The 57,671-nt window shown below is 59.2% G+C and carries 50 protein-coding genes, 1 tRNA gene and 1 riboswitch (2 of these 52 only partly in view); of the genes, 26 read left to right on the top strand and 25 right to left on the bottom strand.

The genetic code is table 11. The features are described 5' to 3' along the window. From F3J36_RS11215 to yegS, 7 genes are all read left to right on the top strand, one after another. A protein-coding gene (locus tag F3J36_RS11215; RefSeq protein WP_166719696.1) for an MdtB/MuxB family multidrug efflux RND transporter permease subunit crosses the window boundary here: on the top strand, positions 1-2,127 show its 3' portion. 996 nt of this gene lie to the left of the window's left edge; 2,127 of the gene's 3,123 nt are visible here — the last part of the coding sequence; its start codon lies beyond the left edge, outside the window; its stop codon occupies positions 2,125-2,127. Next, positions 2,124-5,198 (top strand): multidrug efflux RND transporter permease subunit MdtC, encoded by a 3,075-nt coding sequence (mdtC, locus tag F3J36_RS11210; RefSeq protein ID WP_166719695.1) that lies wholly within the window; start codon positions 2,124-2,126, stop codon positions 5,196-5,198. Before F3J36_RS11215 ends, mdtC begins: the two co-directional genes overlap by 4 nt. A 98-nt stretch (positions 5,199-5,296) precedes the next feature. Then, a complete protein-coding gene (gene mdtD / locus F3J36_RS11205; RefSeq protein ID WP_031280060.1) occupies positions 5,297-6,703 on the top strand; it encodes a multidrug transporter subunit MdtD in 1,407 nt (468 codons plus the stop codon). Then, the gene (gene baeS, locus F3J36_RS11200; RefSeq protein ID WP_058757282.1) at positions 6,700-8,085 is read left to right on the top strand and encodes a two-component system sensor histidine kinase BaeS; all 1,386 of its coding nucleotides are present in this window, start codon (positions 6,700-6,702) and stop codon (positions 8,083-8,085) included. Before mdtD ends, baeS begins: the two co-directional genes overlap by 4 nt. A gap of 9 nt (positions 8,086-8,094) precedes the next feature. Further along, positions 8,095-8,802 carry a two-component system response regulator BaeR gene (baeR, locus tag F3J36_RS11195; protein WP_031280058.1) on the top strand — a complete coding sequence of 236 codons (708 nt, stop codon included), beginning with the start codon at positions 8,095-8,097 and terminating at the stop codon, positions 8,800-8,802. A 139-nt stretch (positions 8,803-8,941) separates the two neighbouring features. Then, the gene (gene yegQ, locus F3J36_RS11190; RefSeq protein WP_021509309.1) at positions 8,942-10,312 is read left to right on the top strand and encodes a tRNA 5-hydroxyuridine modification protein YegQ; all 1,371 of its coding nucleotides are present in this window, start codon (positions 8,942-8,944) and stop codon (positions 10,310-10,312) included. A 229-nt stretch (positions 10,313-10,541) separates the two neighbouring features. Next, a complete protein-coding gene (gene yegS, locus F3J36_RS11185) occupies positions 10,542-11,441 on the top strand; it encodes a lipid kinase YegS (RefSeq protein WP_141495220.1) in 900 nt (299 codons plus the stop codon). A 104-nt stretch (positions 11,442-11,545) separates the two neighbouring features. Here the strand turns inward: yegS and F3J36_RS11180 are convergent, their stop codons facing one another. Further along, positions 11,546-12,667 (bottom strand): Gfo/Idh/MocA family protein, encoded by a 1,122-nt coding sequence (locus tag F3J36_RS11180; RefSeq protein ID WP_058757279.1) that lies wholly within the window; start codon positions 12,665-12,667, stop codon positions 11,546-11,548. Between the two features lie 308 nt (positions 12,668-12,975). Between F3J36_RS11180 and F3J36_RS11175 the strand changes: the two genes are divergently transcribed. Further along, positions 12,976-13,051 (top strand) — tRNA-Asn (locus F3J36_RS11175). A 55-nt stretch (positions 13,052-13,106) separates the two neighbouring features. Here the strand turns inward: F3J36_RS11175 and F3J36_RS11170 are convergent. The 3 genes from F3J36_RS11170 to F3J36_RS11160 are packed head-to-tail and all read right to left on the bottom strand — an operon-like array spanning position 13,107 to position 15,384. Then, entirely contained in the window at positions 13,107-13,880 is a 774-nt protein-coding gene (locus F3J36_RS11170; protein WP_021509306.1) for a molybdopterin-binding protein, read from the bottom strand. Further along, positions 13,877-14,707 carry a cytochrome b/b6 domain-containing protein gene (locus F3J36_RS11165; protein ID WP_211073005.1) on the bottom strand — a complete coding sequence of 277 codons (831 nt, stop codon included), beginning with the start codon at positions 14,705-14,707 and terminating at the stop codon, positions 13,877-13,879. Before F3J36_RS11165 ends, F3J36_RS11170 begins: the two co-directional genes overlap by 4 nt. Before the next feature lie 41 nt (positions 14,708-14,748). Continuing rightward, positions 14,749-15,384, bottom strand: a complete 636-nt coding sequence (locus tag F3J36_RS11160) for a hypothetical protein (protein ID WP_166719694.1) — start codon at positions 15,382-15,384, stop codon at positions 14,749-14,751. 230 nt (positions 15,385-15,614) lie between these two features. On the opposite strand from F3J36_RS11160, the gene F3J36_RS11155 reads away from it, so the two are divergent. From F3J36_RS11155 to F3J36_RS11135, 5 genes are all read left to right on the top strand, one after another. Continuing rightward, entirely contained in the window at positions 15,615-16,160 is a 546-nt protein-coding gene (locus F3J36_RS11155; RefSeq protein ID WP_166719693.1) for a chorismate mutase, read from the top strand. A 296-nt stretch (positions 16,161-16,456) separates the two neighbouring features. Next, positions 16,457-17,467, top strand: coding sequence for a Zn-dependent oxidoreductase (locus F3J36_RS11150; RefSeq protein WP_166719746.1), 1,011 nt, complete (start codon positions 16,457-16,459; stop codon positions 17,465-17,467). Between the two features lie 151 nt (positions 17,468-17,618). Then, the gene (locus F3J36_RS11145; protein WP_166719692.1) at positions 17,619-18,902 is read left to right on the top strand and encodes an MFS transporter; all 1,284 of its coding nucleotides are present in this window, start codon (positions 17,619-17,621) and stop codon (positions 18,900-18,902) included. 52 nt (positions 18,903-18,954) lie between these two features. Further along, positions 18,955-20,415, top strand: coding sequence for a mannitol dehydrogenase family protein (locus F3J36_RS11140; protein ID WP_166719691.1), 1,461 nt, complete (start codon positions 18,955-18,957; stop codon positions 20,413-20,415). 99 nt (positions 20,416-20,514) lie between these two features. Continuing rightward, entirely contained in the window at positions 20,515-21,201 is a 687-nt protein-coding gene (locus F3J36_RS11135; protein ID WP_088516609.1) for a GntR family transcriptional regulator, read from the top strand. Positions 21,202-21,411: 210 nt separating this feature from the next. On the opposite strand, the gene fbaB is transcribed toward F3J36_RS11135, so the two are convergent. The 3 genes from fbaB to thiM all read right to left on the bottom strand — a co-directional run bounded on the left by fbaB (position 21,412) and on the right by thiM (position 24,193). Continuing rightward, positions 21,412-22,464, bottom strand: a complete 1,053-nt coding sequence (gene fbaB, locus F3J36_RS11130) for a class I fructose-bisphosphate aldolase (RefSeq protein ID WP_058757271.1) — start codon at positions 22,462-22,464, stop codon at positions 21,412-21,414. Positions 22,465-22,610: 146 nt separating this feature from the next. Beyond that, on the bottom strand, positions 22,611-23,411 hold the full coding sequence (thiD, locus tag F3J36_RS11125; RefSeq protein WP_166719690.1) for a bifunctional hydroxymethylpyrimidine kinase/phosphomethylpyrimidine kinase: 801 nt from the start codon (positions 23,409-23,411) through the stop codon (positions 22,611-22,613). Further along, positions 23,408-24,193, bottom strand: coding sequence for a hydroxyethylthiazole kinase (gene thiM, locus F3J36_RS11120; RefSeq protein ID WP_166719689.1), 786 nt, complete (start codon positions 24,191-24,193; stop codon positions 23,408-23,410). The genes thiD and thiM overlap by 4 nt, the downstream gene beginning before the upstream one ends. Before the next feature lie 33 nt (positions 24,194-24,226). Next, positions 24,227-24,323, bottom strand: a riboswitch (TPP riboswitch). Positions 24,324-24,668: 345 nt separating this feature from the next. Here thiM and F3J36_RS11115 point away from each other — a divergent pair. Next, positions 24,669-24,866 (top strand): hypothetical protein, encoded by a 198-nt coding sequence (locus tag F3J36_RS11115; protein ID WP_021509295.1) that lies wholly within the window; start codon positions 24,669-24,671, stop codon positions 24,864-24,866. A gap of 52 nt (positions 24,867-24,918) precedes the next feature. Here F3J36_RS11115 and ahpF read toward each other — a convergent pair whose 3' ends face one another. Together ahpF and ahpC are read right to left on the bottom strand one after the other, a co-directional pair. Continuing rightward, positions 24,919-26,487 carry an alkyl hydroperoxide reductase subunit F gene (gene ahpF, locus F3J36_RS11110; RefSeq protein WP_058769944.1) on the bottom strand — a complete coding sequence of 523 codons (1,569 nt, stop codon included), beginning with the start codon at positions 26,485-26,487 and terminating at the stop codon, positions 24,919-24,921. A 70-nt stretch (positions 26,488-26,557) separates the two neighbouring features. Beyond that, entirely contained in the window at positions 26,558-27,121 is a 564-nt protein-coding gene (gene ahpC / locus F3J36_RS11105) for an alkyl hydroperoxide reductase subunit C (RefSeq protein ID WP_010617942.1), read from the bottom strand. Positions 27,122-27,411: 290 nt separating this feature from the next. Here ahpC and F3J36_RS11100 point away from each other — a divergent pair, with 290 nt between their 5' ends. After that, entirely contained in the window at positions 27,412-27,855 is a 444-nt protein-coding gene (locus F3J36_RS11100; RefSeq protein ID WP_058757267.1) for a GNAT family N-acetyltransferase, read from the top strand. A gap of 3 nt (positions 27,856-27,858) precedes the next feature. Here F3J36_RS11100 and apbC read toward each other — a convergent pair whose 3' ends face one another. Next, complete coding sequence (apbC, locus tag F3J36_RS11095) at positions 27,859-28,971, bottom strand: iron-sulfur cluster carrier protein ApbC (RefSeq protein WP_058757266.1); 1,113 nt, start codon at positions 28,969-28,971, stop codon at positions 27,859-27,861. 162 nt (positions 28,972-29,133) lie between these two features. Here apbC and metG point away from each other — a divergent pair, with 162 nt between their 5' ends. Then, positions 29,134-31,167, top strand: coding sequence for a methionine--tRNA ligase (gene metG, locus F3J36_RS11090; RefSeq protein WP_031280054.1), 2,034 nt, complete (start codon positions 29,134-29,136; stop codon positions 31,165-31,167). Positions 31,168-31,509: 342 nt separating this feature from the next. Here metG and F3J36_RS11085 read toward each other — a convergent pair whose 3' ends face one another. Beyond that, the gene (locus F3J36_RS11085; protein WP_166719688.1) at positions 31,510-31,857 is read right to left on the bottom strand and encodes an endonuclease domain-containing protein; all 348 of its coding nucleotides are present in this window, start codon (positions 31,855-31,857) and stop codon (positions 31,510-31,512) included. A gap of 151 nt (positions 31,858-32,008) precedes the next feature. Between F3J36_RS11085 and F3J36_RS11080 the strand changes: the two genes are divergently transcribed. The 5 genes from F3J36_RS11080 to sanA all read left to right on the top strand — a co-directional run bounded on the left by F3J36_RS11080 (position 32,009) and on the right by sanA (position 36,813). Next, on the top strand, positions 32,009-32,392 hold the full coding sequence (locus F3J36_RS11080; RefSeq protein ID WP_021509289.1) for a CidA/LrgA family protein: 384 nt from the start codon (positions 32,009-32,011) through the stop codon (positions 32,390-32,392). Beyond that, entirely contained in the window at positions 32,385-33,077 is a 693-nt protein-coding gene (locus F3J36_RS11075; RefSeq protein WP_021509288.1) for a CidB/LrgB family autolysis modulator, read from the top strand. The genes F3J36_RS11080 and F3J36_RS11075 overlap by 8 nt, the downstream gene beginning before the upstream one ends. Positions 33,078-33,201: 124 nt before the next feature. Further along, entirely contained in the window at positions 33,202-34,098 is an 897-nt protein-coding gene (cdd, locus tag F3J36_RS11070) for a cytidine deaminase (RefSeq protein ID WP_166719687.1), read from the top strand. Between the two features lie 158 nt (positions 34,099-34,256). After that, entirely contained in the window at positions 34,257-35,954 is a 1,698-nt protein-coding gene (locus F3J36_RS11065) for an NAD-dependent malic enzyme (protein ID WP_058757262.1), read from the top strand. Between the two features lie 139 nt (positions 35,955-36,093). Then, on the top strand, positions 36,094-36,813 hold the full coding sequence (gene sanA / locus F3J36_RS11060; protein ID WP_031280053.1) for an outer membrane permeability protein SanA: 720 nt from the start codon (positions 36,094-36,096) through the stop codon (positions 36,811-36,813). A 63-nt stretch (positions 36,814-36,876) separates the two neighbouring features. Here sanA and mglC read toward each other — a convergent pair whose 3' ends face one another. From mglC to F3J36_RS11025, 7 genes are all read right to left on the bottom strand, one after another. Continuing rightward, the gene (gene mglC, locus F3J36_RS11055) at positions 36,877-37,887 is read right to left on the bottom strand and encodes a galactose/methyl galactoside ABC transporter permease MglC (RefSeq protein ID WP_021509284.1); all 1,011 of its coding nucleotides are present in this window, start codon (positions 37,885-37,887) and stop codon (positions 36,877-36,879) included. Positions 37,888-37,905: 18 nt separating this feature from the next. After that, complete coding sequence (gene mglA, locus F3J36_RS11050; protein WP_166719686.1) at positions 37,906-39,426, bottom strand: galactose/methyl galactoside ABC transporter ATP-binding protein MglA; 1,521 nt, start codon at positions 39,424-39,426, stop codon at positions 37,906-37,908. Between the two features lie 71 nt (positions 39,427-39,497). After that, positions 39,498-40,493, bottom strand: a complete 996-nt coding sequence (mglB, locus tag F3J36_RS11045; RefSeq protein ID WP_059009180.1) for a galactose/glucose ABC transporter substrate-binding protein MglB — start codon at positions 40,491-40,493, stop codon at positions 39,498-39,500. A gap of 308 nt (positions 40,494-40,801) precedes the next feature. Continuing rightward, the gene (gene galS / locus F3J36_RS11040; RefSeq protein WP_021509281.1) at positions 40,802-41,842 is read right to left on the bottom strand and encodes an HTH-type transcriptional regulator GalS; all 1,041 of its coding nucleotides are present in this window, start codon (positions 41,840-41,842) and stop codon (positions 40,802-40,804) included. A 141-nt stretch (positions 41,843-41,983) separates the two neighbouring features. Next, positions 41,984-43,144: a DUF418 domain-containing protein YeiB gene (yeiB, locus tag F3J36_RS11035; protein WP_166719685.1), complete on the bottom strand. Its 1,161-nt coding sequence runs from the start codon at positions 43,142-43,144 to the stop codon at positions 41,984-41,986. A 54-nt stretch (positions 43,145-43,198) separates the two neighbouring features. Further along, positions 43,199-43,864, bottom strand: a complete 666-nt coding sequence (folE, locus tag F3J36_RS11030; protein ID WP_021509279.1) for a GTP cyclohydrolase I FolE — start codon at positions 43,862-43,864, stop codon at positions 43,199-43,201. 124 nt (positions 43,865-43,988) lie between these two features. Continuing rightward, on the bottom strand, positions 43,989-45,119 hold the full coding sequence (locus tag F3J36_RS11025; RefSeq protein ID WP_166719684.1) for a YbfB/YjiJ family MFS transporter: 1,131 nt from the start codon (positions 45,117-45,119) through the stop codon (positions 43,989-43,991). Between the two features lie 103 nt (positions 45,120-45,222). Between F3J36_RS11025 and F3J36_RS11020 the strand changes: the two genes are divergently transcribed. The 3 genes from F3J36_RS11020 to fghA are packed head-to-tail and all read left to right on the top strand — an operon-like array spanning position 45,223 to position 48,159. Then, entirely contained in the window at positions 45,223-46,134 is a 912-nt protein-coding gene (locus F3J36_RS11020) for a LysR family transcriptional regulator (protein ID WP_058757258.1), read from the top strand. Between the two features lie 45 nt (positions 46,135-46,179). Next, positions 46,180-47,304, top strand: coding sequence for an S-(hydroxymethyl)glutathione dehydrogenase/class III alcohol dehydrogenase (locus F3J36_RS11015; protein ID WP_021509276.1), 1,125 nt, complete (start codon positions 46,180-46,182; stop codon positions 47,302-47,304). A gap of 12 nt (positions 47,305-47,316) precedes the next feature. Then, positions 47,317-48,159, top strand: a complete 843-nt coding sequence (fghA, locus tag F3J36_RS11010) for an S-formylglutathione hydrolase (RefSeq protein WP_021509275.1) — start codon at positions 47,317-47,319, stop codon at positions 48,157-48,159. Between the two features lie 47 nt (positions 48,160-48,206). Here the strand turns inward: fghA and F3J36_RS11005 are convergent, their stop codons facing one another. From F3J36_RS11005 to F3J36_RS10985, 5 genes are all read right to left on the bottom strand, one after another. After that, a complete protein-coding gene (locus tag F3J36_RS11005; RefSeq protein WP_141495207.1) occupies positions 48,207-48,995 on the bottom strand; it encodes an ABC transporter ATP-binding protein in 789 nt (262 codons plus the stop codon). Further along, positions 48,995-50,074, bottom strand: coding sequence for an iron ABC transporter permease (locus F3J36_RS11000; protein ID WP_058757255.1), 1,080 nt, complete (start codon positions 50,072-50,074; stop codon positions 48,995-48,997). The genes F3J36_RS11005 and F3J36_RS11000 overlap by 1 nt, the downstream gene beginning before the upstream one ends. Before the next feature lie 269 nt (positions 50,075-50,343). Further along, positions 50,344-51,810 carry an amino acid permease gene (locus F3J36_RS10995; RefSeq protein ID WP_058775785.1) on the bottom strand — a complete coding sequence of 489 codons (1,467 nt, stop codon included), beginning with the start codon at positions 51,808-51,810 and terminating at the stop codon, positions 50,344-50,346. A gap of 136 nt (positions 51,811-51,946) precedes the next feature. Beyond that, the gene (gene yieE / locus F3J36_RS10990; protein ID WP_166719683.1) at positions 51,947-52,813 is read right to left on the bottom strand and encodes a DNA-binding transcriptional regulator YeiE; all 867 of its coding nucleotides are present in this window, start codon (positions 52,811-52,813) and stop codon (positions 51,947-51,949) included. Between the two features lie 9 nt (positions 52,814-52,822). Next, complete coding sequence (locus F3J36_RS10985) at positions 52,823-53,200, bottom strand: YkvA family protein (protein ID WP_166719682.1); 378 nt, start codon at positions 53,198-53,200, stop codon at positions 52,823-52,825. Between the two features lie 106 nt (positions 53,201-53,306). Here F3J36_RS10985 and F3J36_RS10980 point away from each other — a divergent pair, with 106 nt between their 5' ends. Next, on the top strand, positions 53,307-54,353 hold the full coding sequence (locus F3J36_RS10980) for a YeiH family putative sulfate export transporter (RefSeq protein ID WP_166719681.1): 1,047 nt from the start codon (positions 53,307-53,309) through the stop codon (positions 54,351-54,353). Positions 54,354-54,409: 56 nt separating this feature from the next. After that, positions 54,410-55,255: a deoxyribonuclease IV gene (gene nfo / locus F3J36_RS10975; protein ID WP_166719680.1), complete on the top strand. Its 846-nt coding sequence runs from the start codon at positions 54,410-54,412 to the stop codon at positions 55,253-55,255. 69 nt (positions 55,256-55,324) lie between these two features. On the opposite strand, the gene fruA is transcribed toward nfo, so the two are convergent. Beyond that, entirely contained in the window at positions 55,325-57,022 is a 1,698-nt protein-coding gene (gene fruA / locus F3J36_RS10970; RefSeq protein ID WP_166719679.1) for a PTS fructose transporter subunit IIBC, read from the bottom strand. Positions 57,023-57,038: 16 nt separating this feature from the next. Then, positions 57,039-57,671, bottom strand: the 3' portion of a protein-coding gene (fruK, locus tag F3J36_RS10965; protein ID WP_021509266.1) for a 1-phosphofructokinase. The gene runs 306 nt beyond the window's last position; the window shows 633 of its 939 coding nt (coding positions 307-939); the start codon falls outside the window, past its right edge; its stop codon occupies positions 57,039-57,041.

The raw sequence follows: 57,671 nt of genomic DNA, 5'->3' as shown, positions 1-57,671 counted from the left end.
ACCACCAACATTCGCGCCTCGGTAGCGGATACCCAGCATGAGCTGATGCTGGCCATCGGGCTGGTGGTGATGATCATCTATCTGTTTCTGCGCAACGTCCCGGCCACCATTATTCCGGCGGTCGCGGTGCCGCTGTCGCTGGTCGGCACCTTCGCCGCCATGTATTTCCTTGGCTTTTCGATCAATAACCTGACGCTGATGGCGCTGACCATCGCCACCGGCTTTGTGGTCGATGACGCCATCGTGGTAATCGAGAACATCTCGCGCTACATCGAAAAAGGCGAAAAGCCGATGACCGCCGCGCTGAAAGGTGCCGGTGAGATTGGCTTCACCATCATCTCCCTCACCTTCTCGCTGATCGCGGTGCTGATTCCGCTGCTGTTTATGGGCGACGTGATTGGCCGTTTGTTCCGCGAGTTCGCCGTGACGCTGGCGGTGGCGATTCTGATCTCGGCGGTGGTCTCGCTGACGCTGACGCCGATGATGTGCGCGCGCATGCTGAGCGCCGAATCGCTGCGCAGGCAGAACCGCTTCTCCCGCGCCAGCGAGGCGATGTTCGATAAGGTGATTGCCGGCTATGGCCGCTGGCTGACGCGCGTGCTGCGCCACCCGTGGCTGACGCTGTCGGTGGCGCTTGGCACGCTGCTGCTAACGGTGCTGCTGTGGGTGGTGATTCCGAAGGGCTTCTTCCCGCAGCAGGACAACGGCATCATTCAGGGCACGCTGCAGGCGCCGCAGTCGGTCTCTTACGCCAGTATGGCGCAGCGCACCCGCGACGTGGCGTCGATCATTATGAAAGATCCGGCGGTGCAGAGCCTGACCTCGTTCGTCGGCGTGGATGGCACCAACGCGGCGCTCAACAGCGCGCGGCTGCAAATCAACCTGAAACCGCTGGACCAGCGTGACGATCGTATTCCGGCAGTGCAGCAGCGGCTGCAGCAGGCGATCGATCGCCTGCCCGGCGTGTCGCTGTGGCTGCAGCCGGTACAGGACCTGACCATTGATACCCAGGCGAGCCGCACGCCATACCAGTTTACCCTGCAGTCGGGTTCGCTGGAGTCGCTGGGCAGCTGGGTGCCGAAACTGCTGGCACAGCTCAATACGCTGCCGCAGCTGCGCAACGTCAGCAGCGACTGGCAGGATCAGGGGCTGGAAGCCTTTGTGCGCGTCGATCGCGACAGCGCCAGCCGGCTCGGCATCAGCATGGCCGACATTGATAACGCGCTGTACAACGCCTTTGGCCAGCGCCTGATCTCAACGATTTACACCCAAGCCAATCAGTATCGCGTGGTGCTGGAGCAGGACAACACGCAAACCCCCGGTCTCGCCAGCCTCGACGCGATTCGCCTGAACAGCAGCGACGGCGGCAGCGTGCCGCTCAGCGCCATCGCGCAAGTCGAAGAGCGCCACGCTGCGCTGAGTATTAATCATCTCGACCAGTTCCCGTCGGCCACCTTCTCGTTTGACGTGGCGCACGGCTACTCGCTCGGCGATGCGCTGCAGGCGATCACCACGGCGGAAGATCAGGTCGGCATGCCGGCCGAGATGATGACGCAGTTCCAGGGCAGCACGCTGGCGTTTGAAGCGGCGCTGACCAGCACCATCTGGCTGATCGTCGCGGCGGTAGTGGCAATGTATATCGTGCTCGGCGTGCTGTATGAGAGCTTCATCCACCCGATTACCATTCTGTCGACGCTGCCCACCGCCGGCGTTGGTGCGCTGCTGGCGCTGATGCTGAGCGGCAACGAGCTGGATATCATCGCCATCATCGGCATCATTTTGCTGATCGGTATCGTGAAGAAGAACGCCATCATGATGATCGACTTCGCGCTGGCCGCCGAGCGTGAACAGGGCATGGCGCCGCGTGAGGCGATCTATCAGGCCTGTCTGCTGCGCTTCCGGCCGATTCTGATGACCACGCTGGCGGCGCTGCTTGGCGCGCTGCCGCTGATGCTCAGCACCGGCGTCGGCGCGGAGCTGCGTCGTCCGCTCGGCATCGCCATGGTCGGTGGCCTGGTGCTGAGCCAGGTGCTGACGCTGTTTACCACCCCGGTGATCTATCTGCTGTTTGATCGCCTTGCCCACGCCACGCGCCGGCGTCTGAAAGGCACGGAGGCGCAGTCGTGAAGTTTTTCGCCCTGTTTATCCATCGGCCGGTTGCCACCACGCTGCTGACGCTGGCGATTGCGCTGGCGGGTATTCTTGGCTTCCGTCTGCTGCCGGTGGCGCCGCTGCCGCAGCTGGATTTCCCGGTGATTCTCATCTCGGCCTCGCTGCCCGGCGCGTCGCCGGAAACCATGGCGGCCTCGGTCGCCACGCCGCTGGAGCGCTCGCTGGGGCGCATTGCCGGCGTCAGTGAAATGACTTCCACCAGCTCGCTGGGCAGCACGCGCATCATTCTGGTGTTTGATTTCGACCGCGACATCAACGGCGCGGCGCGCGACGTGCAGGCGGCAATCAATGCTGCTCAAAGCCTGCTGCCGACCGGCATGCCCAATCGTCCAACCTACCGCAAAGCCAACCCGTCCGATGCGCCGATCATGATCCTCACCATGACCTCGGATATTTATAAACCCGGTCAGCTGTATGATTACGCGTCGACGCAACTGGCGCAGAAGCTGTCGCAGATTGATGGCGTTGGCGATGTCACGGTGGGCGGCAGTTCGCTGCCGGCGGTGCGCGTCGACCTCAATCCGCAGGCGCTGTTTAATCAGGGCGTGTCGCTGGATGCGGTGCGCACCGCCATCAGCAACGCCAACCAGCGCCGTCCGCAGGGTGCCATCGACGATACCCAGCAGCGCTGGCAGGTGCGGACCAACGATGAGCTGCAAACCGCCAGCGTCTACCAGCCGCTGGTGGTGCACTACAACAACGGCGCGGCGGTACGGCTGAGCGATGTGGCGAACGTGCAGGATTCGGTGCAGGACGTGCGCAACGCCGGGATGACCAACGGTAAACCGGCGGTGCTGCTGGTGGTGCGCAAGTCGCCGGACGCCAACATTATTGATACCGTCGACCGCATCCGGGCGGAAATGCCGGAGCTGCATGAGGTGATCCCGGCGGCTATCGACCTGCAAATCGCCCAGGACCGTTCGCCCACTATCCGCGCCTCGCTGCATGAAGTGGAGCAATCGCTGGTGATCGCCGTGGCGCTGGTGATTCTGGTGGTGTTTTTCTTCCTGCGCGACGGCCGCGCCACGCTGATTCCGGCGGCGGCGGTACCGGTATCGCTGATTGGTACCTTCGCCGCCATGTACCTGTGCGGCTTCAGCCTGAATAACCTGTCGCTGATGGCGCTGACCATCGCCACCGGCTTTGTGGTGGATGACGCCATTGTGGTGCTGGAAAACATCGCGCGCCACGTCGAAGCCGGCATGAAGCCGCTGCAGGCGGCACTCACCGGGGTGCGCGAGGTGGGCTTTACCGTGCTGTCGATGAGCCTGTCGCTGATTGCGGTGTTCCTGCCGCTGCTGATGATTGGCGGTATTATTGGCCGCTTCTTCTCGGAGTTTGCCATCACGCTGTCGGTGGCGATTCTCATCTCGCTGTTTATCTCCATTACACTGACGCCGATGATGTGCGCGTATCTGCTGAAACCGCAGGCGAAGCGCAGCCAGCCGCGCACGCGCGGATTTGGCCGCGTGCTGCTGGCGGTGCAGCAGGGCTATGCGCGCTCGCTGGGCTGGGTGCTGAACCACGCGATCTGGGTGCTGTTGCTGCTGGTCGGCACCGTCGGGCTGACCATCTGGCTGTTTATCGCCATCCCGAAAACCTTTATGCCCGAGCAGGACACCGGCCGTCTCAACGGCTTTATCTCCGCCGATCAGAGCATTTCGTTTCAGGCGATGCGCGGCAAGCTGCAGGATTTCATGAACATCATCAAGGCTGACCCGGCGGTCGATAACGTCACCGGCTTCACCGGCGGCTCGCGCACCAACAGCGGCTCGATGTTTGTGTCACTCAAGCCGCTGTCAGAACGCAGCGAAAGCGCGCAGGAAGTGATCGCCCGCCTGCGCGTGAAGCTGGCGAAAGAACCGGGTGCCAACCTCTACCTCAATGCAGTGCAGGATATTCGCGTTGGCGGACGCGAATCGAACGCCAGCTACCAGTACAGCCTGCTGTCGGATAACCTCGCCGATTTACGCGAGTGGGAGCCGAAAATCCGCCAGGCGTTTGCCGCGCTGCCAGAGCTGGCCGATGTGAACTCGGATCAGCAGGACAACGGCAGCGAAATGGCGCTGACTTACGATCGCGAAAGCATGGCGCGCCTCGGCATCGACGTGTCGGCGGCCAATGCGCTGCTGAATAACGCCTTCGGCCAGCGGCAAATCTCCACCATCTACCAGCCGCTGAATCAGTACAAAGTGGTGATGGAGGTGGATCCGCGCTATACCCAGGATGTCAGCGCGCTGGATCAGATGTTCGTGATCAACAGCGACGGCAAAGCGATTCCGCTGAGCTGGTTTGCAAAATGGCAGCCGGCCAACGCGCCGCTGTCGGTCAACCATCAGGGGCTGTCGGCGGCCTCGACCATCTCGTTTAACCTGCCGGAAGGGGTCTCGCTGTCGCAGGCGTCAGAGGCCATTGACCGCACCATCACGGCGATTGGCGTGCCGTCCAGCGTGCGCGGCAGCTTTGCCGGCACCGCGCAGGTATTTCAGGATTCGCAATCGAACCAGCTGTGGCTGATGCTGGCGGCGATTGCCGCGGTGTATATCGTGCTCGGCATTCTGTATGAGAGCTACGTGCACCCCCTGACGATTCTCTCTACCCTGCCCTCGGCGGGCGTCGGCGCGCTGCTGGCGCTGCAGCTGTTTAATACGCCGTTCAGCCTGATTGCGCTGATCGGCATCCTGCTGCTGATCGGTATCGTGAAAAAGAACGCCATCATGATGGTGGATTTCGCGCTGGAGGCGGAGCGCAACGGCAACCTGTTGGCGCGCGATGCCATTTTCCAGGCGTGCCAGCTGCGTTTCCGCCCGATTCTGATGACCACGCTGGCGGCGCTGTTTGGTGCGCTGCCGCTGGTGCTGACCAGCGGGGACGGCGCGGAGCTGCGCCAGCCGCTGGGCATCACCATTGCCGGTGGGCTGGTGATGAGCCAGCTGCTGACGCTGTACACCACACCGGTGGTGTACCTGATGATGGATAAACTGCGCCGTCGGAAAAAGCAGCCGCGGTTGATAACGGAGCCATAACGCCATACCTGCACTAACCGTAGCGGCGCAATTCAACGCGCGATAAATCGCGCCGCTACGCGACCTGCGGTTGATGAAACTGTTAACACGGGATGACCATGAACGCACAAACCGCCACTGTCCGCTGGCAACTGTGGATTGTGGCCTTCGGCTTTTTTATGCAGACGCTGGATACCACCATTGTGAACACCGCGATTCCGGCGATGGCCCACGATCTCAACGTCAGCCCGCTGCATATGCACTCGGTGATTGTCTCCTACGTGCTCACCGTGGCGGTCACGCTGCCGCTCAGCGGCTGGCTGGCGGACCGCTTTGGCGTGCGCAACATCTTCTTCTGCGCCATCGTGCTGTTTAGCCTCGGTTCGCTGCTGTGTGCCTTCGCCACGTCACTTGACCAGCTGGTGATGGCGCGCGTGGTCCAGGGCATTGGCGGCGCGATGATGGTGCCGGTCGGCCGGCTGACGGTGATGAAAATCGTGCCGCGTGAGCAGTACATGTCGGCCATGACCTTTGTCACCCTGCCCGGCCAGATTGGCCCGCTGCTCGGCCCGGCGCTGGGCGGCATTCTGGTGGAGTATGCCAGCTGGCACTGGATCTTCCTGATCAACATTCCGGTCGGCATCATCGGTGCCATTGCCACGCTTCTGCTGATGCCGAACTACACCATGCAGACGCGACGCTTTGACTTCCTTGGTTTTGTGCTGCTGGCGGTCGGCATGGCTACGCTGACGCTGGCGCTCGACGGCCAGCGCAGCGCCGGCGGCTCACCGCTGCTGCTGTGCCTGCTGATTCTGCTGGGGGTGTTTTCCCTGCTGTTCTACCTGATGCACGGCCGCAACAACGATAACGCGCTGTTTAGCCTGAAGCTGTTTGACAACCGCATTTACGCCATCGGCCTGCTCGGCAGCTTCACCGGCCGCATCGGCAGCGGCATGCTGCCGTTTATGACGCCGATTTTTCTGCAGGTGGGTCTCGGCTTTAGCCCGTTCCACGCCGGGCTGATGATGATCCCGATGGTGCTGGGCAACATGGGCATCAAACGCGTGGTGGTGCGCATCGTAAATCTGTTTGGCTATCGTAACGCGCTGGTGGGCGGCACGCTGGCGCTGGCACTGGTGGTGCTGCTGTTTCCCGTGGTGGCGCTGCTCGGCTGGATCTGGCTGCTGCCCGTGGTGCTGCTGTTGCAGGGCATGGTCAATGCCATCCGCTTTTCGTCCATGAATACCCTGACGCTGAAAGAGCTGCCGGACGAGCTGGCCTCGAGCGGCAACAGCCTGCTGTCGATGATCATGCAGCTGTCGATGAGTATCGGCGTCACCGTGGCCGGTCTGCTGCTCGGCGCTTTCGGCCATGGCGCGGTGAGCGACAGCGCCGCGACCCATCAAACCTTTATGTACACCTATTTGTGCATGGCGCTGGTGATTGCGCTGCCGGCACTGGTGTTCTGGCGCGTACCCGCCGATGTGAGTAAAAACGTGGACCTGAGAGGCAGGAGAAAAGGATGAAGCAGCCGGTAAAACTCGGCATCAGCGCCAAACTGTTTATGGCGATTTTTTCCACCTGCATGCTGGTGATCATCACCATGCACTGGGGCGTGCGCCTCAGCTTTGAGCATGGCTTTGTCGATTACATCAAAAAGGGCAACGAGCAGCGCCTGACGCTGCTGAGCGATGCGCTGGCCGATCAATACGAACAGCACGGTAGCTGGGATTTTCTGCGTAACAACGATCGGCTGATTTTCACCATTCTGCGCTCGCTGGAACAGAATCCTGGCAGCGGCACGCAGCTGCCGCCGCACGGCTGGCGCACCCAGTTCTGGATTATCGATCAGCAGTACAAAATATTGTCCGGCCCGCGCTCGCCGGTGCCGCCGGAAGGCTCACGCCGCAATATCACCACCAGCAACGGCAAGATTGTTGGCTGGGTGATTGCGTCGCCCGCCGAGCGGCTGACGCGCAGCACCGATATCAATTTTGACCATCAGCAGCGTCAGACCAGCTGGCTGATTGTCGGCCTCACCACGCTGCTGGCCGCGCTGGTCACCTGGCTGCTGGCGCGCGGCCTGCTGGCGCCGGTGAAACGGCTGGTGGACGGCACCCATCAGCTGGCGGCGGGCAAGTTTACCACCCGGGTGGAGGTCGGCAGCAGCGACGAAATTGGTCAGCTGGCGCGCGACTTCAACCAGCTGGCGCGCTCGCTGGAGAAAAATGAGAGCAACCGGCGCGCCTTTATGGCCGATATTTCCCATGAGCTGCGTACGCCGCTGGCGATTTTGCGCGGTGAGCTGGAGGCGATGCAGGATGGCGTGCGCAAACTGACCCCCGACGCCATCAGTTCGCTGCAGAGTGAAGTCGCGCTGCTGACACAACTGGTGGAAGACCTGCACCAGCTGTCGCTCTCCGACGCGGGCGCCCTCGCCTACCGCAAACAGCCGGTGGATCTGGTCAGTCTGCTGGAGGTGGTGGCGGGCAGTTTTGGCGAACGCTATCGCAGCCGGGGGTTGACGCTCAGCCTGATGTTGCCGGCGCAGGCCAGCAGCTTTGGCGATCCGGACCGGCTGATGCAGCTGTTTACTAACCTGCTGGAAAACAGCCTGCGCTACACCGATGCCGGCGGCACGGTGCAGCTCAGTATGCAGCTCAGCGGCGAGCAGTGGCAGCTGCAGTTTGCCGATAGCGCACCGGGCGTCGAGCGCCAGCAGCAGGCACAGCTGTTTGAGCGCTTCTTCCGCGCCGAAAGCTCGCGCAATCGCGCCAGCGGCGGCTCCGGGCTTGGTCTGGCGATCTGCAAGAATATTGTTGAGGCGCATGACGGCAGCATTAATGCGGCCGACTCTGATTTAGGTGGGCTGAAAATCACGCTAAACTTGCCGTATGTTCCTCACTAGACACCCTTTATGAGCACGGAAAATAGCGATCCCCTGATTCTTGTTGTGGAAGACGAACCCAAACTGGCGCAGCTGATGATTGATTATCTGCAGGCGTCAAACTACCGCACGCACCATCTCGCCGATGGCAACGCGGTACTGAGTTATGTGCAACAAACGCCGCCAGACCTGATGCTACTGGATTTGATGCTGCCGGGCCGTGACGGCCTGACGCTGTGTCGGGAAATTCGCCGCTTCTCCGAGCTGCCGATTATCATGGTGACCGCACGCACGGAAGAGATCGATCGCCTGCTCGGGCTGGAGATTGGCGCTGACGACTATATCTGCAAACCCTTCAGCCCACGTGAAGTGGTGGCGCGGGTGAAAACCATTCTGCGCCGGGTGAAACGTTCGCCAGAAGAGGCGCAGCTTGCCTCGCATCTGCTGATCGACGAAGGGCGTTTCCAGGCCAGCTGGCGCGAACAGCCGCTGGAGCTGACGCCCGCCGAGTTCCGCCTGCTGAAAACCCTGGCGCTGGAGCCGGGCAAAGTGTTCTCGCGCGAGCAACTATTGAACCATCTGTATGACGACTATCGCGTGGTCACCGATCGCACCATTGACAGCCACATCAAGAACCTGCGGCGCAAGCTGGAGAACCTTGATGCCGAACAGCCGTTTATTCGCGCCGTGTACGGTATGGGATATCGCTGGGAAGCGGACGTTGGCCGCCTGCTGTAACCGCTTAGATTGATCCAGGTCAATTTACATCGGGAGTCGCCCTGCCTACAATTCCCCACCTTTTGCAGGGCCGCCTGACGCGGCCGCTGCACGTGCCATCCGTGATGGCATGCTGACCTGACATCAGTGAGAACTCCCCATGCTTAAACCCGAACTGCTTTCGCCGGCAGGCACGCTGAAAAATATGCGTTACGCCTTTGCCTATGGCGCCGACGCGGTGTATGCCGGCCAGCCGCGCTACAGCCTGCGCGTGCGCAACAACGAATTCACCCATGAAAACCTCGCCAAAGGCATCAGCGAGGCGCACGCGCTCGGCAAGAAGTTTTACGTGGTGGTAAACATTGCCCCGCACAACGCCAAGCTGAAAACCTTTATCCGCGATCTGACGCCGGTCATCGAAATGCAGCCGGATGCGCTGATCATGTCCGATCCCGGCCTGATCATGCTGGTGCGTGAAGCCTTCCCGCAGATGCCGATTCACCTGTCGGTGCAGGCTAACGCGGTGAACTGGGCCACGGTGAAGTTCTGGCAGCAGATGGGGCTGACGCGCGTGATTCTGTCGCGCGAGCTGTCGCTGGAGGAGATCGCCGAAATTCGCCAGCAGGTGCCGGAGATGGAGATTGAAATCTTTGTTCACGGCGCGCTGTGCATGGCCTACTCCGGCCGCTGCCTGCTCTCTGGCTATCTGAATAAGCGCGATCCCAATCAGGGCACCTGTACCAACGCCTGCCGCTGGGAATATAACGTGGCCGAAGGCCAGCAGGATGAGGTCGGCAACATCGTTGGCTTCCATCAGCCGGTTGCGGTGCAGCCCGCGACGCTCGGCGTCGGTCAGCCTACCGACCGGGTATTCCTGCTGGAAGAGAAGATGAAGCCAGGCGAGGTGATGAGCGCGTTCGAAGATGAGCACGGCACCTACATCATGAACTCGAAAGATCTGCGCGCGGTGGCGCACGTCGAACGCCTGAGCCAGATGGGCGTGCATTCGCTGAAAATTGAGGGCCGCACCAAATCGTTTTACTACTGCGCGCGCACCGCGCAGGTGTACCGCCGCGCAATCGACGATGCAGCCGCCGGCAAACCTTTCGATCCGGCACTGCTGGAGACGCTGGAAGGGCTGGCGCATCGCGGCTATACCGAAGGTTTTTTGCGTCGCCACACCCATGACAGCTATCAAAACTACGAGCAGGGTTTTTCCATTTCGGAGCGTCAGCAGTTTGTTGGTGAATTTACCGGTGAGCGGCGCGGTACGTGGGCGCAGGTCGCGGTGAAGAACAAATTCATGCTGGGCGATAGCGTGGAGATCATGACGCCGGACGGCAATCTCAACTGCACGCTGCAGGCGATGCAGAATGACAAGGGTGCCGCGGTTGAGGTGGCGCCGGGAGATGGTCATCGCGTCTGGATCAGCGTGCCGGAGGGGGTCGATCTGGCCTATGCGCTGCTGCTGCGCAATTTTACCGACGGTAACAGCACTTACGATCCGCACGGTAAAAATCGCACTAAATGAAAAGAAAACGGCGAAGTTAGAACAGGATCACAGACCGCCGCTTCGCCGCGCTTTAGAATCGCGCCTGCTGCTAACGAGTAACAACAAACAGCAGGTAGTACCAGGAACCACCTCATTCACCCGCCCGGCTCCCCCGTGCGGGTTTTCTTTTTTTCATCGTTCGCCGATAAAGTTCCCGCCGCAGCTATGCTATAACCACAGCTCTGTCTTACTCATCAGGGAAGCGATAATGCAAAATAAACCCCTCACTTTGCTGATTCTGAATGGAAAAGGCGCAGGCAATGAAGAGTTGCGTGCCGCCGTGAATACCCTGCGCGACGAAGGCTTTAACCTGGCGGTGCGTGTGACCTGGGAAAAAGGCGACGGTGACCGCTATGTGCAGGAAGCGCTGCAGCTGCAAGCGGAAACCGTGGTGGCTGGCGGCGGCGATGGCACCATCAATGAGATTGCCACCGCGCTGGCCGCCCTGCCACCCGCGCAGCGGCCGGTGCTGGGGATTTTACCGCTTGGCACTGCCAACGATTTTGCTACCAGCGCCGGTATCCCGGCAGAAATGGAAGCGGCACTGCGGCTGGCGGTACTGGGCAAAGCCACGGCCATCGATCTGGCGCGGGTGAACGGCGACCGTTACTTCATCAACATGGCGACCGGCGGTTTTGGCACACGCATCACTACGGAAACGCCGGAGAAACTGAAATCGGCGCTGGGCGGCGTCTCCTATTTTATTCATGGCCTGATGCGCGTTGATGCGCTGAAGCCGGACAGCTGCGAAATCAGCGGACCGGGCTTTCACTGGCAGGGTGACGCGCTGGTGATTGGCATTGGCAATGGCCGTCAGGCCGGTGGCGGACAGCGGTTATGTCCGGAAGCGCTGATCAACGACGGACAACTTAATCTCAGCATCGTAACCGCCCAGGAGCTGCTGCCAACGCTGCTGCACTCGCTGACGCGCGACGACGAAAACCCGAACATTGTCGCGGCACAGCTGACGTCACTGACCATCCGTTCACCGCATGAGATGACCTTTAACCTCGACGGCGAGCCGCTGTCCGGCAGCGAGTTTGTGATTGAGGTGCAGCCCGGCGCGTTGAGCTGCCGCCTGCCGCCGCAGTGTCCGTTGCTGGCGTAATCATTGGAAAATTCCTGCATTATCCCGGTGCGCATAAATGCGCACCCTGTGAGGCTCGCCATTCATGGCGACCGGTTACGTGCGTCTGCGGCTGACGCTCTGCATCACACCTTCATCCAGCGGCGCTCCACGGCGGAAATCGCCACCGCTTCCAGCACCTTCTGCACCTGCAGCCCTTCGGCAAAATCCGGCCACATGCGATCGCCGGCGGCGATGCCGTTGATCAGATCGCGAATCTCAACCGTTTTCTGGTCGTTAAAACCGATGCCGTGGCCGGCCGAGACGCAGAAGCTGGCGTAATCCGGGTGCGCCGGACCGGTGAGAATGGTTTTAAAGCCCTGGCGGCCGGCCGGATCGTCGTGCAGATACAGTTCCAGCTCAGCCATGCGCTCCTGCGTATAGCGCAGCGTGCCTTTGGTGCCGGTCACCACATAAGTCAGCCCCATCTTGCTGCCGCAGGCGATGCGCGAGGTTTCAATCACGCCGTGCGCGCCATTTTTAAAGCGCAGCAGCGCGCTGGCCTGATCTTCATTTTCCACCGGCAGCAGACGTGACGGCGCCTTCGGATCCGGTCGCTGTTTAATCACCGTCATCATGTCACCGCTCACCTCATCAATATCACCGACCAGATAGTGCGCCATGTTGACGATATGCGCCGCCAGATCGCCAAGCGCGCCGAGACCGGCCAGCGCTTTCTGGCAGTGCCAGTCGAGCGGCGTCTCCGCGCGTGCCAGATAATCTTCGTTATGGGTGCCGTAAAAGTGCACCACTTCGCCGATCTCACCGCGCGCGATAATCTCCCGTGCCAGCTGGCTGGTGGGGTTTTTCATGTAGTTGAAGCCCACCAGGGTTTTCACTCCCGCCTGCTCTGCCGCCTGCACCATCTCTTCGGCATCCGCCACCGAGAGCGACAGTGGCTTTTCGGAGTAGACGTGCTTGCCGTGGCGAATCGCCTCCAGCGCCATCTCTTTGTGCAGGAAATTGGGCGCGCAGATATCGACGACGTCGATGTGCGGATCGCGCACCAGCTCGCGCCAGTCGCCCGTCGAACGGGCAAAGCCAAAGGTGGCCGCCTGCTGCGCCGCCAGCGCCGGATTCACCTCTGCCAGCATCTCGCGCACAATCTCGCCCTTCAGGGCGAACACCGTGGGTGCCTGCGCATAGGCAATCGCGTGACAACGCCCAATATATCCACTGCCAATCATACCGATTCTGACTTTGTTCATGCTGCACCTGCGGTTCACGGGGATGAGTTTCCCGGAATATATGTTTCGTTTTGGGCGGCGACAACGGCGAAATGAAATATCTGTGATCATACATGCGAGGTATCTGACAGAAGCGACAAATCAGAATGTAATTTTGCATAGCATTGGTGACATCTCTCACAATCAGGCGCAGTGCTGGCGCTAATTCGCGCCATCGCGCGGGCCCGCGTCGGGCAATTGACGCTTTATTCAGCAGTCAGAAAAAATTGTGAAAAAGAGCTTTGACAAGCCACAGCCTGCCCGATAATATGCGCCCCGTTCCAAACGATTCCTCTGTAGTTCAGTCGGTAGAACGGCGGACTGTTAATCCGTATGTCACTGGTTCGAGTCCAGTCAGAGGAGCCAGATTTAGAAAAGCCTGCTTTTAAAGCAGGCTTTTTGCTTTTCTGCGTTCTGCCGGTCAGATACCGCCATACCACTCGTAACCGCGATCTTCCCAGTAGCCGCCGCGTCCGCCCCACAGCTGGGCAAACGAATCCACCACTTTAATTTCCATCAGATACTTGGCGTGCTTGTAACCGAGCTGGCGCTCGACCCGGAGACGCAGCGGCGCACCGTGCGCGACCGGCAGCGGCTGATCGTTCATACGGTAGGCCAGCAGCGTTTGCGGATGCCACGCATCCTGCAGATCGATACTTTCGTAATAGCGCCCGCTACCGTCCAGCGTCTGCTCCAGCTCGTCGGCACACAGGAACACCACATAGCGGGCACCTGGCCGCAGGCGCGCCGCATCCAGCACCAGTCCGAGCGGTACGCCCTGCCATTTGCCAATCGCGCTCCAGCCCTCCACGCAGTCGTGCCGGGTGATTTGCGTGCGACTGGGAAACCGCTGCAGATCGCTGAGCGATAAACTCAGCGGCTGTTGCACCAGCCCGGTGACGCGCAACCGCCAGTCGGCAAACCCGTTCGCCAGCAAACGCGCATATTCGTCGGAGTCGGGCATTTGCGTGCCGTTGGCGCGGAACAGCGGCGAAATATCGGCCTCGCTGAACTCCGGTGCCAGCCGCTGGCCGCCCAGCAGGCGCTGGCTGGCACGCGTCAGCCGCTCGGTCTGATTGAGCCAGCCGCTGACCGTGTCGTTTTGCGTCAGTTGATCGCAACCGCTCAGCAGCGCCGCGCCGGCGCCGGACAGCGCGCCCAGCAGCAGGCGGCGACGCGACAGCTCGATTTTCATGATGGGGTATCCTCTTTGTCGATCGCGTAACGGCCGGTGATCATCGAACGCAGGTTATTGAACACGCCTGACACCAGCACCATCACCACATGCACCAGCACAAACAGCACCAGCAGCGTGGCGGTGACAAAGTGCACCGTGCGCGCCGTCGGACGGCCGCCAAACAGATCGGGTAAAAACGGCAGCGCCGCATCCAGCGCTGGCGACAGGGTTAATCCACTGAGCAGCATCAGCGGCAGCAGTACGAAGATCACCAGCAGATAGCTGAGTTTCTGCAGCGCGTTATAGCGCCGCGCCGCTTCACCGCGGGCGAAGCGCAGCCGGGCGTGGTCGCAAATCTCCTGCCACAAATGACGGGCGCCCAACTGCTGACGGTCTGGCAACAGATCGCGGCGAAAGTGCCGGTGCCAGAAACCGTGCAGCAGATAAATCACGCCGTTGAACAGCAGCAGCCAGGCAAAAAAGAAGTGCCAGTGGCGACCGGCTCCCAAATCCTGCCACGACGGCAGCGTCAGCCAGCCGGGGAACGCGCGCGCCGTCAGCGTGCCCTCCAGCTTCGAGACACCGAGCACGCCGGTGGTATTCAGTTGCAGCGAGCCGAGCCGGACAAATCCCTGCTGCTGACGATTGCCGATTTCAAACACCGGCTGCTCATGGTCCGCGCCATACAGGCCGACATACAGACGTGGATGCGCATTAAAGATTTGCAGTCCGCTCATCAGCAGTACGGCAAAACACAGGGCGTTGACCCAGTGCGTCACGCGCATCAGCAGCGAGTGACGACGAATCAGCGTTTTACTGCGGGAAGGTGAAGGCTGTTGCATCATCGAGCCCCTTACCAGCCAGGCGAGGCCTGGCTGGAGCCGGATTACATCGGCGGCACTACGCCGTTTTTGCCGACAATGACATTGCCTGCGGTGAGCTTACCGTCGGCGCCCTTCTCGGCCGGAACAAACACGGTGGTGCCGGGTTTCAGGTCATCCGGGGTAGCGGCGGCCAGCGTCACCACCGGCGTACCGGCCGGAATGGCAATTTTTTTCTGATGGCCGTGATAGCTCACCGTCACTTCGCTGTTATCCACCGAGGTAACGCTATTGGCGACTGTGGCGTTGGTCATTGAGCTGCCCGGCTTCAGATCCCAGCTGAAGTTGCCTTCGCCTGCACCTTTCAGCTGCGCCGGGAAAATCAGCACTTCGAGCGCGCCATCTCCGCCGCCTGCTTTCGGCAGCGAGGCAATGCCCACGTAATCGCCCTTTTTAATGTCGCTGATGCTGGCCTTCGCCACCGCAGACACCATCGCACCTGGCTTCATGGCCACGCTGACCTCCGCTCCTTCGCGTGACTTGATAGTGAGCTGCTGCCCGTTTACCGATTCAACAACGCCACGTACCTGCACTTTTTGCCCTGCCATCTCTGCCGCCATCGCCGGCGACAGCGTGGCACCGGCCAGCAGTGAACCGGCAATCAGCAGTGAAAGGCGTTTGTAATGTGATAAGACCGTCATGGAGTGTTCCTTTTGATGATAAGCGCTGCCTCAGCGGCAGCCCTGTGCCAGAAATCATTCAACCTGAAGCGCAATAACATTGCGGCAAAAGGCGCTGGAAAACAAACCTACTAGTTGGTAGATTAAAAAACAAGATAATTTTTCACCCTGTACTTTGTCATGTCATTATTTTGACTTAGCCTGAGCCTCGCGCAGATCCAGCGCCTGGGTTGAACATTGGGAGCATCAGTATGGAAATGCAGTTACGATCGGCCACGTTAGCGCTGCTGATTTGCAGCTGTTCCGCCGCCGCGGCAGAACTCAGCAGTCCTTCGCCGGGCCAGCTTATTAACACGCGCTTGTCTTACATGAAGGATGTGGCGGGTTATAAAGCGCAGCATCATCAGCCGATTGAAGATTTGGGTCAGGAGCGCAAGGTGCTGGACAAAGCCCTGGCGGAAGCGCGTCAGCTGGGTCTCGACGATGCCACGGTGCAGCCGTTTATTCAGGCACAGATGGATGTGGCAAAAGCGGTGCAGTATCGCTATCGCGCCGACTGGCTGGCAACGCCGGAGCCGCACTGGCAGCCGCGTCCGCTGGATGAGGTACGCAAAAGCATTGGTCATTACAGCGATGCGATTCTGACGCAGCTTGCCGCGCAGTTGAAACAGGGCGCGACGCTGCAGACACCGCAAAAGGCCGAATTTATGCGCGACATTCAGCAGCGCAACGTGTCATCGCAGGATAAAGAGCTATTGTGGCGCACGCTTAGCGCGGTGACGTTACGGCGGCCGTAATGTTGCGCGGCGAACGTGCCGTCGATCGCCGCAGGCCTGTCATTTTGCTGCGTTTATTCCGGTCGCCCTGAATGGCGACCCTCTAACCGGTTAACGACTTTCAAGGGTGTGCAGTGATGCGCACCGCAACGCCATTCTGAAACTTCTCTTTGCAACTACCCCATCCGCTCTGTGATTGCGTTCACAACTCTGCAACAGCAACTTGTATGGTAGTATTATTGCGCGTATTTTTTCGTCATTACTGTCGCGTTATTACTGGTGTGTCGCGCCTTCAGGCCACCAGCCAGGAGTGAATGATGAAAAGTGTGGTGATTGAACAACCGGGTAAACTGCTGCTGGCCGAGCGCGCGCTGCCACAGCCCGCCGCTGATGAAGTACGGGTAAAAGTGAAATTTGCCAGTATCTGTGGCTCTGACGTGCACATCTGGCACGGTCACAATCCATTTGCCCGCTATCCGCGCGTCATCGGCCATGAGTTTTTCGGCGTGATTGACGCGGTCGGACAGGACGTTGATGCCCGCCGGCTGGGCGAACGCGTCGCGGTCGATCCGGTGGTGAGCTGCGGCCACTGCTATCCCTGCTCCGTTGGCCGTCCTAATGTCTGTCAGTCACTGCAGGTGATTGGCGTTCACCGCGACGGCGGCTTCAGCGAGTATGCGGTGGCACCAGCCAAAAATGCCCATCGCCTGCCGGCGAGCATTCCCGACCAACTCGCCAGCCTGGTTGAGCCCTTCACCATTGCCGCGAATATCACGGCGTTCCTCAAACCGCAGCCACAGGATGTGGCACTGATTTACGGTGCCGGTCCGATGGGGCTGACCGCCATTCAGGTGCTGAAAGGTGTGTACGGCGTACAGCAGGTGCTGGTGGTCGACCGCCTGCCAGAGCGGCTGGCGCTGGCGCAGCAAAACGGTGCCGATCGCCTGTTCAACAACAGCGAGATCCCGCTGGCGGCGCAGCTGGAAGGCGTTCAGCCGACGCTGATTATCGACGCCGCCTGCCATCCGGCGATCCTCGCCGAAGCGGTGGCGCTGGCCTCGCCGGCAGCGCGCATTGGCCTGCTCGGGTTTTCTGCTGAGCCGTGCAGCCTGACGCAGCAGGCGTTGACCAGTAAAGAGCTGTCGCTGTTTACCTCGCGCCTGAACAGCAACCGCTTCCCGCAGGTGATTGCGTGGCTGGAACAGGGACTGATCCAGCCGGAGAAACTGGTTACCCACTATTTCCCGCTGGCGCAGATCGAGCGCGCCATGACGCTGTTTGAACAAGACCCGCGCACCTGCTGCAAAGTGATCCTGCAAATGGATTGAATGATGCGCCACACCAGATGTCCCTGATGCCGGTGCGTACCCGCCGGCCACAACAATAATCCCCTGCATAAATCAGGCGCAGCGCCGCGGTCATCAAGGTCATCTCCCCGTGACGCTGCAGCCTGAAGAAGAACAGGGAAACGGAGTTTCTATGCTGAAGAATCTACGCTGGACCCTCGTACTGCTGCTGTTCCTGGTGTATATGATCAACTACCTCGATCGTATTGCCCTGTCGCTTACCGTGCCGCTGGTGGAAAAAGATCTGATGATCAATGCCGAGCAGTTCGGCCTGATCTTCGGCAGCTTCTTCTTCGGCTATGCGCTGTTCAACTTTATTGGCGGCCTGGCCACCGATAAATTTGGCCCGACGATTGTGCTCGGCACCGCCGTCGGCATGTGGTCACTGTTCTGCGGCATGACCGCGCTGGCGACCGGTTTCTGGTCGATGATGATTCTGCGCGTGCTGTTCGGCATGGCGGAAGGTCCGATTTGCGCCTCGGCCAACAAAGCCATCAACGGCTGGTTCCCGAAAAAGCAGGCCGCCACCGCCATGGGCCTGCTGAGTGCCGGTTCCCCGCTCGGCGGCGCGGTCGCCGGGCCGATTGTCGGCTACCTGGCGCTCTCCTTCGGCTGGCGTCCGGCGTTTGTGGTGATCTGCCTGATTGGTCTGGTGTGGATGGCGCTATGGTTCTTCTTCGCCGCCGATAATCCGGCGCGCAGTAAGCGCGTCTCTGCGCAGGAGCGCGCGCTGGTAGAGAAACTGAAAGCGGAAGAGCCGGCGGATATCATCGACGCGGACGGCAAAGCGCACGGCATGGGCTACTATCTGCGTCAGCCGATTATCCTCGTTACCGCCTTCGCCTTCTTCTGCTACAACTACATTCTGTTCTTCTTCCTGAGCTGGTTCCCGGCCTATCTGGTGCAGGCGCACGGGCTGGATATCAAAGCCATGAGCATCACTACCATGATCCCGTGGATTGTCGGCTTCGTTGGCCTGGCGCTGGGCGGCTGGATTTCCGATAAAATCTTTACTATCACCGGTAAGCTACTGCTATCGCGCAAGATTGTGCTGGTAGTGTCGCTGCTGGCGGCAGCGATATGTGTGGCGCTGGCGGGCACCATCAAAGAGGTGAATTCGGCGGTGATCATGATGTCGATCTCCATCTTCTTCCTCTACATCACCGGTGCCATTTACTGGGCGATTATTCAGGATGTGGTGCACAAAAGCCGCGTCGGCAGCATCAGCGGCTTTATCCACCTGATTGGCAGCCTGTCCGGCATTATCGGCCCGATCGTTACCGGCTTCATCGTGCAGCACACCGGCAAATTTGACAGCGCCTTTGTGCTGGCGGGCGTGGTGGCGGCTCTTGGCGCGCTGCTGGTGCTGTTTGTGATTCGCAGCCCGAAAGTCAGCGACAAACCGGTTTCCGTTTAATCGAATGACTCTGCCGGGGCGCCGCGCGCCCCGTTTGCCACAAGGATTATGCATGTTACAACCCGATCGCCTTCCCGCTGACGTACAGCGCCCCCGTTACGACCGCAGCCAGCTGAAAACCCGCATGGTGCACATCGGTTTTGGTGCCTTTCACCGCGCGCATCAGGCGCTGGCCACTGACCAACTGGCGCAGCACGGCAGCGACTGGGGCTACTGCGAAGTGAATCTCAACAGTGGCGCGCTGATCGCCGCTCTGCGCCAGCAGGATTTGCTGTACAGCGTGACCGAAATGGCCGACGACAGCCTGCACACGCGAATTGTTGGCGTAATTACCCAGGCGCTGCACGCGAAAAGTGACGGTATTGAGGCGGTGATTGAAGCGATGAGCCAGCCGGAAATCGCCATCGTGTCGATGACGGTCACGGAAAAGGGCTACTGTTCGCTGCCGTCGAGCGGCCAGCTCGACCTGACGCATCCGGACATCGTGCACGATGTGGCGCATCCTGACGCGCCGCGCTCGCTGCCCGGCGTGATCCTGGCGGCGATTGAACGCCGTCGCCAGCGCGATCTGCCGCCGTTTAGCGTGATGTCGTGTGACAACATGCCGGAGAACGGCCACGTTACGCGCAATGTGATAACCCAGCTGGCGCAGCGTCGCAGCCCGGCGCTGACGGATTACATTCAGACCCACCTCACCTTTCCCTCAACCATGGTGGATCGCATCGTACCGGCGATGACCGATGAGGCTTTCGCGACGCTGGAAGCGCGGCTGGGCAGTCGCGATCCGGTGGCGGTAGAAGCCGAACCTTTTTTCCAGTGGGTGATTGAAGATAACTTCGTCAGCGGCCGCCCGGCGTGGGAACAGGCCGGTGCGGAGCTGGTGCGTGATGTGCTGCCGTACGAAGAGATGAAGCTGCGCATGCTCAACGGCAGCCACTCGTTCCTGGCTTATCTCGGCTACCTGGCCGGGTATCAGCACATCAGCGATTGCATGGCCGATGCCAATTTTCGTCAGGCGGCGCGCGCGCTGATGCTGCAGGATCAGGCACCCACGCTGCGCACGCAGGATGTTGATTTGGTCGCCTATGCCGACTCGCTGATCGCCCGTTACGAAAACCGGGCGATTAAACATCGCACTTATCAAATCGCCACCGACGGCACGCAGAAGCTGCCACAGCGCCTGCTGGATAGCGTGCGCTGGCATCTGCGTAACGGGACGGCCTGTGATTATCTGCTGCTGGGCGTAGCAGGCTGGATGCGCTATATCAGCGGCGTCGATGAGCAGGGCGCGGCGATTGAGATTCGCGATCCGCTCAACGCGCAGCTGGCCAGCATTGTTGCCAACAGCGAGGATGGCCCGCAGCGCGTTGAGGCCTTACTGCGCCTGCAGGCAGTGTTCGGCGACGACTTACGCTATCACACGGTGTTTGTTACGCGGCTTACTGAGCTGTATCAACAGCTGCGGCTTACCGGTGCACGCGCCACGGTGCAGGCGCTGGTCACAGAAGGCTAAGCCGCCTGCACAAATGTGTAGCGCAGACGCAGCGTGCTGATTAGACTGACGCTTTCTCATCGGGCTGGCGGCGGCCAGCCGTAATACGGATATTGCTGCATGTCGATTGCCTATACCATAACCACCAGCGAACCGGTAAATCAGCAGATTTATCGCTATCTGCGGAAGGATATCGTGACCTGCGTGATCCATCCGGGCTCGCTGCTGTCGGAGAAAGAAGTGTCGGCGCGCTTCAACGTGTCGCGGCAGCCGGTGCGGGAAGCCTTTATCAAACTGGCCGAAGCCGGCCTTGTGCAGGTCCTGCCGCAGCGCGGCACCTTCGTGCGCAAAATCTCCGCCCAGCGCGTCGCCGACGGCCGTTTCATCCGTGAAGCGGTGGAGATCGCCGTGGTTCGCCGCGCCGCGCTGGAGATCGCTGCCACCGGACTGATGGCGCTGGAACACAATCTGCAGCTGCAGCGACTGGCAGCGGAACGCCACGACAGCCAGGCGTTTCTGGCGCTCGACGATGAGTTTCACCGGTTGATTGCCGAAGGCATTGACTGCCTGCTGGCATGGGAGACGGTGGAGAACATTAAAGCGACGATGGACCGCGTGCGCTTTCTGACGCTGAGCGAAGTGTCGCCGCCGGAGAGCCTGATTCAGCAGCATGAAGAGATTTTTGCCGCGCTGAAAGCGAAGGATGCCGATGCGGCGGAGAAGGCGATGCGGCGACATCTGCAGGAGATGATTCTGACCATCACGCCGATTGCTGAGCGCAACAGCGAATGGTTTGAAGGGCCGTAGTGTTGTGCGCTGAGCTTGCGGTGGGGTGTGATGCGGTGCGGTTTGATATGGTGCGGTGTGATGCCCTCACCCCGGCCCTCTCCCACCGGGAGTGGGCGCTGTTCCAGTAAGCTGTCAGAGAATTAATGCATTAAAAAACCGCACAAAACAGTCCCCTCTCCCGCCTGCGGGAGAGGGCTAGGGTGAGGGGGAAAAACGCCCCTCACACCATCAGGCAATCGTCACATCCTTCGCCAGATACACATCCTGCACCGCATTAATCAGCGCCACGCCCTCTTTCAGCGACTTCTTAAACGCCTTGCGTCCGAGAATCAGCCCCATGCCGCCGGCGCGTTTATTGATCACCGCCGTACGCACCGACTCCGCCACATCGGTCGCACCGGCTGAAGCCCCGCCGGAGTTAATCAGCCCGGCGCGCCCCATGTAGCAGTTGGCCAGCTGGTAGCGCACCAGATCGATCGGATTCTCACTGGTCAGCTTGCTGTACACGCGCTCATCGGTGTGGCCAAACTTCACCGCGTTATAACCGCCGTTATTCTCCGCCATTTTCTGCTTCACAATGTCGGCACCAATGGTGGCTGCCAGATGGTTAGCCTGACCGGTTAAATCGGCGCTGGCGTGATAATCCACCCCATCCTTCTTGAAATCGTTGTTGCGCAGATAAGCCCACAGCACCGTCACCATGCCCAGCTCGTGCGCGCGCTCGAAGGCTGCTGCAATTTCCTCGATCTGCCGGCGTGACTGCTCAGAACCAAAATAGATGGTGGCGCCGACCGCAACCGCGCCCATGTTGAACGCCTGTTCAACGCTGGCGTACAGCGTCTGGTCATACTGCGTGGGATAGCTCAAGGTTTCGTTATGGTTCAGCTTGACCATAAACGGGATGCGGTGCGCGTAGCGACGTGACACGGAGGCCAGCACGCCATAGGTTGACGCCACACAGTTACAGCCGGCTTCAATCGCCAGCTCGACGATATTCTTCGGGTCGAAATAGGCCGGATTGGCGGCGAACGAGGCGCCAGCAGAGTGTTCCACGCCCTGATCCACCGGCAGAATCGACAGATAGCCGGTACCCGCCAGACGGCCGGTGTTGTAGAGCGTCTGCATATTGCGCAGTACCGCAGGAGAACGATTGTTATCAATCATCACGCGATCGACATAATCCGCGCCCGGCAAATAAAGGCTGTCCGCTGGAATGGTCATGCAGCGATGTTGAAGAAGCGTATCCGCCTCTTTACCCAATAACTGTACGATGTCCGTCATGTTCGCTCCTGATAAATGGCTGGAAAAGAACCGGCACCTGCCGATTCGCCCCCACAGCCTGGACCGAAACGCACCAGGCTGGCAAATTGCTGACTCCATTTTTCAGACGGATACGCAGTGAAAAAACGGCAATCTGGCGTTACGCCCTACCACCACTGATGGAAATGATGCACCGGCCCAATGCCGTGGCCGACCTCGAGCGAATCGGCGTGCAGCAGCGCCTGCTGCAGCCAGGCCTTGGCCTCCGCTACGGTGCCCGCCCAGTCCGTATGGCGCGGTCGCAATGCCGCCAGCGCCGCCGACAGCGTGCAGCCGGTGCCGTGCGTATGACGGGTGTTAACGCGCGGCGCGGTAAAGCGCTGGCGGCCGGCGCGGGTGATCAGCCAGTCCGGGCTTTCCGCATCGCTGAGATGACCGCCCTTCATCAGCACTGCTTCGCAGCCCAGTTCCAGCAGCGCATCGCCCTGCTGCAGCATACTCGCCTCGTCCTGCGCCATGCGGCAACCCAGCAGCGCCGCGGCTTCCGGCAGGTTGGGCGTGATCAGTGATACCTGCGGCAACAGACATTCACGAATGCTGGCTACCGCATCGGGCGACAGCAGCGCATCGCCGCTTTTGGCAATCATCACCGTATCCAGCACCACAAACGGCAGGCTGGCGCGTTTCAGCTTCTCTGCCACCACCTCAACGATCGCCGTCTCCGCCAGCATACCGATTTTCGCGGCGTCAATGCGCACGTCGTCCAGCACCGAGTCGAGCTGCGCCGCGACAAATGCCGGTTCGATGCGATACACCGACTGCACGCCACGGGTGTTCTGTGCCACCAGCGCGGTAATCACGCTGGTGCCGTACGCGCCTAGCGCGGAAAACGCTTTCAGATCGGCCTGGATACCTGCGCCACCGCTGGGGTCGGTGCCGGCAATGGTCAATGCATTGATGCGTTTCATGCCGCCACCTCCAGCGTCCACAGCGCATCGAGAAAAGCGGCGACGAAGCTGCCGGGCCCTGCCACGCTGCGCGCGGCCTGCTCTCCCGCCAGTGACATTACGCGGCAGGCCGCTGCCACGTGCTGGATGCGCTCGCCCGGCAGGCTGCTGCACGCCGCGACGACGGCGGATAGCGCACAACCGGTGCCAACCACGCGCGTCATCAGCGGGCTGCCGCCGGGTATTGCCAGCGTCTGGCGGCCATCAGTGACGTAATCGACTTCGCCGGTTACCGCGACGATAGTGGTGCAGCGTTGCGCCAGCTGCTGCGCGGCGTTCAGTGCAGCATCGGCCTGATGCACGCTATCCACGCCGCGTCCGCCCGTGGCCTGGTGGGCTAAGGCGAGAATCTCTGAAGCGTTGCCGCGAATGGCCGCCGGTCGCAGGCTCAGCAGCTGCTGACAGAATTCCGTACGCAGGGTTAGCGCGCCTACCGCCACCGGATCGAGCGTCCACGGTGTGCCGGCCTGGTTAGCGGCCTGTACCGCCGCCAGCATCGCATCGCGGCGATCATGGGTTAAGGTGCCGACGTTAATCAGCAGCGCATCGGCAAAACCGGCAAACTGCGCCGCTTCATCGCCATCAATCACCATCGCGGGCGAAGCCTGCAGTGCCAGCAGCACGTTGGCGGTAAAAGTTTGCACCACGTCGTTGGTCATACAGTGCACCAGCGGTGCCTGCTGCCGCAGCAGTTGCAGAGAGTGCGCGAGTTGCGCCGGGGAAAGAGGGTCAGGCTGTGTCATAAGGCTCCCAACCGGCAATCAGGAAGGCGAATGCGGTCAGGCATCTGACTTCCCTACGCTGGCATTATCCAGATCAGGTATTACGGGTATTTCTCAGCCTTCACAAAGAAGGGCACCCCGAGTCATGCACGTCCGTGTCAGACGTGCCTTCACAGCATAAAGGGTCAGCTTAAAGTTGTAAATCCTGCGGCAGGTGCGCTTTTTTTGCCGGACAACGATGAGCAAAAATACGTGCGCCATCAATTTTCATGATTTTTTGATCATCAGGAAAATATAAACAAATCGACGGAGATCAATTTTCCCAAAAGCCCTAAAATTCATCAGGATAGTTAATTTAATCTGCCGGGGCAGTAGGCGGGAAATAAAAAGAAGAAAGCGCGCAACTTGATTAATATCAAACCGGCCGGCGGCGTAACACGGCCTAATTCCCCTCCGGATTTGAAGACCGCTGTTTCACCTTCACCCGGAATCGCTAATGACTTTATTCAGTTTTCTTCCGCACGCGCATCACTGGCACAATATCACCATTTCCCGTCAAGGCGCCGTTGCCCCCGGCGGCCGTTACCGGTACTCCACGTACCTCGAAGCCGAATGCAAACGCTGCGGCGAGCGCATCCATAAAATTTATTATCGCGATATCAGCGATGAACAGGCGCGTCGCTGGCTGGGTTAAAAAAAAGCCCCGCAACACAGGTTGCAGGGCGCTTGCGTGGCTATCGCAAAACTTATTCAGCCGGTTTGGTGCGGATCAGGTAATCAAACGCGCTCAGTGACGCTTTGGCCCCTTCCCCGCTGGCAATGATGATCTGCTTGTACGGCACCGTGGTGCAGTCGCCGGCGGCAAATACGCCTTTCAGGCTGGTTTCGCCTTTGGCGTCGATCAGGATCTCGCCCATGCGGTTGCGCTCTACCGCGCCTTCCAGCCAGTTGGTGTTGGGCAGCAGGCCAATCTGTACGAATATACCGCTCAACGCCAGTTCGTGGCTGGTCTGGTTATTGCGGTCGATGTAGGTCAGACCGGTAACTTTACTGCCGTCGCCTTTTACTTCGGTGGTCTGCGCGTTGAGGATCACATCGACATTTTTCAGGCTGCGCAGTTTATCCTGCAGCACTTTATCGGCGCGCATTTCGCTGGCGAACTCCAGCAGCGTGACGTGCTCGACAATGCCGGCCAGATCGATGGCCGCTTCAACGCCGGAGTTACCGCCGCCGATCACCGCCGTGCGTTTGCCTTTAAACAGCGGGCCGTCACAGTGCGGGCAGTAGGTCACACCTTTGGTGCGATACTGCTCTTCACCTGGAACGCCCATGTTGCGCCAGCGTGCGCCGGTAGCAATGATGATGCTGCGTGATTTCAGCACCGCGCCGGAAGCGGTTTCGATGGCGTGCAGGCCGCCCTCTTTGGCTGCCGGAATCAGCTTGATGGCGCTCTGGGTGTCGATCACGTCCACGTCATAGTCATCAACGTGCGCACGCAGAGAACCGGCGAGCTTCGCCCCTTCGGTTTTCGGCACGGAGATGTAGTTTTCAATGTCAACGGTGTCCAGCACCTGGCCGCCAAAGCGCTCGCCCATCAGGCCGGTACGGATGCCTTTACGCGCCGAGTAGATGGCCGCCGCAGCGCCCGCCGGGCCGCTGCCGACGATCAGCACTTCATAGGCATCACGCTTGTTCAGCTCTTCAGCCGCACGCTTATCCGCGTTGGTGTCTACCTTACCGACGATTTCTGCCAGGCTCATGCGACCCTGACCGAACTCTTTACCGTTGAGGTAAACCGCCGGCACGCCCATGACGTTGCGTTCGGTGATCTCGTTCTGGAACATGCCACCGTCGATGGCGGTATGACGGATGCGCGGGTTGAGCACCGCCATCAGGTTCAGCGCCTGGACCACGTCCGGACAGTTGTGGCATGACAGAGAATAATAGGTTTCGAAATGCAGGTCGCTGTCCAGCGCAACAACCTGATCCAGCAGGCTCTGCGCCTCTTTCGACGGATGTCCACCGGTCTGCAGCAGTGCCAGCACCAGTGAGGTAAATTCGTGGCCCATTGGCGAACCGGCAAAGCGCGGACCGCTGTGGCTGCCAGGGTTAGTAATCAGGAATGATGGCTTACGTACCGGTTGATCGTTCTCTTCACGGAAGCTGACTTTATCAGACAGACTCGCGATATCGGTCAGCAGAGTACGGATCTCTGCGGATTTTGCGCCATCGTCCAGTGTGGCAATCAACTCAACCGGTTTCGTTAGTTTCTCAAGGTAGGCCTTGAGCTGGGTTTTTAAATTGGTGTCGAGCATAGTGAGTTCCTGTGAAGAAAATCGGGTGCCGCAGCACCCGATGGAAGAAAGATCAAAGGGCGGAGGTGACTTAGATTTTGCCAACCAGGTCCAGTGATGGAGCCAGCGTTGCGTCGCCTTCTTTCCATTTAGCCGGGCAAACTTCACCTGGGTGAGAAGCCACGTACTGAGCCGCTTTCACTTTACGCAGCAGGTCAGATGCGTCACGGCCGATGCCTTCTGCAGTGATTTCGATGGCCTGGATGATGCCTTCCGGGTCAACGATGAAGGTACCGCGGTCAGCCAGACCTTCTGCTTCACGCATGATTTCGAAGTTACGGGTCAGAGCACCGGTCGGGTCGCCGATCATCGCATACTGGATTTTCGCGATGGTGTCTGAAGAACCGTGCCAGGCTTTGTGGGTAAAGTGCGTGTCAGTTGAAACGGAGTAGATGTCTACGCCCAGTTTCTGGAACTCTTCGTAGTGGTCTGCCACGTCACCCAGTTCAGTCGGGCATACAAAGGTGAAGTCAGCCGGGTAGAAGAAGAAAACACTCCATTTACCTTCAACGTCTTTCTCGGTTACGTCGATGAATTCGCCGTTTTTGAATGCAGCGTTTTTGAACGGTTTGATTTTGGTATTGATAATAGACATGGGTGACCTCCGTTAAAAAGATGTGATGCAGGCTACATAATTTTCGGGCCAACTTCTAATATGCAGACGTTATCAATCAGATAATCAAAAGCTATCAAAGTGCCGACGCCAGATTTGATGCGGCTTGCCGCGGCATTCTACACAGAAAAGCCGCAGAGTTAACAGGCTTTATCTTTGCGCACGGCAACTGCTATTTTTTTATAAACATTCAATCATCTTTGCTGCACGATTTTACTGGGTGCACAACGCCGCTACAAAACGTGCCCGCTTACTCGTCATGGAGTCTGGAAGTGAAAATTCGTCTTTTTGAAGAAGCCGACCGCCCTTTCTTACGCACACTGTATCTCGCGGCGCGCCGTCATAACTGGACATGGCTGGCCGGCGACGACTGGCAGCTGGAAGATTTCGACGCGATTATTCCTGGTGAAACGGTACTGGTGGCGGAGATCGACGGCCACCGTGCAGGCTTTGCCGGCGTGATGGATAACGATAATTTTTTGCACAGTTTGTATGTCGATCCGGCCTTTCAGGGCCAGGGCGTCGGCAGTGCGCTGCTGAACGCGGTGCAGCAACGTTTTACCTCCACCGGCGCGCTGAAATGTCTGCTCCAGAACGAAGCGGCGCTGCAGTTTTATCAGCAGCACGGCTGGCAGCGCGAAGCGCTGGGAGAGAGTGAACAGGGCCAGTACGTGTTGATGCACCTGCCGCTGGCGTCACGCACCAGCGGCAGCTAAGGCTTAAACCGCGCGGAAGGCGATGTCGCCCGGAATCACCTCACCCTGCCAGTAAAGCTGGGCGGCAACCCGGCCCGCAAGTTCACGATACAGCGCGGTGAATTCACTCTCCGGACGGCGAATCACGGTCGGTTCACCGTCGTCGAGATCTTCGCGCAGATTAATGTGCAGCGGCAGCTGAGCCAGCAGACGGGTGTGATAATCCTCAGCCAGCTTCTGCGCACCGCCGGTACCAAAGATTGGCTCGTGATGGCCGCATTCGCTGCAGATGTGCATGCTCATGTTTTCCACCACGCCCAGCACCGGCACGCTGACTTTTTCGAACATCACCATGCCTTTGCGCGCATCGATCAGCGCAATGTCCTGCGGCGTGGTCACCACCAGCGCGCCGGTCACCGGCACGTTCTGCGCCAGCGTCAGCTGAATGTCACCGGTGCCCGGCGGCATATCCAGAATCAGGTAATCGAGATCCGGCCACAGCGTTTCGTTCAGCAGCTGCATCAGCGCCTTGCTGGCCATCGGTCCGCGCCACACCATGGCGTTATCGTCGGTGACCAGATAGCCGATAGAGTTAGTTGCCAGACCGTGCGCCATGATCGGTGCCATGTGCGTGCCATCCGGCGAGGTGGGACGCTGCTTTTCGGTGCCGAGCATGTCCGGGATCGACGGACCGTAAATATCCGCATCAAGAATACCGACGCGCGCGCCTTCGGCCGCCAGCGCCAGCGCCATATTCACGGCGGTGCTGGATTTGCCCACGCCACCTTTACCGGAGCTAACGGCGACGATGTTTTTCACGCCGTTGACGCCCGGCTGATTTTTCACGCGTTTCAGGGTGGCAATGTCATGACGCAGCCGCCAGTCGATGGCGCGCGTGTTGGTCAGGCGCAGCAGTTCTGCACTGGTCTGGGCTTTCAGCGCTTCAAATGCGCTGGCCCAGGCAAATGGCATCACCAGTTCAATGTGCAGCTTGTCGTCGAGCAGCGCCACGTGACGCAGCGCTTTGAGGGTAGTCAGATTGTGTTGCAGCGTCGGATGCTCAAACTCGCTCAGCACGCCGATAACCACGGCGCGCAACGCTTCAGGTGAATGATGGTCCCGGGATTGTGCGGTCATCCCAACTCCTTATTTAGTCATGACGCCAGACGATGGCGGTGTGCCATCAATCATATCAGATAGGCGCTAAAAGTGACGTGGCCGAGCTGCTGTGTTTACGCCAGAGGGTGCTTCGGTTAACATCTAAGCCCGATTTTTTATTCACGGAATGCTACGCAAATTATGACTCAAGTCGCTAAAAAACTACTGGTAACGTGCGCCCTGCCGTACGCAAACGGCTCTATCCACTTAGGTCACATGCTTGAACACATTCAGGCTGACGTGTGGGTCCGTTACCAGCGAATGCGTGGCAATCAGGTGTTCTTCATCTGTGCGGACGACGCCCACGGCACGCCGATCATGCTGAAAGCCCAGCAGCTGGGTATCGCGCCGGAGCAGATGATTGCGGAAATGAAGCAGGAGCATGAGACCGATTTCGCAGGTTTCAACATCAGCTATGACAATTACCACTCCACGCACGGCGACGAAAACCGCCAGCTGTCTGAGCTGATTTACACGCGCCTGAAAGAGAACGGGTTCATTAAAAACCGCACCATTTCGCAGCTGTACGATCCGGAAAAAGGCATGTTCCTGCCTGACCGCTTCGTCAAAGGCACCTGTCCGAAATGTAAATCTCCCGATCAGTACGGCGATAACTGCGAAGTGTGCGGCGCGACCTACAGCCCGACCGAGCTGATTGAGCCGAAATCGGTGGTGTCAGGTGCGACGCCGGTGATGCGCGATTCTGAACACTTCTTCTTCGATCTGCCGTCTTTCAGCGCGATGCTGCAGGCGTGGACGCGCTCCGGTGCGCTGCAGGAGCAGGTGGCAAACAAGATGCAGGAGTGGTTTGAAGCCGGTCTGCAACAGTGGGATATCTCCCGCGATGCACCGTACTTCGGCTTCGAAATTCCTGGCGCGCCGGGCAAATACTTCTACGTCTGGCTGGATGCGCCCATCGGCTACATGGGGTCGTTTAAGAACCTGTGCGACAAACGCGGCGACATCGATTTCGACGAGTTCTGGAAGAAAGATTCCAGCACCGAGCTGTATCACTTCATCGGCAAAGACATCGTCTATTTCCACAGCCTGTTCTGGCCAGCGATGCTGGAAGGCAGCAATTTCCGCAAGCCGACCAACCTGTTTGTGCATGGTTATGTCACGGTGAACGGCGCGAAGATGTCGAAATCGCGCGGCACCTTCATCAAAGCCAGCACCTGGCTGCAGCACCTTGATGCCGACAGCCTGCGTTACTATTACGCGGCCAAGCTCTCTTCGCGCATCGACGATATTGACCTTAATCTGGAAGATTTCGTCCAGCGCGTGAACGCTGACATCGTTAATAAAGTGGTGAACCTCGCCTCGCGCAACGCCGGCTTTATCACCAAACGCTTTAACGGCCAGCTGGCAAGCGAACTGGCGGATCCGGCGCTGTATCAGACCTTTGTTGATGCGTCAGAGAAAATCGGTGAAGCGTGGGCCAGCCGCGAATACAACCGTGCGATCCGCGAGATCATGGCGCTGGCCGACCTGGCCAACCGCTACGTTGACGAGCAGGCACCGTGGGTGGTGGCGAAACAGGAAGGCCGCGATGCCGACCTGCAGGCGATTTGCTCAATGGGTATCAACCTGTTCCGCGTGCTGATGACCTGGCTGAAGCCGGTGCTGCCGTCGCTGAGCGAGCGCACAGAAGCCTTCCTGCAAAGCGAACTGAGCTGGGATGGCATTGCGCAGCCGCTGCTCAACCACAGCGTAGCGCCGTTTAAAGCGCTGTATGGTCGTATTGAGATGGCAAAAGTGGAGGCGCTGATTGCGGCTTCGAAAGAGGACGCAGCAGCGGCGAACCAGCCGGCGGCAAGCGGTCCACTGGCCGATGCACCAATTGGCGAGACCATCACCATTGATGACTTCGCCAAAGTCGACATGCGCGTGGCGCTGATCGAGCAGGCTGAGCTGGTAGAAGGTTCCGATAAGCTACTGCGTCTGCAGCTGGATCTGGGTGGCGAGAAGCGCCAGATTTTCTCCGGCATTCGCGCCGCTTATCCGGATCCGTCGGTGCTGGTGGGCAAGATGACTATCATCGTCGCTAACCTGGCGCCGCGCAAAATGCGTTTCGGCGTATCCGAAGGCATGGTGCTGTCTGCCGGCCCTGGCGGCAAAGATCTGTTTGTGCTGTCAGTGGATAGCGGTGCCCAGCCGGGTATGCCGGTGAAGTAAGGGTTGGTGCGCTCTGGCCCTCACCCTAACCCTCTCCCGCTTACGGGAGAGGGAACCGTTAAGTGCGGGTTTTGGGTTCAGAGCCAGGCCTGCACCTGGCAAAACACTGCACAAGACTACCTCCTCTCCCGCCTGCGGGAGAGGGAACCGCTGAGTGCGGGGTCTGGGTTCAGAGCCAGGCCTGCACCTCGTTCGCTTGACTCACTCTCCCGCATTAAAAAGGGCCGAACAGCGCACGTTGTTACCCATGTATCAAACCTGCACATAGCAAAACCCCGCACAAGACTACCCCCTCTCCCGCCTGCGGGAGAGGGCTGGGGTGAGGGGAAAACCGCACCGCGCTCATCGCGCCAGCATCAGACAGCGATAAATCTCCGCCATCACCGCCTCAAACTCATTAAACACCTGATGATTCCAGAAGCGAATAACGCGCCAGCCGCAGCGCTGTAAATACGCCGTGCGCCGGGCATCATAAGCCTGATCTTCAGGCGTATTGTGCTGTCCGCCATCCAGTTCCACGATCAGCGATCGCTCAACGCAGGCAAAATCAACGATATACCCTCCAACAGGATGCTGGCGGCGAAACTTCGCGCCACACACATTTCGGTTGCGTAAATAGCGCCATAGTTTTTGCTCCGCTTGCGGCATCGCCTTTCGCAGCGCGCGCTGCGGTTGCACGGTGTGGTTCATCGCTGCTCCTTCGCTCTGCCCACCAGCTTACGCCGCTTTGCGCATCTTCAAAGCAAAGGTGTTGAAATCCTGAATCTGCATTCCAGTGTGATCGCTAGCACGCTAAGCGCTTAATGCGTATGATGAAGCGCCACGAAAACAGGAGCCTGACATGCCCACCGTGCTATCTGCCTGCTGGCGCTATCTGCGCGCCTTTGCCATCGTCTATGCCGCGCTGTATGCCGGCAACGGCCTTGCCGCCCTGCTGCCATTTACCATTCCCGGCAGCATCCTTGGCATGCTGTTACTGTTTGCCCTGCTGGCGCTGCAGATTATTCCGGTGACGTGGGTGAAACCCGGCTGTCAGCTATTGATCCGCTACATGGCGCTGCTGTTTGTGCCGATCAGCGTTGGCGTGATGGGCTACACCGATATCCTCAGCGCACAGTTTGGCCCGATTGTCGTCTCCTGCATGGTCAGCACCCTGCTGGTGTTGCTGATTGTCGGCCTGAGCGCCGAGCGCCTGCAGCGTCCGAAGGAGTCTGGCCATGAGTGACGCCTGGTGGTCACTGCCACTTACCGTAGTGGCGTATCTGCTGGCACGCCGTCTGGCAGCCAGAATCAACCTCTCTATCGTCAATCCGCTGCTGGTAGCCATGGCGATCATCATTCCACTGCTGCTGCTGACGCACCTGCCCTACGCGCGCTATTTCGCCGGCAGCGCGCTGCTTAATCAGCTGCTGCAGCCCGCCGTGGTGGCGCTGGCGCTGCCGCTGTATGAGCAGATGCACCAGATTCGCGCGCGCTGGAAAACCATCATTAGCGTCTGCTTTATCGGCAGCATTACCGCCATGGTGTCCGGCACGGCGATCGCGCTGTGGATGGGGGCGACGCCGGAAATCGCAGCCACCATCCTGCCGAAGTCGGTGACCACGCCCATCGCCATGGCAGTCTCGGGCTCGCTGCACGGTATTCCCGCCATCAGCGCCATTTGTGTATTGATTGCTGGCGTGCTGGGCGCGGTGTTTGGCCACATGTTGCTGAATCTGTTTAAGGTGCGCAGCAAGTCATCACGCGGGCTGGCGATTGGCAACGCGTCTCATGCGCTCGGCACCGCGCGCGCCGCGGAGATTGACTATCAGGAAGGCGCCTTCAGTTCACTGGCGCTGGTAATCTGCGGCATCATCACCTCGTTACTGGCGCCTTTTATTTTTCCTTTGCTGATGCGCTTACTGGGGTAAAACTTGCGAGAGATCTCGCAAAGTTGAAACAAGCCAATCAGCTTGCATTGTCATAGCGACATGGATCACATATAAACCTTGAGGCGGCGCTTCGCCGCTGACGAGTTAATGAGGCCATAACATCATGCATGCACGATTCACTTCCGCTTTCTCTGCCCTGCCCGCTGCGCTGCAGAGCGCGCTTCAGCCGCTGCTGGACGCCGCTGGTTTTCACGGCGTGCTGCGACCGCAGGAGGTGACTCAGCTGCAACAGGCAACCGGTCTTGATGATGATGCGCTGGCACTCGCACTGCTGCCGATTGCCGCCTGTTGTGCCGTGGCACCGGTTTCACACTTTAACGTGGGCGCTATTGCGCGCGGCATCAGTGGCCACTGGTACTTCGGTGCCAACATGGAGTTTTTACATGCGCCGCTGCAGCAAACGGTCCACGCCGAGCAGAGCGCAGTCACGCATGCCTGGCTGCGGGGCGAAGCACAGCTGGCGACCATTACCGTCAACTACACGCCGTGCGGGCACTGCCGCCAGTTTATGAATGAACTGAATAGCGGTACGGCGATTCGCATCAGCCTGCCGGGCCGCGCGGTCAGCACGCTGTCCGACTATTTACCGGATGCGTTTGGCCCGGCCGATCTCAATATCAGCGAACGGCTGCTTACCCCCGTCGACCACGGTTTCCTGCCGCAGGGCGATGCGCTGCAGCAGGCCGCGATTGATGCCGCCAGCCGCAGCCATGCACCCTACAGCCAGAGTTATAGCGGCGTGGCGTTGCAGAGCCGCAGCGGCCAGATTTACACCGGGCGCTATGCCGAAAATGCCGCCTTTAACCCGAGCCTGCCGCCATTACAGGCCGCGTTGATTCTGATGAATATGCACAACGAAGCGCTTGAGGAGATTCAGCAGGCGGTGCTGGCAGAAAGCGCCGACGCCACGCTGAGCCAGTTTGATGCCACCCGCACCACCCTCGCCGCGGTAGGCTGCAGCAATTTCTCAGTTACTTTAGTTTCGAAACCAACAGTTTAGTGATCCTTTTACCGCTTTTGTGACCTTCTATTAACAAAAGCTGTACATCTGCAGGAATTTTCATAGGATCGGGCGCCAGAACTTCACAATAAACGGGTCTGGCGTTACCTTCTTGCTGGCGACACGTCAGAAAACACTGCAACCGGAGCAAACACTGCATGGAACTCGAGTACGAAAGTAAACGTCCGCTGTATATTCCTTACGCGGGTCCGATCCTGCTGGAATTTCCGCTGTTGAACAAAGGCAGCGCCTTCTCGCTGGAAGAACGTAACGAATTTAACCTCAATGGCCTGCTGCCAGACGCCGTAGAAACCATCGAAGAGCAGGCCGAGCGCGCCTGGCGTCAGTTCCTGGACTTCAAAAACAATAACGACAAGCACGTCTACCTGCGCAACATCCAGGACACCAACGAAACGCTATTCTATCGCCTGCTGGACAACCACCTGGAAGAGATGATGCCGATCATCTACACCCCAACGGTTGGCGCGGCGTGCGAGCACTTCTCTGAAATTTACCGTCGCGCGCGCGGGGTGTTTATCTCCTATAACAACCGCGACCGCATTGAAGACATGCTGCAAAACGCCACCAAGCAGAATGTCAAAGTTATCGTGGTCACCGACGGCGAGCGTATTCTCGGCCTCGGCGATCTGGGCATCGGCGGCATGGGCATTCCTATCGGTAAGCTGTCGCTGTACACCGCGTGTGGTGGCATCAGCCCGGCCTACACCCTGCCGGTGGTGCTGGATGTCGGCACCAATAATCAACAACTGTTGAACGATCCGCTCTACATGGGCTGGCGCCATCCGCGCATCACCGGCGAAGAGTATGAAGCCTTCGTTGATGAATTCATTCAGGCGGTGAAGCGCCGCTGGCCAAACGTGCTGCTGCAGTTTGAAGATTTCGCGCAGAAAAACGCCATGCCGCTGCTGGAGCGTTACCGCGATGAGATCTGCTGCTTCAATGATGATATTCAGGGCACGGCCGCTGTCACGGTAGGCACGCTGATCGCTGCCAGCCGCGCCGCAGGCAGCCGTCTGTGCGAGCAGAAAGTGGTGTTCCTCGGTGCCGGTTCCGCCGGCTGCGGTATTGCCGAGCAGATCGTCGCACAGATGAAATCCGAAGGCCTGAGCGATGATGAAGCGCGCGCGCGCGTGATGATGGTAGACCGTTTCGGCCTGCTCACTGACAAATTGCCTAACCTGCTCGATTTCCAGAGCAAGCTGGTGCAGAAGAGCGACAATCTGAAAGACTGGGACGTGACCAGCGATTCGATTTCACTGCTCGACGTGGTGCGCAATGCCCAGCCGGATATCCTGATCGGCGTTTCCGGCCAGCCGGGACTGTTCACCGAAGAGATCATTCGCGAGATGCACAAGCACTGCAAACGCCCGATCGTGATGCCGCTCTCGAACCCGACCTCACGCGTGGAAGCAACCCCGGCAGATATCATCGCCTGGACCGACGGTGACGCGCTGGTCGCCACCGGCAGCCCGTTTGCACCGGTCACCTGGAAAGGCAAAACCTACCCGATTGCCCAGTGCAACAACTCCTATATCTTCCCGGGAATCGGTCTCGGCGTGATCGCTGCCGGTGCCACCCGCGTAACGGATTCGATGCTGATGACCGCCAGCCGCGCGCTGGCTGACTGCTCACCGCTGGTTAACGACGGTGAAGGTCCGGTGCTGCCAGAGATTAAGGACATCCAGGGCGTCTCCAAAGTGATCGCCATGGAGGTGGGCAAAGCGGCGCAGTTGGCGGGTGTGGCGGTGGTCACCTCCGAGGACGTACTGTCGAAAGCCATCAACAACAACTTCTGGCTGCCGCAGTATCGTCACTACCGCCGTACCTCGATTTAATTGCAGACCGACGCTGCCGCACGCTTCAGGTGCGGCAGCGCTTAAAAAAACGTCAGCCGACCGGCGCGAACTTGCTTAGCCGTGCCGCCTCAAGTAGCCTTGACCCATCTGAATTTTCGTCAACCGAGTGCCCGTGCGCATACTTAAACGCGTTTTCTTTGCTCTGTTTATCATCATCTTACTGGTGATGGCGACCGCGCTCGGCCTCGATCGCTGGATTAGCTGGCGAACCGCGCCGTTTATTTATGAAGATGTCGCTTCGCTGCCGCATCGTCAGGTCGGCGTGGTGCTGGGCACCGCCAAGTATTACCGCACCGGCGTCATCAATCAGTATTACCTGTATCGCATTCAGGGCGCGCTCAACGCTTACAACAGCGGCAAGGTGAATTATCTGCTGCTGAGCGGCGATAATGCGCTGCAGAGCTACAACGAGCCGATGACCATGCGACGCGATTTAATCAAAGCCGGCGTCGATCCCTCGGACATCGTGCTGGATTATGCCGGTTTCCGTACGCTGGATTCGATTGTGCGCACGCGCAAAGTCTTCGACACCAACGATTTCATCATCATTACCCAGCGCTTCCACTGCGAACGCGCACTCTATATCGCCCAGCATCTGGGCATTCAGGCGCAGTGCTACGCCGTGCCGTCGCCCAAAAATATGCTGTCGGTGCGGTTCCGCGAGGTAGGTGCGCGCCTCGGTGCGCTGGCGGATCTCTATCTGATGAAGCGCGAGCCGCGTTTCCTTGGCCCGCTGGTGCCGATTCCGGCGGTGCATGAAGTGCCGGAAGATGCCCAGAGCTACCCGGCAGTTACACCGGAACAGTTGCTCGAGCTGGAAGAGAAGCTGCGGAAATAGCAGAAGCGAAACAAATAAAAAGGGCCGCGTTGCCGCAGCCCTGATGGTTGACCCTGTACTCTGCTATTTCTTGCGCGCGTATTTCAGCGAATCAAGCGCCACGGCGAAGATGATGATGCCGCCCTTGATGATGTACTGCCAGTACGGGTTCACGCCGATGTAGGTCAGACCGTAGTTGATGACGGTGAAGATGATCACACCGGTCACCACACCCGCGACGGTACCTACCCCACCGGCGAACGACACGCCGCCCACCACGCAGGCCGCAATCGCATCCAGCTCATACATAAAGCCGAGGTTGTTAGTGGCGCTGCCGATACGGCCCGCTTCCAGCATCCCGCCGAAGGCATAGAACACGCCGGACAGCGCATACACCAGGATCAGGTTAAGCGGAACGTTAACGCCGGAGACTTTCGCCGCTTCCGGGTTACCGCCGATAGCAAAAATGTTTTTGCCGAAGCGGGTTTTATTCCACAGGATCCAGACGAACACGATGGCGATAATCGCATAGAAGGTGATGAACGACAGCTTGAAGTCGCCGAAGCGCAGGAAGCCCTGGGCAAACTTTGAGAAGCCAGCGTCAAAACCGGCAATCGGTGAAGCGCCCACAAAGTCGTAGTACAGCGAGTTGATGCCGTAAACGATGATCATGGTGCCCAGCGTGGTGATAAACGGAGTCACCTTCAGGTAAGCGATGATCACGCCGTTAACCAGACCAATCACGCCACCGATGATGCACACGGTCAGAATCACCAGCGGAATCGGCACGGTTTCCAGATGCGGGAACACCTTGTTGGCGTTATCCATCGACTGCAGCAGCGTTGCCGCCACCACCGCCGCCAGACCCACCTGGCGCCCTGCCGACAGGTCGGTGCCCTGGGTCACGATCAGACCGGCTACGCCGAGTGCGATAATAATACGGACCGATGACTGAGTCAGAATGTTACTCAGGTTCATCAGGCTTAAAAAGGTCGGATCCTGGAAAATAATAATCGCCAGCAGTACCAACAGGACAACATAAATGCCGCCCTCTTTTAACCAGGTTAGCGCATTCTTTTTAGTAGTCGCTTTCATGTTAAAGCCCTTGCTTCATTAAAGGTGTAATGACGCTAAACGCAGGATTTCATTCTGCGAGGTCGTTTTAGTATCGACAATGCCCGCTACCTGACCATTACTCATTACTAAAATACGGTCGGTAATGCCCAGCAGCTCTGGCATTTCAGAAGAGATAATAATGATGCCCTTTTCTTTTTTCGCCAGCTCCGAGATCAGCTGATAAATCTCGAATTTAGCGCCGACGTCAATACCGCGCGTCGGTTCATCAAGCATCAGTATTTCCGGCTGCGTCAATAACCAGCGACCAATAATGACTTTTTGCTGGTTACCGCCGGAGAGCGATCCAATTTGGGTATGATGGCCGGGCGTTTTCACCCGCATGGCATCAATGACCCACTGGGTATCGCTTTTCATGCGTTTATTATCCAGCAGACCCATACTGGATTTATATTTCTTGATATTAGAAATGAGCGAGTTAAAACCAATATCCAGGTAGGCATAAATCCCGGTGGAACGCCGCTCTTCCGTCACCAGCGCAAAACCATGGTTGATGGCTTCGTTGGCGCTGTGGTTATTAATCGTTTTGCCGTGCAGTTTAATGGTGCCGCCCGACTTCTCACGGATACCAAATAAGGTTTCCACAATGTCAGTACGCTTGGCGCCCACCAGGCCGGCAATCCCGAGAATCTCGCCTTTGTGCAGGTCAAACGAGATATCACGAATTGACGGCTGGCGCAGCGAGGTCAGATTGCGCACCTCAAGAATCACTTCACCCGGCACGTTAGTTTTGTCCGGGAAGCGCTGGTTGAGCGAACGGCCGACCATCATGGCGATGATCTTGTCCATGTCCAGCCCTTCCAGCGGCTGAGTGGCAATCCACTGGCCGTCACGCAGAATGGTGATCTCATCGCACAGCTGGAAAATCTCTTCCATTTTATGCGAAATATAAACAATACCGCAGCCGCGATCTTTCAGCTTACGGATAATGGTGAACAGGTGGTTAACTTCTTTTTCGGTCAGCGATGACGTGGGCTCATCCATAATGACGATTTTCGCGTCATAGGAAAACGCCTTGGCGATTTCAATCATCTGCATTTGCGATACCGAAAGCGTCGCGACTTTATCGCGCGGATCGATATCAATATCTAATTCATCAAAGATCGCTTTGGTATCACGATACATTTTATCCTGATCGACAAACGGACCTTTGCGCGGATAGCGCCCCAGCCACATGTTGTCCATCACGTTGCGCTGCAGCACCAGGTTTAATTCCTGATGCACCATTGAAACGCCATTTTCCAGCGCCTCTTTGGAGGATTTGTAATCTATTTCCTCACCCTGAAACAGGATGCTCCCCGTATCCTTTTTATAAATCCCAAACAGGCATTTTAATAAAGTGGATTTACCGGCGCCGTTTTCACCCATTAAGGCATGGACGGAGTGCGGCCGCACTTTTAAATTCACATTATCTAAGGCTTTCACCCCTGGAAATGATTTCGAGACATTCGTCATCTCCAGCAGATATTCTCGCTGTGTGGTCGGATTCTCACTGGCCATAATTTACCTGGCTAAAAAAAGCGTTGGTCAGATGCAATAAGGCGCGGCAGAAAAGCCGCGCCCGGGACGAATTACTTCACAAACTGCGACAGGTTTTCTTTATCAACCGGTACGTACGGTACGCGTACTACTTTGCCATCCATCTTGAAGTTGGTACCTGCGGTTGGCTCTTTGCCATTGGCCAGGTTGTTAGCAATGTCCAGCGTGGCTTTCGCCTGGTTTTCCGCATCGTTCAGCACGGTACCGGCCATCGCACCGGATTTCACCAGCGCCAGCGCTTCTGGCAGGGCGTCTACACCAAATACCGGAATGCTGGTTTTGTTGTGCGCCTTCAGCGCTTCAACCGCACCCATCGCCATCGCATCGTTGTTCGCAATGATCACTTCAATTTTGTTGGCGTTCGGGCCAGACAGCCAGGCGTCAACTTTGTCTTTCGCCTGCGCGGTATCCCACATTGCGGTATCCATCGCCAGCTGCTGGGTTTTGATGCCGTCTTTGTTCAGGGTTTCGATGACGTATTTGGTGCGCGCTTCAGCGTCCGGATGGCCCGGTTCACCTTTCAGCAGCACGAACTGAATCTGACCATCTTTGTTCAGATCCCAGGCTGGCGTGGCTTTCCAGTGTTTCTCGATCAGCTCACCCTGCTTGATGCCGGACTCTTTGGAGTCGGTACCGACATAGTAAGCTTTGTCGTAGCTGGCCAGCACTTTTGCGTTAGGCTCTTTGTTGAAGAACACCACCGGCACGTCGTTCGCGCGCGCTTTGTCGATCACCACTGCCGCAGCAGCCGGATCCACCAGGTTGATGGCCAGCGCTTTCACGCCTTTCGCCATCAGCACGTCAATCTGGTCGTTCTGTTTGGATTGGTCGTTCTGTGAGTCGTTCATCAGCAGCTGAATGCCGCCAACGGCTTTCGCCTCTTTTTCGATGTCTTTGCGCACCATCGACATGAAGTTGTCGTCATATTTATAAATTGTCACGCCAATGCGGGTATCGGCGGCGTGCGCAGTTGCACCAAACATCATGCTGGCAACCAGTGCTGTGAGCGTGAAAACCTTCTTATTCATGGTATCTCCGGTTTTTTTATGCAGGGTATTTCATCGCGCCGTATTGCCTGCGGGCAGACAGCGCAGTCGGTTGAAACGCTATTTTTTATGGGGCAGGCGCTGCTACCAAGCCGGACCACCATCGCTATCCTGACTTCCCTGTAGGTAAACGCTTCCTGAAGTGTGTTGTGAACCATTTCAATCGGCTACTGAAACCAGACCGGGGAAGGAAAGCCCGGCGTTACATAATGTTTCAGTCCGGTAAGACGCTGCCATCATAGTGAGCGCCATGTTAATTAACTGTGAATACAATCACAGATTGGAAACGGTTACACGGCGCTATCGCCTGAATTAGTGACCGACTCCACAATTTGCCGCTGCGCCACCGAATGGCGCCGCACCAGCGTAGGCATGAAGCAGTGCGCGGCGTGCGGATCGAGCGTGCCTGCTGCGCCCTGCAGGGCCAGCTCAGTCGCCAGTTTCGCCATAGAAACAATGGGATAGCGCACCGTGGTTAGTTGCGGGTCGGTGTAACGGGAAATGGGGATGTCATCGAAGCCGATGACAGAGAAATGCTGCGGCACCTGAATACCGTTATCTTTCAGCGCGGTGAGCGCACCGGCCGCCATGCCATCGTTATAGGAGAACACCGCAGTGAGGTGCAGATTGCGCCCCAGCAGTTCCACCATCGCGGCTTCACCGCCCTGCATGTCCGGTTCGGCATGCGCAATCCAGCCCTCCGGCGGGCGGATGCCCTGCTCCGCCAGCGCCTGCAGCCAGCCGTCGCGGCGCTGCGCCACGTCCTCAATCGGATGGCTGGAGCTGAGGTAACCAATGCGCTGATGGCCCTGCTGTAACAGCATGCGCGTCGCTACCTGCGCCCCGGTAACATTATCAAGGCAGACACAGCGGTGCTCATATCCCGGAATAGTACGATTAATCAGGACCATACCGGGGACCTGGTCCATAAACCGGGCCAGCTCCGCGTCTGTAAGCGTTTTCGCGTGCACCACCAGCGCGTTGCAGCGCTGGCGAATCAGCACCTCAATGGCATGGCGTTCTTTCTCTTCCTGATGCCACGAATTGCTGATGAGCACGTGCTTGTGCATGCGCTGCGCCACGGTATCCACCGCTTTAACCAGCGCACCAAAGAAGGGATCGGAAACGTCCATGACCACCACGCCGATGGTATCGCTCACCTGGGTAGCCAGCGCCTGCGCGTTGGCATTCGGCCGGTAGCCGAGCGATTCAACCGCCTGCAGCACGGCTTCGCGGGTATCAGAGGTGACTGCACTGCTGTTATTGAGCACCCGCGACACGGTGGCAACGGAAACCCCGGCCTGACGGGCGACATCACGAATCGTTATCATGCAGTTGTTCCACAGAGGAGAAAATGCGCGACTGGCGCGTAACGGCGCTATTCTGTCAGGGCATCGGAAACAGCTGCGTGAATTACGTCACACGGATGAAAACGGTTACATACAATTATGCAACCTTTGTGATGAACATCATTATCTGCCGGCGGACGCGTTGTCCGCTTTTCCAGCGGCGAGCTGCGTCAGCCGGCGCCAGATCCACTCCATCGGTCCCTGCGGGAAGACGCGCAGCCACAGCACGGAGAACAGAATATTGACCAGCCAGATAGCCGGTACAAAAGCCAGTAGTTGCAGGCGGTCAAATTTGAGGAACAGATCGAAGCGGTAGAACAGCGTGGTGCAGATCAGCGTCTGCAACAGATAATTGCTCAGCGCCATGCGTCCGACGCACTGAATGGCGTAACTGAACCGCGTGGCGGCGATGGCCGGCCAGTAACCGAGGCAGAGCGCAGCGTAGCCAAGGCTGATAAACGGACTGGCGAGATCGCGTGGCACCTGCAGGAAAAAGCCGCTCCAGCGAAATTCCCACTGCAGCAGCCACTGCGCCAGCACGCCGGGTATGGCAATCAGCCAGCCGATGGTCAGTAACAGCGCCGCCGCGCGTCGGTAGTGTTGCAGACTAAACTGGCCGCTCAGCCAGCCGCTGCGCATCAGCGCGGCACCGATCAGCATCAGCCCGGCCAGTTGCCAGCCATACTGCGAAGCCAGCGCCATCAGGCCGGATGACAGGTGTTCGAGGCGATTCTGCACCGCTTCCCAGCCGCCGACCAGTTTCCAGTAGCTCTCATACTCCAGATCTGCCGCGCCCGGCAGCCACGAACGCGTCGGCTGCGGACTGGAGATGACGCCAAACACCAGCAGCACGGCACAGCCCACCAGATAGAGCAGCACGCCGGTATGTAATAGCGCCCGCTCCGACGGCACGTCACGCAGCATGCGCCAGACAATCAACCCAATCAGGCCATAATCCAGCAGGATGTCGCCTTCCCACAGGAACACCCCATGGATGAACCCGATGAAGACCAGCAGCGTTAAGCGCGAGGAGATCCAGCGACTGCCGCGCGGCACCTGCAGGGCCAGCCCGGCACCAAACAGCAGCGCAAACAGCGTCAGGAATTTTAGCTGCGCCAGGCCATCCATGATTGCCCAGGTCCAGGCATCAGAAACGGAGGCTTCACCTTGCCAGGCCGGATTGAGATAGGCCGCCGAGGGCAGACCAAAGCCGACGATATTCAGCAGCAATATGCCGAGAATGGCGAAACCACGAATGAAATCCAGCGCGAGATAGCGTTGCATCGAGTGCCCTGACGGTGAGAGGAACACGGGCGACAACGACGCCGCCCGCGCTGCTTAGCTGTGGCGTACCGCGCGCAGGAACTCCTGACGCGTGTTCTGGCTCGATTTGAACAATCCGCCGAGTGAAGTGGTGGTGGTCGCGCTGGTCGCATCTTTGACGCCGCGCGCTTTCACGCAGTAGTGCACCGCATCGATCGACACCGCCACGTTATTGGTGCCCAGCAGGGTTTGCAGCGCCACCAGCACCTGCTGGGTTAAACGCTCCTGCACCTGCGGACGCTGGGCGAAGAACTGTACGATACGGTTGATCTTCGACAGGCCAATCACCTTGTCTTTAGGAATATAGGCCACGGTGGCTTTGCCGTCGATGATCACGAAGTGGTGTTCACAGGTGCTGGTCAGGGTGATATCACGCACGGTGACCATTTCGTCCACCTTCATCTTGTTTTCGATGACGGTGATTTTCGGGAAGTTGGCGTAATCCAGACCTGAAAAGATTTCGTCAACGTACATCTTGGCGATGCGGTGCGGCGTCTCCATCAGGCTGTCGTCTTCCAGGTCCAGATTCAGCAGCTGCATAATCTGGGTCATGTGGCCGGCGATCTCGCGCTTGCGTGACGCGTCGTCCATATCGCGCACCGGGGCGCGTAATGGCGTTTCCAGGCCACGCGCCAGCAGTGCTTCGTGAACCAGGGCGGCTTCCTGACTTAAGGTGCTCATCGTACTCTTCTCCGGCAGGTGATGCGCCCGCAGGTCTGCGCCTGCGGGGGAAATTCTGAGCGCGTATTGTGAAACACAACGCGCGCTTAATCCAGCAATCAATCCGATTGGAAGTGAAAGCGTTTCAGGTGGACGATCGCCGCATCACCAGCGCCCCCGCCAGCAGCAAACCGCCGCCGGCCACCCACAGCGCCGGATCGAGCCGGTGCCACAGCAGGCTGGAAATCCAGGACAGCAGCGGCCCACCGAGCTGTCCGATGGCATAACCGGTCGTGAGCAGGCCGGCGAGATAGCGCGCGTGGTGCGGCGCCAGCTCCCGGCTGTACTGCAGCGACAGCTGCACTACGCAGAGAAAGCCGCCGCCAATCAGCAGCGCCGCCAGCAGCAGACCGTTGATGCCCGGCAGTACAATGGCCGCGATCACGCCCAGCGCCTGCGCCCACAGCACCAGCGCCAGCCGCCGATGGCTGCTGCCCCAGTGGCGCGTCACGATCCCCAGCACGATGCCGATCACCGCCGCGCCGCCAAATACCGGCCAGACAAACTGCGCAAAAGCGCTATCAGGGAAGCGCGCCGCCGCCATTTGCGACAGGAAGGTAGCGGGCAGAATATAGCCAAAGCCGGCGAGGCTGTAGCTGAGGATCAGACGCTTAAGATCACGCGTCAGTAGCAGCGGCTCGGCGGCCTGTTGCGGACGATGCAGCTGTCCGCTGCGCGGCAGGAAGCGCGCAATCGCGGCAATCAGCAGCAGCGCCAGCACACCGTACGCCGCCCAGGCAAACGCCGCACTCACGCCGCTGGCGTGCAGCAGTACCGCCAGCATGCCGCTGATGAAGATGCCGGTGCCGGGACCGGCAAATACCGCTGCCGACAGGCCCGGCCGGCCGTGATGCAGCAGTTGCTCATTGCTCCATGCTGCCACCAGCACCATTGCCCAGCCGCTGGCGACGCCGATCAGGAAACGCACCACCGCATGCAGCCACGGCCCGCTGATACAGGCGGACAGCAACGTCAGCGCGACGGCACCCCAGACGCCCAGCTGCAGCCGCCACTCCACGTGCCGCTGCGCGCGCATCGCGTCAAACGATCCGGCCAGATAACCGAGATAGTTCAGCGCCGCGACCAGGCTGGCGCTGGCAAGCGTGAGCTGACCGTCGTGAATCATCAGCGGCACCTGCGGGGTAAACGCAAATCGCCCAATCCCCATTGCAACCACTAAACTTAAAAACGCGCTAAGCGCGACTCGCCACGCCATTCTGACTCCGGATCGATTGGATTATCACTTGTCAGCAGCATGCATGACGTTTAGACTCACGAAAAGTGAATAATATTAACCAAGTTGTTTACGAGAAGAGAATATGGATTTAGTACAGCTCCGCATGTTCTGTTCCGTGGCCGAAACCGGCTCACTGGCGCGCGCCGCCGAAATGCTGCATCGCGTGCCGTCTAATCTCACCACGCGACTGCGACAGCTGGAAGAAGAAATCGGCGTCGATCTGTTTATTCGTGAGAAGCAGCGCATTCGTTTGTCGCCGATGGGCCACAATTTCCTCAATTATGCGCAGCGTATTCTGGCATTGAGCGACGAGGCGCTGAACATGGCGCGCGCCGGTGAACCCGGTGGTAACTTTGCCTTCGGTTCGATGGAGAGCACCGCCGCCACCCGCCTGCCGGGATTGCTGGCCGCCTATCATCAGCGCTTCCCCAACGTCGCGCTGTCGCTGGTGACCGGCACCTCAGGTGATATCATCGATAAAGTGCGCGCCGGCACGCTGGCGGCGGCGCTGGTGGACGGTCCGGCCAGTCATGACGATCTGAATGGCTGCATCGCCTTTCGTGAAGAGATGGTGCTAATCACCAGCCTCGAACATGCGCCAATTCACAGCGCCCGCGATACGCAGGGCGATACGCTGTTTGCCTTTGGCAACAGCTGCTCGTACCGCACCCGGCTGGAGTCCTGGTATCGCGACAGCCAGAGCGCACCGCACAGCGTTATGGAGATTCAGTCTTATCACGCCATGGTCGCCTGCGTAGCCGGCGGCGGCGGCGTGGCAATGATTCCCGCCTCGGTGCTGGCGCAGATGCCGGCCCGCGCGCGCGTGCAGCAGCACAGCCTGCCGCCGACCTGGCGCGACACGGCCACCTGGCTGATGTGGCGCCGCGACGCCTTTACGCCCAACGTTGAGGCGCTGAAGTATCTGATTATTGAAATGTTTGATGACCGCCCGCTCAACGATGAACTGCTGCATCCGCTGCAGGCCGCTGAGTAAGCGTTATTTTTTATCCAATCACGACATCACAGGAAGAGGGATTGCATGAACATGATTAAAACCCGCGCGGCCGTGGCCTGGGCTGCTGGCGAACCGCTGAAGATTGAAGAAGTGGATCTGATGCCGCCACAGAAAGGGGAAGTGCTGGTGCGCATCGTTGCCACCGGCGTGTGCCATACCGATGCTTACACCCTGTCAGGTAAAGATCCGGAAGGCGTATTCCCGGCGATCCTCGGTCACGAAGGTGGCGGCGTGGTTGAAGCGGTGGGCGAAGGCGTTACCAGCGTGGCGGTCGGCGATCACGTGATCCCGCTGTACACGCCAGAGTGCGGCAAGTGTAAATTCTGTCTCTCCGGCAAAACCAACCTGTGTCAGGCAATCCGCACCACGCAGGGCAAAGGGCTGATGCCCGACGGCACCACCCGCTTCTTCAAAGACGGCAAGCCAATCTTCCATTACATGGGCACCTCGACCTTCTCTGAGTACACCGTCGTACCGGAAATCTCCCTGGCGAAAATCAGCAAAGAAGCGCCGCTGGAAGAAGTGTGCCTGCTCGGCTGTGGCGTGACCACCGGCATGGGCGCGGTGATGAATACCGCCAAAGTGAAAGAAGGCGACACCGTGGCGATTTTCGGCCTCGGCGGTATTGGCCTGTCGGCGATCATTGGGGCGAAAATGGCGAAGGCCGGTCGCATCATCGGTATTGATATCAATACCAGCAAGTTTGACCTGGCGCGCAAACTGGGCGCAACCGACCTGGTTAATCCGAAAGATTTTGCTAAGCCAATTCAGGAGGTTATCGTTGAGATGACCGACGGCGGCGTGGACTTCTCGTTTGAGTGTATCGGTAACGTCAACGTGATGCGTTCCGCGCTGGAGTGCTGCCATAAAGGCTGGGGCGAATCAGTGATTATCGGCGTTGCCGGTGCCGGCGAAGAGATTTCTACCCGGCCGTTCCAGCTGGTCACCGGACGCGTATGGCGCGGGTCGGCGTTTGGCGGCGTGAAAGGACGCACTCAGCTGCCGGGCATCGTGCAGGATTACCTCGACGGTAAGTTTGCGCTGAATGATTTCATCACCCACACCATGCCGCTGGAAGAGATCAACGAGGCATTTGAGCTGATGCATGAAGGCAAATCGATCCGTTCCGTGGTGCATTTTAATAAATAAGCAGGAGGCGACATGGCATCCACTCTGGAGCTGCTGGAAGAACACCGTATTTTTGGCGGCTGGCAGCAGCGCTGGCGTCATCAATCCGCCGTGCTCAACTGCCCGATGACGTTCAGCATTTTTCTGCCACCGCCGCGCGACGACGCGCCACCGCCGGTGGTGTGGTTTCTCGCCGGGCTGACCTGCAATGATGAGAACTTCACCACCAAAGCCGGTGCGCAGCGCGTGGCGGCCGAACTCGGTCTGGTGCTGATTATGCCGGACACCAGCCCGCGCGGCGATGCAGTGGCCAATGACAGCGGGTACGATCTGGGCCAGGGTGCCGGGTTTTATCTCAACGCCACGCAGCAACCGTGGGCGGCACATTATCGTATGTTCGATTATCTCAGCGAGGAGCTGCCGGCACTGGTGGCGGATAACTTCAAGCTGAGCGATCGCCAGTCGGTAATGGGACATTCGATGGGCGGCCACGGCGCGCTGGTGCTGGCGCTGCGCCTCGGCGGGCGCTTTGCGTCGGCGTCCGCGTTTGCGCCAATCGTCAACCCGACCGAAGTGCCGTGGGGACAGAAAGCCTTTGCCGCCTATCTGGGCGACGATCGCCAGACGTGGCGCGAGTGGGATAGCTGCCTGCTGATGCAGAACGCTGAACATCGCCTGCCGGTGCTGATCGATCAGGGCGATAGCGATCAGTTCCTCGCCGATCAGCTGCGCCCGGAGCGGCTGGAAGCGGTGGCGCGCGAGCAGAACTTCCCGCTGGAGCTGCGAATCCAGCCGGGTTATGACCACAGCTACTTCTTTATCGCCAGCTTCGTGGAGGACCATCTGCGGTTCCACGCGCAGCATTTACTGGCGTAGTGCACTTCTCTGCCCCTCTGATGCTGAGGGGCAGAACGTGTCTGGCGTCAGGCCAGCGACTCCGCTACCAGCCCATCAATCATTACCTGCGGCATGCCCTGTGAGCAGTGCTCAATGCGGCCGCGCACGCCATACACCTGCGCCAGCGTCTCCGGCGTAATCACCTGCGACGGCACACCGTCGGCCAGCAGTTGCCCCTGCTTCAGCATCAGCGCGTGGTCGGCATGACGCAGCGCGATGTTGATGTCATGCACCACCACCACCGTCACCATGTTGCGCAGCCGGGTTTCGCGCCGCACCAAATCCATCACGTGGAACTGATAATTCAAATCCAGCGCGCTGAGCGGTTCATCCAGCAGCAGCAGTTCCGGACGGCGAATCAGCGACTGCGCCAGCCCGACCAGCTGCTTCTGGCCACCGGACAGCTGATCAAGATAACGCATCGCCAGATGGGCAATGCCCAGCTGTTCCAGCAGGTGCATGATCTCCGCTTCACTGGCGGCGCTGTGTAATCCACCGGAGGCACGCTGCGCCACGATGATCGACTCCAGCACGTGCAGATGCACGCCGGCTGGCAGCGTCTGCGGCAGATAGACCACGCGCTGCGCGCGCCGGGCAAACGGCTGGCTCATCAGCTCTTCACCGTTGAGCCACAGCTCGCCCTGCCCTTTGCTCAGACCGGCCAGCGCGCGCAGCAGCGTCGATTTGCCGCAGCCGTTGGGGCCCAGCAGCACAGTGATTTTGCCGCGTGGCAGCTGCGTGACATTGAGATCCTCGATGACGTTCCGCTTCGGGTAACCGGCGTAAAAGTGGCTGACGCGTAAGCCCTGCTCCATCACACTGTCCCCCGATGCCGCAGAATAATGCTGAGAAAGAACGGCACGCCCACCAGCGAGGTGACGATGCCGACCGGAATGATAACGCCGGGAATGAGGTTTTTCGAGGCCACCGACGCCAGCGACAGCACCAGCGCGCCGGTCAGCGCACTGGCCGGCAGATAGTAGCGGTGATCTTCACCAAACATCATGCGCGCAATGTGCGGCGCGACCAGGCCAATAAAGCCGATTGGGCCGACGAATGCCACCGCCAGCGCTGAGAGAATGCTGATGCGCAACAGCGTCGCCAGCCGCAGACGCCGCACATCAATGCCGAAGCTCACCGCGCGATCTTCACCAAGGCGCAGCGCCGTGAGTTTCCAGCTGCTGAGCATCGAGAACGGCAGCAGGATGGCAAAGGCGGCGCTCAGCACGCCCAGTTTTTCCCATGAGGCACGCGCCAGACTGCCCATGGTCCAGAACACCAGGCCCTGCAGCGTATCTTCGCTGGCGATGAACTGCATCATCGAAACCAGGGCGTTAAAGGTGAATACCAGCGCGATGCCAAACAGCACCACGCCGGAAGTTGAGACTTTGGTCCAGCGCGTGATGCCATCCAGCATCAGCGCGGCAAACAAGGCGAAGACAAAGGCATTGGCGGAGATCAGCCACTGGTCCGGCACGCCGGGAATACCAATGCCGAGAATGATTGCCAGCGCGGCACCAAACGCCGCTGCCGACGAGACGCCGAGCGTAAACGGGCTGGCCAGCGGGTTATTGAGGATGGTCTGCATTTCAGCACCGGCGAGGCCGAGTGAGAAGCCGACCACCACCGCCATCAGCGCATACGGCAGACGGATGTCCCAGACGATCACGCGCGTGCCAGCATCCACCGCTGCGGGATGGAGCAGCGTTTGCCACAGCGTGTCGAGAGTCAGGCCGGCCGGGCCAAGGGTGAAATCGAGGATAACTGAAGCGAGGATCGCCAGCACCAGCACACCAATCAGCAGCAGTCGCTGACGCAGAACCTGACGATAACGGGTCAGGGTATCGGCTTCGGTGCCATGTTCCGCCACCAGCGCGGAGTCCGTACTACGCATTGTTCTACCTGTTTCCTGTCGCCTTATAACGGCTGCCACAATAGAGCAGGTGATAATAATTATCAATGCTGTCTCTGTAACAAAGCCCGAATGGTTTGCGCCAGGTTTGCATAGCGTAATAAATCGCAAAAAAACGCGGCCGGGGCCGCGTTGTCAGGCAATGCTGCCTGTTTGCCAGCGCAATAAATTGCGCCGCTACAGAGGGTTGCACCGGTTTGTAGCGGCGCGATTCATCGCGCAAAAACGCCACCAGGCCGCGTTGTCAGGCATTACTGCTTAAAGGAAGGGAATTCCATCTCGCTGTATTTCACGAAGCGGGTGCCGCGCGTCAGCTTATAGCCCAGCCAGATCACCAGGAACAGCGGAATGCCGATATAGGTTGCGGCTACGCCGTACCAGTCGATGCGATCGGCGAGGAATGCCTGATAATTCTGCCCCAGCGTAATGACCAGACACAGCGCGAACGCAAACATCGGACCCAGCGGGAAGAAGCCGGAGCGGTAAGGCAGATCGGCCAGATTCAGCCCCTGTGCCACATAGCCGCGGCGGAAGCGATAATGGCTGATAGCAATGCCGAGCCAGGCGATAAAGCCGGTCATCCCTGACGTATTCAGCAGCCACAGGTACACTTCCTGATTGCCAAATTTCGAGGTCAGGAAGCACAGCGCTGCCACCACCGTGGTCGCCAGCAGGGCATTGCGCGGTACGCCGCCTTTCGACAGCTTCGCAAAAATGCGCGGTGCCTTGCCTTCCTGCGCCAGGTTAAACAGCATACGCGTTGAGGCGTACATGCCGGAGTTACCCGCCGACAGCACCGCCGTCAGGATCACCGCGTTCATCACCGCCGCCGCGGACAGCAGACCGGCATTCTGGAACACCAGCGTGAACGGGCTGACGCTGATATCGGTGACATCGTTATGCAACAGCTGCGGATCGGTATACGGCAGAATCAGGCTGATGATCAGGATCGCGAACACATAGAACAGCAGAATACGCCAGAACACCTGGCGCACCGCGCGCGGGATATTCTTCGCCGGATCTTCTGATTCACCGGCGGCAATCCCGATCAGTTCGGTGCCCTGGAAGGAGAAGCCGACAATCATCGCCACGCCAATCATCGCCGCAAACCCGCCGGCAAACGGCGCATCTCCCACCGTCCAGTTGTGCCAGCCTGCATTTTCCGCGCCGCGCAGGATGCCGGTAATCATCAGCACACCGACCACAATAAAGATGATGACGGTGGCGACTTTGATCAGTGAGAACCAGTATTCCGCCTCGCCGAAGCCTTTGACCGAAATATAGTTGAGCAGGAACATCAGACCGAGGAACAGCGCGCTCCAGATCCAGCCCGGCGTGTCCGGGAACCAGTAGTTCATCACCAGCTGTGAGGCGACGAGGTCAACGGCGATGGTCACCGCCCAGTTGTACCAGTAGTTCCAGCCCAGCGCGAAGCCAAAGCCCTCTTCGACATATTTGGCGCCGTAGGTGGCGAAGGAACCGGAGACCGGCATGAACGCCGCCAGTTCGCCGAGGCTGGTCATCAGGAAGTAGACCATCAGGCCGATCAGCGCGTAGGAGAGTAACGCACCGCCAGGACCCGCCTGAGAGATAGTGGCACCCGAGGCGACAAACAGGCCGGTGCCGATAGAACCGCCAATGGCGATCATGGTGAGATGGCGCGCTTTTAATTCACGGCGCAGCCCAGGTTGTTGTGTTGTTTTTGAGTCATTATGCATGTGTAAACGCTATGCTGGATAAAAATAAGGCGCGATTGTAGCAGCAAAGCCTGCACTGTATAGCATTCGCCTCGGGTTATTAGTTACCTTCATAATCGGCCGGGAATTATTAGCCACAGCACAGGGCACACCGCAGCTATTCCCGGCAATAGGCGAGGAAGCGGCTCAGCGCTTTCGACAGATGTTTCTGCCGGTGATGGATGCGATACAGGGTGCGCGTCAGGCGCGGCAGGGGCACCGGCACTTCCGTCAGCGTGCCCGCCTCAAGCAGATCGGTAATCACCCGGCGCGATAAGCAGCTGATGCCCATGCCGTGGCGCACCGCGTGTTTAATCGCCTCTGAGTTGCCCAACTCCATCCCCAGCTGAAACTGCGGCAGGTGCGACAGCAGCAGGTAATCGACAATCTCACGCGTACCGGAACCGCGCTCGCGCAGGATCCACGGCGCAGCGGCCAGCGTCTCCAGCGTCACCGGCTGCCGTAACAGCGGCGCATCCGGCGCGGCGAACACCACCAGTTCATCTTCCAGCCACGGTTCGCTGATGATATCCGGCTCATGGCACGGCCCTTCAATCAGGCCAATGTCGACGCGAAAATCGGCCACCGCATTGATGGCGTCCTGGCTGTTGCCGACGCTCAGCTCCAGCGGCAGCGTGGGAAAATCGCGACGATACGCGGCGATCATCCCCGGCAGCAGATAGTTGCCGATGGTGCTGCTGGCAAACAGGCGAATCGCTCCGTTGTCCTCTTTAAACAGCTGTTCGATCTCAATCGCCTGCTCCAGCAGCCCGACCGCACGCGGATAGAGCAGCCGGCCGTGCTCGTTGAGCACCAGCCGTTTACCGACGCGGTCGAACAGCTGTACACCGAGCTGACTTTCCAGATCGGCCAGAGCCGCGCTGACCGCCGACTGCGACAGCGCCAGCACCTGCGAGGCCTGAGTGGTGGAGCCGGTTTTCAGCACCTCGGTAAACACTTCAATCTGACGCAGCGTAATGTGCATGCGTGCTCCTTACATGGCGTACCGCTTCACCAGATAGATCACCACCGCCAGCCAGATCAGCAGCATCAGAATCAGGCCGCTCCAGCTGACGATCTTTTTGCCGCACGCCCGCTGCACCTCGGCGCGTTCGGCGCTGCTGATGCGCACGTCGCGCGGCAGCAGACGCAGCAGGATCATCACGCCGAGCGGGATGATAATCGCGTCATCCAGCAGGCCAATAATCGGGATGAAGTCCGGAATCAGATCGATGGGGCTGAGCGCATAAGCGACGATGCCAAACGCCAGCAGCTTAAACCACCACGGCGTACGCGGATCGCGACAGGCAAACCACAGCGTCAGCACGTCCCGTTTGATGAGCTTCGCCCAGCGGCGCAAGCGCATGAACATTGTTGCCCTTCCTTATCACTTATTCCGGTTGATTATAAATATATTATCAATTTCACTTTTAAGCCAGCCAGGCGCACGCTAAAGCCTCACTGAGGAGAAGCGTATTATGGCTGAACTAAGCGTCAACAAAACCCCTTTTCATGTTCATCGCTGGCTGCCGGGACTGCTGCTGACCGCCGCCATCGCCGCAGGTGCCGCGTGGCTGGCCAATCAGCCGTGGCTGGCTGGCGCGGGATTCGGCGCGCTGACGCTGGCTATCATTATCGGCATCGTGCTGGGTAATAGCCTGTATCCCCGCGTTGCGACCCCGTGCGACAGTGGTGTGCTGCTGGCCAAACAGCGACTGCTGCGCCTCGGCATCATTCTTTACGGCTTCCGCATCACCGTGCAGCAGATCGCCGATGTCGGCGTCAGCGGCGTGCTGATTGATGTGCTGGTGCTGAGCTCAACCTTTCTGATCACCTGCCTGATCGGCATCCGTTTACTGAAAATGGATCGCGAAACCGTGTGGCTGATTGGTGCCGGCAGCAGCATTTGCGGTGCGGCAGCGGTGCTGGCAAGTGAACCGGTGATCAAAGCCGCACCGTCGAAAGTGGCGGTCGCGGTGGCCACCGTGGTGCTGTTTGGCACCGTCGGCATTGTGCTGTACCCGTTTCTCTGGACGCTGCTGCCGCAGGTCAGCGCGCAGCACTTTGGCGTCTTTACCGGCTCGACGCTGCACGAAGTGGCGCAGGTAGTGGCGGCCGGCCATGCGATGGGCGCGGAAACGGAGAACACGGCAGTCATCGCCAAGATGCTGCGGGTGATGATGCTGGCACCGTTTCTGCTGATCCTCGGCAGCTGGCTGCAGCGCCAGCGCAGCCACCAGCGTCAGGCACAGCAGCCGATCCGCTTTCCGTGGTTTGCCCTGTTGTTTATTGTGGTGGCGCTGTTTAACTCGCTGCACCTGCTGCCACCGCCGGTGGTGTCGGGACTGAATCAGCTGGCGAATCTGCTGCTGGCGATGGCGATGGCGGCGCTGGGCTTAACCACCCGTTTCGGCGCGCTGAAGCAGGCGGGCGTCAAACCGCTGCTGCTTGGTCTGCTGATGTTTATCTGGCTGATTCTCGGCGGCGGCGCACTGAATGTGCTGGTGCAACATTTCATGGCGTAAGCGCATCCGCTATCATGGGCGTTTTGCATCAGCAATCGCCCATTCAGGAGAGCGGCATGAAATATATCGGCGCACACGTAAGCGCATCCGGCGGCGTAGACCAGGCAGTGATCCGTGCCCATGAAATCGAAGCCACAGCCTTTGCGCTGTTCACTAAAAATCAGCGCCAGTGGAAAGCCGCGCCGCTCTCTGCGCAGGTGATCGACGCTTTTAAAACCACCTGCGATCAATACAACTTTAGCGCCGCGCAAATCCTGCCGCACGACAGCTATCTGATTAACCTCGGCCACCCGGTGATGGACGCGCTGGAGAAATCGCGCGAGGCGTTTATCGATGAGATGCAGCGCGCCGAACAGCTTGGTCTGACGCTGCTCAACTTCCATCCCGGCAGCCACCTGCAGCAGATTGATGAAGATGCCTGCCTGAAGCGCATCGCCGAGTCGATCAACATTGCGCTGGATAAAACCCACAACGTGGTAGCGGTGATTGAGAATACCGCCGGTCAGGGCAGCAACCTCGGTTTCCGCTTTGAACACCTCGCGGCGATTATTGACCACGTCGAGGATAAATCGCGCGTCGGCGTATGCATCGACACCTGCCACGCCTTCGCTGGCGGATATGATTTACGCAGCGAAGCTGCCTGTGAAGCCACCTTTGCCGAGTTTGAGCGCGTGGTGGGCTTCCAGTATCTGCGCGGTATGCACCTTAACGATGCCAAATCCACGCTCGGCAGCCGCGTGGATCGCCATCACAGCCTCGGCGAGGGCAACATTGGCAAGACCGCGTTTAGCTGGCTGATGAAGGATGCGCGTTTTGACGGTATCCCGATGATTCTCGAAACCATCAATCCGGATATCTGGAAGGATGAAATTGCCTGGCTGAAGGCCGAGCAGCAGGCGTAACGGGTTTCACCGGGGCCTGTCGCCAATTAAAAAGGGAGCCGCGGCTCCCTTTGTTGTTCCTGACTGCCGTTACGCGGCTTTGACCAGTTCCTCTTCCGGACGTTTCAGAATCGCATAGCCCAGACCCGCAATCAGCGTACCAATCACAATCGCCAGCAGGTAACCCAGCACCGGGGTAATGGCGCCTGGAATCAGCAGGACGAACAGCCCGCCGTGCGGCGCCATCAGTTTGGCCCCCATCGCCATGGAGATCGCACCGGTCACTGCGCCACCCACTATGCAGCATGGCAGCACGCGCATCGGATCACGCGCCGCAAACGGAATGGCACCTTCGGAGATAAAGCACAGGCCGAGTACCAGCGCGGCTTTACCGCCCTCCTGCTGACCTTTATTGAACTTACGACGCGCTACCAGCGTTGCCAGCCCCATCGCCAGCGGTGGCACCATACCGGCCGCCATGATCGCGGCCATCGGCGCGTAGGTTTGCGAACTCAGCAGACCAACACCAAACGCGTAAGCCACTTTGTTCACCGGACCGCCCATGTCGGTACACATCATGCCGCCCAGAATCGCGCCCAGCAGGACCGCGTTAGCAGTGCCCATGTTCGCCAGCCAGCTGGTCAGGCCGCTCATGATGCCGGCAACCGGTTTGCCTACCACGTAAATCATCAGCAGGCCGGTAATCAGACTGGCCACCAGCGGAATGATCAGAATCGGCTTCAGCGCTTCCATACTTTGCGGCAGCTTCACTTTGCTGCTCAGCAGTTTGGCGGCGTAACCGGCGATGAAACCGGCGATGATGCCGCCAAGGAAACCGGCGTTGATGCTGGTGGCGATCATGCCGCCAATCAGACCTGGCGTCAGGCCCGGACGGTCAGCAATCGAGAAGGCGATAAAGCCCGCCAGCACCGGCACCATCAGCGCAAAGGCGCTGCCGCCACCGATCTGCATCAGCGCCGCGGCTAAGGTGCCCTGCTCTTTAAACGCGGTAATCCCGAAGGCGAATGACAGCGCAATGCTCAGACCGCCGGCGACCACCATCGGCAGCATATAAGATACGCCGGTCAGCAGATGCCGATAGGCACCGGCTTTCTCTTTGCTGTCGCTCTGGCTGGCTGCCGCCTGGTTGCCGGAAGGCTGCCAGACTTTGGCTTCCGCCTGCGCTTTATCCAGCTCCTGTGCGGTTTTCTTCAGCGCCAGACTGGTGGAGGTGCGGTACATCGGCTTGCCGGCAAATTTCGCCAGGTCAACGTCGATATCCGCCGCAACGATCACCAGATCGGCCGCCGCCACTTCTTCCGGGGTGATCGGGTTGCCGGCGCCCACTGAGCCGCGGGTTTCCACTTTTACCCACCAGCCGCGCTTGCTGGCTTCCGCTTCAATCGCCTCGGCTGCCATGAAGGTATGCGCCACGCCGGTCGGACAGGCAGTGACGGCCACAATACGTTTCTGCCCGGCGCTCTGCGCCGGTGCACTTGCCGCCGGGGTTGCCGCAGCCGGCTGCCACGGTTGCGCCGCATCTTTAGCCAGCGCCAGCGCCGCCTGCGGATCGCGCAGCGCCTGCTGCACATCCACGAGGGCAACGGACTTGCCGGCGAGCTGCGCGTTGTCGGTAACCTGCTGGCCAATCACCAGCACCAGTTCGGCGTCCGCGGCGCTGTCGACCAGCGTCAGTCCCGCCTGCCCTGCCGCCGCCTGCAGACGTTCCGAGGCTAAATGGCCTGATGCCAGGCCGAGTGAAGAATCTTTTATCAGCAGCGTTTTCATTATCGCTCTCCTGCTGTTAGTTAACGGGTTGTAAGTCGACGCGCGCCATCATCGCGGCCAACTGGGTACGATCGGTCACGCCGACGTTGCTCTGGCTGACGGCCATGGCCGCCACCGCCGTCGCCAGACGCAGCGTGTGTTCACTGGATTCCCGCATCAGCAGGCCATAAATCAGGCCGCCAACCATCGAATCTCCGGCGCCTACGGTGCTGACCACTTCACACGCAGGTGGTTTGGCGATCCATTCGCCAGAGGCATTGACCCACAGCGCGCCTTCCGCACCGAGGGAGATCACCACGTGGGCAATGCCCTGCTCGCGCAGCTGGTGCGCGGCGTCAATCACATCCTGCAGCGTCGGCAGCTTGCGGCCAGCCCAGATCTCCAGCTCGCGGCGATTGGGTTTAACCAGCCACGGTGCCGCTTTCAGACCGGCCACCAGCGCTTCACGGCTGCTGTCAAAAATGATGCACGGGCAGTGGGTGCGCAGATCGCTCATCCATTTGGTGAACGCGTCCGGCGCAACGCCCGCTGGCAGGCTGCCGCTGACGCACACCATATCGAACTGGCCCAGCCAGGTCAGCGAGTCGGCGGTGAAGCGGTCCCAGTCCTGTGGCGTGACGTCAAAGCCCGAGAAGTTGAGGTCGGTGAC

Origin of the sequence: Pantoea sp. Cy-640, from assembly GCF_011752635.1 — a bacterium.
In the GTDB taxonomy this organism is placed as follows: domain Bacteria; phylum Pseudomonadota; class Gammaproteobacteria; order Enterobacterales; family Enterobacteriaceae; genus Pantoea; species Pantoea dispersa.
This window is presented reverse-complemented; position numbering and strand designations above follow the sequence as displayed.

What these genes read in the sequence shown, in the direction of transcription:
- mglB (WP_059009180.1), bottom strand. Translation starts at nt 40,493, where the DNA reads ATGAATAAGAAGGTTTTCACGCTCACAGCACTGGTTGCCAGCATGATG.
- F3J36_RS11145 (WP_166719692.1), top strand. Translation starts at nt 17,619, where the DNA reads ATGCTGAAGAATCTACGCTGGACCCTCGTACTGCTGCTGTTCCTGGTG.
- F3J36_RS11180 (WP_058757279.1), bottom strand. Translation starts at nt 12,667, where the DNA reads ATGAACAAAGTCAGAATCGGTATGATTGGCAGTGGATATATTGGGCGT.
- metG (WP_031280054.1), top strand. Translation starts at nt 29,134, where the DNA reads ATGACTCAAGTCGCTAAAAAACTACTGGTAACGTGCGCCCTGCCGTAC.
- folE (WP_021509279.1), bottom strand. Translation starts at nt 43,864, where the DNA reads ATGAGCACCTTAAGTCAGGAAGCCGCCCTGGTTCACGAAGCACTGCTG.
- F3J36_RS11115 (WP_021509295.1), top strand. Translation starts at nt 24,669, where the DNA reads ATGACTTTATTCAGTTTTCTTCCGCACGCGCATCACTGGCACAATATC.
- F3J36_RS11140 (WP_166719691.1), top strand. Translation starts at nt 18,955, where the DNA reads ATGTTACAACCCGATCGCCTTCCCGCTGACGTACAGCGCCCCCGTTAC.
- fbaB (WP_058757271.1), bottom strand. Translation starts at nt 22,464, where the DNA reads ATGACGGACATCGTACAGTTATTGGGTAAAGAGGCGGATACGCTTCTT.
- mglC (WP_021509284.1), bottom strand. Translation starts at nt 37,887, where the DNA reads ATGAAAGCGACTACTAAAAAGAATGCGCTAACCTGGTTAAAAGAGGGC.
- F3J36_RS11065 (WP_058757262.1), top strand. Translation starts at nt 34,257, where the DNA reads ATGGAACTCGAGTACGAAAGTAAACGTCCGCTGTATATTCCTTACGCG.
- mdtD (WP_031280060.1), top strand. Translation starts at nt 5,297, where the DNA reads ATGAACGCACAAACCGCCACTGTCCGCTGGCAACTGTGGATTGTGGCC.
- apbC (WP_058757266.1), bottom strand. Translation starts at nt 28,971, where the DNA reads ATGACCGCACAATCCCGGGACCATCATTCACCTGAAGCGTTGCGCGCC.
- yeiB (WP_166719685.1), bottom strand. Translation starts at nt 43,144, where the DNA reads ATGCAACGCTATCTCGCGCTGGATTTCATTCGTGGTTTCGCCATTCTC.
- F3J36_RS11020 (WP_058757258.1), top strand. Translation starts at nt 45,223, where the DNA reads ATGGATTTAGTACAGCTCCGCATGTTCTGTTCCGTGGCCGAAACCGGC.
- mglA (WP_166719686.1), bottom strand. Translation starts at nt 39,426, where the DNA reads ATGGCCAGTGAGAATCCGACCACACAGCGAGAATATCTGCTGGAGATG.
- fruA (WP_166719679.1), bottom strand. Translation starts at nt 57,022, where the DNA reads ATGAAAACGCTGCTGATAAAAGATTCTTCACTCGGCCTGGCATCAGGC.
- thiM (WP_166719689.1), bottom strand. Translation starts at nt 24,193, where the DNA reads ATGACACAGCCTGACCCTCTTTCCCCGGCGCAACTCGCGCACTCTCTG.
- F3J36_RS10985 (WP_166719682.1), bottom strand. Translation starts at nt 53,200, where the DNA reads ATGTTCATGCGCTTGCGCCGCTGGGCGAAGCTCATCAAACGGGACGTG.
- galS (WP_021509281.1), bottom strand. Translation starts at nt 41,842, where the DNA reads ATGATAACGATTCGTGATGTCGCCCGTCAGGCCGGGGTTTCCGTTGCC.
- fghA (WP_021509275.1), top strand. Translation starts at nt 47,317, where the DNA reads ATGGCATCCACTCTGGAGCTGCTGGAAGAACACCGTATTTTTGGCGGC.
- baeR (WP_031280058.1), top strand. Translation starts at nt 8,095, where the DNA reads ATGAGCACGGAAAATAGCGATCCCCTGATTCTTGTTGTGGAAGACGAA.
- F3J36_RS11155 (WP_166719693.1), top strand. Translation starts at nt 15,615, where the DNA reads ATGGAAATGCAGTTACGATCGGCCACGTTAGCGCTGCTGATTTGCAGC.
- yieE (WP_166719683.1), bottom strand. Translation starts at nt 52,813, where the DNA reads ATGCACATTACGCTGCGTCAGATTGAAGTGTTTACCGAGGTGCTGAAA.
- F3J36_RS11025 (WP_166719684.1), bottom strand. Translation starts at nt 45,119, where the DNA reads ATGGCGTGGCGAGTCGCGCTTAGCGCGTTTTTAAGTTTAGTGGTTGCA.
- ahpF (WP_058769944.1), bottom strand. Translation starts at nt 26,487, where the DNA reads ATGCTCGACACCAATTTAAAAACCCAGCTCAAGGCCTACCTTGAGAAA.
- F3J36_RS10995 (WP_058775785.1), bottom strand. Translation starts at nt 51,810, where the DNA reads ATGCATAATGACTCAAAAACAACACAACAACCTGGGCTGCGCCGTGAA.
- ahpC (WP_010617942.1), bottom strand. Translation starts at nt 27,121, where the DNA reads ATGTCTATTATCAATACCAAAATCAAACCGTTCAAAAACGCTGCATTC.
- F3J36_RS11135 (WP_088516609.1), top strand. Translation starts at nt 20,515, where the DNA reads ATGTCGATTGCCTATACCATAACCACCAGCGAACCGGTAAATCAGCAG.
- F3J36_RS11170 (WP_021509306.1), bottom strand. Translation starts at nt 13,880, where the DNA reads ATGAAAATCGAGCTGTCGCGTCGCCGCCTGCTGCTGGGCGCGCTGTCC.
- baeS (WP_058757282.1), top strand. Translation starts at nt 6,700, where the DNA reads ATGAAGCAGCCGGTAAAACTCGGCATCAGCGCCAAACTGTTTATGGCG.
- cdd (WP_166719687.1), top strand. Translation starts at nt 33,202, where the DNA reads ATGCATGCACGATTCACTTCCGCTTTCTCTGCCCTGCCCGCTGCGCTG.
- yegS (WP_141495220.1), top strand. Translation starts at nt 10,542, where the DNA reads ATGCAAAATAAACCCCTCACTTTGCTGATTCTGAATGGAAAAGGCGCA.
- F3J36_RS10980 (WP_166719681.1), top strand. Translation starts at nt 53,307, where the DNA reads ATGGCTGAACTAAGCGTCAACAAAACCCCTTTTCATGTTCATCGCTGG.
- F3J36_RS11000 (WP_058757255.1), bottom strand. Translation starts at nt 50,074, where the DNA reads ATGCGTAGTACGGACTCCGCGCTGGTGGCGGAACATGGCACCGAAGCC.
- F3J36_RS11015 (WP_021509276.1), top strand. Translation starts at nt 46,180, where the DNA reads ATGAACATGATTAAAACCCGCGCGGCCGTGGCCTGGGCTGCTGGCGAA.
- F3J36_RS11085 (WP_166719688.1), bottom strand. Translation starts at nt 31,857, where the DNA reads ATGAACCACACCGTGCAACCGCAGCGCGCGCTGCGAAAGGCGATGCCG.
- F3J36_RS11075 (WP_021509288.1), top strand. Translation starts at nt 32,385, where the DNA reads ATGAGTGACGCCTGGTGGTCACTGCCACTTACCGTAGTGGCGTATCTG.
- F3J36_RS11080 (WP_021509289.1), top strand. Translation starts at nt 32,009, where the DNA reads ATGCCCACCGTGCTATCTGCCTGCTGGCGCTATCTGCGCGCCTTTGCC.
- F3J36_RS11150 (WP_166719746.1), top strand. Translation starts at nt 16,457, where the DNA reads ATGAAAAGTGTGGTGATTGAACAACCGGGTAAACTGCTGCTGGCCGAG.
- F3J36_RS11160 (WP_166719694.1), bottom strand. Translation starts at nt 15,384, where the DNA reads ATGACGGTCTTATCACATTACAAACGCCTTTCACTGCTGATTGCCGGT.
- thiD (WP_166719690.1), bottom strand. Translation starts at nt 23,411, where the DNA reads ATGAAACGCATCAATGCATTGACCATTGCCGGCACCGACCCCAGCGGT.
- yegQ (WP_021509309.1), top strand. Translation starts at nt 8,942, where the DNA reads ATGCTTAAACCCGAACTGCTTTCGCCGGCAGGCACGCTGAAAAATATG.
- F3J36_RS11165 (WP_211073005.1), bottom strand. Translation starts at nt 14,707, where the DNA reads ATGATGCAACAGCCTTCACCTTCCCGCAGTAAAACGCTGATTCGTCGT.
- F3J36_RS11005 (WP_141495207.1), bottom strand. Translation starts at nt 48,995, where the DNA reads ATGGAGCAGGGCTTACGCGTCAGCCACTTTTACGCCGGTTACCCGAAG.
- nfo (WP_166719680.1), top strand. Translation starts at nt 54,410, where the DNA reads ATGAAATATATCGGCGCACACGTAAGCGCATCCGGCGGCGTAGACCAG.